General features: G+C 60.2%; 53 protein-coding genes (2 of these 53 only partly in view). 21 read left to right on the top strand and 32 right to left on the bottom strand.

The genetic code is table 11. The features are described 5' to 3' along the window. The 5 genes from AC1Z24_RS01330 to AC1Z24_RS01310 form a co-directional block, all read left to right on the top strand. Window positions 1–275, top strand: partial view of a thiol:disulfide interchange protein DsbA/DsbL gene (locus AC1Z24_RS01330; RefSeq protein ID WP_483744277.1) — the 3' portion only. It extends 367 nt beyond the left edge of the window; only the last 275 of its 642 coding nucleotides appear in the window; the start codon falls outside the window, past its left edge; the stop codon is at window positions 273–275. 6 nt (window positions 276–281) lie between these two features. After that, window positions 282–1,157: an endonuclease/exonuclease/phosphatase family protein gene (locus AC1Z24_RS01325; RefSeq protein ID WP_259101493.1), complete on the top strand. Its 876-nt coding sequence runs from the start codon at window positions 282–284 to the stop codon at window positions 1,155–1,157. Then, window positions 1,154–3,262 carry a GGDEF domain-containing protein gene (locus AC1Z24_RS01320; RefSeq protein ID WP_483744276.1) on the top strand — a complete coding sequence of 703 codons (2,109 nt, stop codon included), beginning with the start codon at window positions 1,154–1,156 and terminating at the stop codon, window positions 3,260–3,262. The genes AC1Z24_RS01325 and AC1Z24_RS01320 overlap by 4 nt, the downstream gene beginning before the upstream one ends. A gap of 93 nt (window positions 3,263–3,355) precedes the next feature. After that, entirely contained in the window at window positions 3,356–4,135 is a 780-nt protein-coding gene (locus AC1Z24_RS01315; protein ID WP_483744275.1) for an N-acetylmuramoyl-L-alanine amidase, read from the top strand. Between the two features lie 97 nt (window positions 4,136–4,232). Beyond that, window positions 4,233–5,852 carry an EAL domain-containing protein gene (locus tag AC1Z24_RS01310; protein WP_483744274.1) on the top strand — a complete coding sequence of 540 codons (1,620 nt, stop codon included), beginning with the start codon at window positions 4,233–4,235 and terminating at the stop codon, window positions 5,850–5,852. A 108-nt stretch (window positions 5,853–5,960) separates the two neighbouring features. On the opposite strand, the gene AC1Z24_RS01305 is transcribed toward AC1Z24_RS01310, so the two are convergent. Next, entirely contained in the window at window positions 5,961–7,748 is a 1,788-nt protein-coding gene (locus tag AC1Z24_RS01305; RefSeq protein ID WP_483744273.1) for a KinB sensor domain-containing domain, read from the bottom strand. Between the two features lie 7 nt (window positions 7,749–7,755). Further along, the gene (gene algB / locus AC1Z24_RS01300) at window positions 7,756–9,102 is read right to left on the bottom strand and encodes a sigma-54-dependent response regulator transcription factor AlgB (RefSeq protein WP_483744272.1); all 1,347 of its coding nucleotides are present in this window, start codon (window positions 9,100–9,102) and stop codon (window positions 7,756–7,758) included. A gap of 245 nt (window positions 9,103–9,347) precedes the next feature. On the opposite strand from algB, the gene AC1Z24_RS01295 reads away from it, so the two are divergent. From AC1Z24_RS01295 to AC1Z24_RS01270, 6 genes are all read left to right on the top strand, one after another. Next, window positions 9,348–10,196: a BON domain-containing protein gene (locus AC1Z24_RS01295; RefSeq protein ID WP_483744271.1), complete on the top strand. Its 849-nt coding sequence runs from the start codon at window positions 9,348–9,350 to the stop codon at window positions 10,194–10,196. 220 nt (window positions 10,197–10,416) lie between these two features. Further along, the gene (locus AC1Z24_RS01290) at window positions 10,417–10,710 is read left to right on the top strand and encodes a hypothetical protein (protein WP_483744270.1); all 294 of its coding nucleotides are present in this window, start codon (window positions 10,417–10,419) and stop codon (window positions 10,708–10,710) included. Between the two features lie 48 nt (window positions 10,711–10,758). Then, window positions 10,759–10,923 carry a DUF1328 domain-containing protein gene (locus AC1Z24_RS01285; RefSeq protein WP_025257796.1) on the top strand — a complete coding sequence of 55 codons (165 nt, stop codon included), beginning with the start codon at window positions 10,759–10,761 and terminating at the stop codon, window positions 10,921–10,923. A gap of 2 nt (window positions 10,924–10,925) precedes the next feature. Beyond that, the gene (locus AC1Z24_RS01280; protein WP_483744269.1) at window positions 10,926–11,393 is read left to right on the top strand and encodes an inhibitor of vertebrate lysozyme family protein; all 468 of its coding nucleotides are present in this window, start codon (window positions 10,926–10,928) and stop codon (window positions 11,391–11,393) included. 668 nt (window positions 11,394–12,061) lie between these two features. Beyond that, window positions 12,062–13,393, top strand: a complete 1,332-nt coding sequence (gltP, locus tag AC1Z24_RS01275) for a glutamate/aspartate:proton symporter GltP (RefSeq protein WP_483744268.1) — start codon at window positions 12,062–12,064, stop codon at window positions 13,391–13,393. A 245-nt stretch (window positions 13,394–13,638) separates the two neighbouring features. Continuing rightward, window positions 13,639–14,877 carry a nucleoside recognition domain-containing protein gene (locus AC1Z24_RS01270; RefSeq protein ID WP_483744267.1) on the top strand — a complete coding sequence of 413 codons (1,239 nt, stop codon included), beginning with the start codon at window positions 13,639–13,641 and terminating at the stop codon, window positions 14,875–14,877. Between the two features lie 125 nt (window positions 14,878–15,002). Here the strand turns inward: AC1Z24_RS01270 and AC1Z24_RS01265 are convergent, their stop codons facing one another. The 15 genes from AC1Z24_RS01265 to exbB all read right to left on the bottom strand — a co-directional run bounded on the left by AC1Z24_RS01265 (window position 15,003) and on the right by exbB (window position 32,477). Beyond that, window positions 15,003–15,638: an ABC-type transport auxiliary lipoprotein family protein gene (locus tag AC1Z24_RS01265; protein WP_483744266.1), complete on the bottom strand. Its 636-nt coding sequence runs from the start codon at window positions 15,636–15,638 to the stop codon at window positions 15,003–15,005. After that, window positions 15,635–16,573, bottom strand: coding sequence for an MlaD family protein (locus tag AC1Z24_RS01260; RefSeq protein ID WP_483746499.1), 939 nt, complete (start codon window positions 16,571–16,573; stop codon window positions 15,635–15,637). The genes AC1Z24_RS01265 and AC1Z24_RS01260 overlap by 4 nt, the downstream gene beginning before the upstream one ends. A 2-nt stretch (window positions 16,574–16,575) precedes the next feature. Beyond that, the gene (locus AC1Z24_RS01255) at window positions 16,576–17,379 is read right to left on the bottom strand and encodes an ABC transporter ATP-binding protein (protein WP_483744265.1); all 804 of its coding nucleotides are present in this window, start codon (window positions 17,377–17,379) and stop codon (window positions 16,576–16,578) included. Beyond that, the gene (locus AC1Z24_RS01250) at window positions 17,376–18,563 is read right to left on the bottom strand and encodes an ABC transporter permease (RefSeq protein WP_483744264.1); all 1,188 of its coding nucleotides are present in this window, start codon (window positions 18,561–18,563) and stop codon (window positions 17,376–17,378) included. Before AC1Z24_RS01250 ends, AC1Z24_RS01255 begins: the two co-directional genes overlap by 4 nt. A gap of 7 nt (window positions 18,564–18,570) precedes the next feature. After that, window positions 18,571–19,680 (bottom strand): DUF5924 family protein, encoded by a 1,110-nt coding sequence (locus tag AC1Z24_RS01245; RefSeq protein WP_483744263.1) that lies wholly within the window; start codon window positions 19,678–19,680, stop codon window positions 18,571–18,573. A 51-nt stretch (window positions 19,681–19,731) separates the two neighbouring features. Then, entirely contained in the window at window positions 19,732–21,108 is a 1,377-nt protein-coding gene (locus tag AC1Z24_RS01240; RefSeq protein WP_483744262.1) for a M16 family metallopeptidase, read from the bottom strand. 190 nt (window positions 21,109–21,298) lie between these two features. Further along, window positions 21,299–22,951 carry a Na/Pi cotransporter family protein gene (locus tag AC1Z24_RS01235; RefSeq protein WP_483744261.1) on the bottom strand — a complete coding sequence of 551 codons (1,653 nt, stop codon included), beginning with the start codon at window positions 22,949–22,951 and terminating at the stop codon, window positions 21,299–21,301. Between the two features lie 304 nt (window positions 22,952–23,255). Beyond that, window positions 23,256–24,023: a TerC family protein gene (locus tag AC1Z24_RS01230; protein WP_483744260.1), complete on the bottom strand. Its 768-nt coding sequence runs from the start codon at window positions 24,021–24,023 to the stop codon at window positions 23,256–23,258. Between the two features lie 64 nt (window positions 24,024–24,087). After that, window positions 24,088–25,395: a CitMHS family transporter gene (locus AC1Z24_RS01225; protein ID WP_483744259.1), complete on the bottom strand. Its 1,308-nt coding sequence runs from the start codon at window positions 25,393–25,395 to the stop codon at window positions 24,088–24,090. Between the two features lie 297 nt (window positions 25,396–25,692). Further along, window positions 25,693–27,090 (bottom strand): aminoacyl-tRNA deacylase and HDOD domain-containing protein, encoded by a 1,398-nt coding sequence (locus tag AC1Z24_RS01220; protein WP_483744258.1) that lies wholly within the window; start codon window positions 27,088–27,090, stop codon window positions 25,693–25,695. Window positions 27,091–27,176: 86 nt separating this feature from the next. Beyond that, window positions 27,177–29,252 (bottom strand): ATP-dependent DNA helicase RecG, encoded by a 2,076-nt coding sequence (recG, locus tag AC1Z24_RS01215; protein WP_483744257.1) that lies wholly within the window; start codon window positions 29,250–29,252, stop codon window positions 27,177–27,179. After that, the gene (locus AC1Z24_RS01210) at window positions 29,249–30,181 is read right to left on the bottom strand and encodes a hydrogen peroxide-inducible genes activator (protein WP_483744256.1); all 933 of its coding nucleotides are present in this window, start codon (window positions 30,179–30,181) and stop codon (window positions 29,249–29,251) included. The genes recG and AC1Z24_RS01210 overlap by 4 nt, the downstream gene beginning before the upstream one ends. 143 nt (window positions 30,182–30,324) lie before the next feature. Next, entirely contained in the window at window positions 30,325–31,068 is a 744-nt protein-coding gene (locus tag AC1Z24_RS01205; protein WP_483744255.1) for an energy transducer TonB, read from the bottom strand. Continuing rightward, window positions 31,065–31,490: a TonB system transport protein ExbD gene (gene exbD / locus AC1Z24_RS01200; protein ID WP_259101449.1), complete on the bottom strand. Its 426-nt coding sequence runs from the start codon at window positions 31,488–31,490 to the stop codon at window positions 31,065–31,067. The genes AC1Z24_RS01205 and exbD overlap by 4 nt, the downstream gene beginning before the upstream one ends. A gap of 3 nt (window positions 31,491–31,493) precedes the next feature. Beyond that, complete coding sequence (gene exbB / locus AC1Z24_RS01195) at window positions 31,494–32,477, bottom strand: tonB-system energizer ExbB (RefSeq protein ID WP_483744254.1); 984 nt, start codon at window positions 32,475–32,477, stop codon at window positions 31,494–31,496. A 210-nt stretch (window positions 32,478–32,687) separates the two neighbouring features. On the opposite strand from exbB, the gene AC1Z24_RS01190 reads away from it, so the two are divergent. Continuing rightward, window positions 32,688–33,539, top strand: coding sequence for an NAD-dependent epimerase/dehydratase family protein (locus AC1Z24_RS01190; protein WP_483744253.1), 852 nt, complete (start codon window positions 32,688–32,690; stop codon window positions 33,537–33,539). A 128-nt stretch (window positions 33,540–33,667) separates the two neighbouring features. Here the strand turns inward: AC1Z24_RS01190 and AC1Z24_RS01185 are convergent, their stop codons facing one another. The 6 genes from AC1Z24_RS01185 to AC1Z24_RS01160 form a co-directional block, all read right to left on the bottom strand. After that, entirely contained in the window at window positions 33,668–34,402 is a 735-nt protein-coding gene (locus AC1Z24_RS01185; protein ID WP_483744252.1) for a hypothetical protein, read from the bottom strand. A 56-nt stretch (window positions 34,403–34,458) separates the two neighbouring features. Continuing rightward, a complete protein-coding gene (locus AC1Z24_RS01180; RefSeq protein WP_259101443.1) occupies window positions 34,459–34,839 on the bottom strand; it encodes a RidA family protein in 381 nt (126 codons plus the stop codon). Window positions 34,840–34,863: 24 nt separating this feature from the next. Beyond that, the gene (gene spoT / locus AC1Z24_RS01175) at window positions 34,864–36,969 is read right to left on the bottom strand and encodes a bifunctional GTP diphosphokinase/guanosine-3',5'-bis pyrophosphate 3'-pyrophosphohydrolase (protein ID WP_259101441.1); all 2,106 of its coding nucleotides are present in this window, start codon (window positions 36,967–36,969) and stop codon (window positions 34,864–34,866) included. A 60-nt stretch (window positions 36,970–37,029) separates the two neighbouring features. Continuing rightward, a complete protein-coding gene (rpoZ, locus tag AC1Z24_RS01170) occupies window positions 37,030–37,293 on the bottom strand; it encodes a DNA-directed RNA polymerase subunit omega (protein WP_259101440.1) in 264 nt (87 codons plus the stop codon). A gap of 132 nt (window positions 37,294–37,425) precedes the next feature. Beyond that, window positions 37,426–38,046 (bottom strand): guanylate kinase, encoded by a 621-nt coding sequence (gene gmk / locus AC1Z24_RS01165; protein ID WP_259101439.1) that lies wholly within the window; start codon window positions 38,044–38,046, stop codon window positions 37,426–37,428. 12 nt (window positions 38,047–38,058) lie between these two features. After that, on the bottom strand, window positions 38,059–38,922 hold the full coding sequence (locus tag AC1Z24_RS01160) for a YicC/YloC family endoribonuclease (RefSeq protein WP_483744251.1): 864 nt from the start codon (window positions 38,920–38,922) through the stop codon (window positions 38,059–38,061). 372 nt (window positions 38,923–39,294) lie between these two features. Here AC1Z24_RS01160 and rph point away from each other — a divergent pair, with 372 nt between their 5' ends. Both rph and AC1Z24_RS01150 read left to right on the top strand, forming a co-directional pair. Further along, window positions 39,295–40,017 (top strand): ribonuclease PH, encoded by a 723-nt coding sequence (gene rph, locus AC1Z24_RS01155; protein WP_413298012.1) that lies wholly within the window; start codon window positions 39,295–39,297, stop codon window positions 40,015–40,017. Between the two features lie 26 nt (window positions 40,018–40,043). Then, window positions 40,044–40,412, top strand: a complete 369-nt coding sequence (locus AC1Z24_RS01150) for a DUF4870 domain-containing protein (protein ID WP_483744250.1) — start codon at window positions 40,044–40,046, stop codon at window positions 40,410–40,412. Window positions 40,413–40,537: 125 nt separating this feature from the next. On the opposite strand, the gene AC1Z24_RS01145 is transcribed toward AC1Z24_RS01150, so the two are convergent. Continuing rightward, window positions 40,538–41,317: an exodeoxyribonuclease III gene (locus AC1Z24_RS01145; protein WP_259101429.1), complete on the bottom strand. Its 780-nt coding sequence runs from the start codon at window positions 41,315–41,317 to the stop codon at window positions 40,538–40,540. An 82-nt stretch (window positions 41,318–41,399) separates the two neighbouring features. On the opposite strand from AC1Z24_RS01145, the gene pyrE reads away from it, so the two are divergent. After that, entirely contained in the window at window positions 41,400–42,041 is a 642-nt protein-coding gene (pyrE, locus tag AC1Z24_RS01140) for an orotate phosphoribosyltransferase (RefSeq protein WP_483744249.1), read from the top strand. 23 nt (window positions 42,042–42,064) lie between these two features. Further along, window positions 42,065–42,670 (top strand): DUF4124 domain-containing protein, encoded by a 606-nt coding sequence (locus tag AC1Z24_RS01135; protein ID WP_483744248.1) that lies wholly within the window; start codon window positions 42,065–42,067, stop codon window positions 42,668–42,670. 126 nt (window positions 42,671–42,796) lie between these two features. Here the strand turns inward: AC1Z24_RS01135 and argB are convergent, their stop codons facing one another. The 4 genes from argB to coaBC form a co-directional block, all read right to left on the bottom strand. Further along, window positions 42,797–43,702, bottom strand: a complete 906-nt coding sequence (gene argB, locus AC1Z24_RS01130; RefSeq protein WP_259101421.1) for an acetylglutamate kinase — start codon at window positions 43,700–43,702, stop codon at window positions 42,797–42,799. Window positions 43,703–43,731: 29 nt separating this feature from the next. Continuing rightward, window positions 43,732–46,314, bottom strand: a complete 2,583-nt coding sequence (locus AC1Z24_RS01125) for a phosphomannomutase/phosphoglucomutase (protein ID WP_483744247.1) — start codon at window positions 46,312–46,314, stop codon at window positions 43,732–43,734. Window positions 46,315–46,401: 87 nt separating this feature from the next. Next, entirely contained in the window at window positions 46,402–46,857 is a 456-nt protein-coding gene (gene dut, locus AC1Z24_RS01120) for a dUTP diphosphatase (protein ID WP_483744246.1), read from the bottom strand. 6 nt (window positions 46,858–46,863) lie between these two features. Then, entirely contained in the window at window positions 46,864–48,072 is a 1,209-nt protein-coding gene (coaBC, locus tag AC1Z24_RS01115) for a bifunctional phosphopantothenoylcysteine decarboxylase/phosphopantothenate--cysteine ligase CoaBC (RefSeq protein ID WP_483744245.1), read from the bottom strand. Between the two features lie 135 nt (window positions 48,073–48,207). On the opposite strand from coaBC, the gene radC reads away from it, so the two are divergent. Beyond that, window positions 48,208–48,882 carry a RadC family protein gene (gene radC, locus AC1Z24_RS01110; RefSeq protein ID WP_483744244.1) on the top strand — a complete coding sequence of 225 codons (675 nt, stop codon included), beginning with the start codon at window positions 48,208–48,210 and terminating at the stop codon, window positions 48,880–48,882. Between the two features lie 152 nt (window positions 48,883–49,034). Here radC and AC1Z24_RS01105 read toward each other — a convergent pair whose 3' ends face one another. Beyond that, window positions 49,035–50,612, bottom strand: a complete 1,578-nt coding sequence (locus AC1Z24_RS01105) for an ABC transporter substrate-binding protein (RefSeq protein ID WP_483744243.1) — start codon at window positions 50,610–50,612, stop codon at window positions 49,035–49,037. Window positions 50,613–50,975: 363 nt separating this feature from the next. Here AC1Z24_RS01105 and rpmB point away from each other — a divergent pair, with 363 nt between their 5' ends. Beyond that, the gene (gene rpmB / locus AC1Z24_RS01100) at window positions 50,976–51,209 is read left to right on the top strand and encodes a 50S ribosomal protein L28 (RefSeq protein ID WP_007920377.1); all 234 of its coding nucleotides are present in this window, start codon (window positions 50,976–50,978) and stop codon (window positions 51,207–51,209) included. 11 nt (window positions 51,210–51,220) lie between these two features. Beyond that, window positions 51,221–51,376, top strand: coding sequence for a 50S ribosomal protein L33 (gene rpmG / locus AC1Z24_RS01095; RefSeq protein ID WP_062379766.1), 156 nt, complete (start codon window positions 51,221–51,223; stop codon window positions 51,374–51,376). A 76-nt stretch (window positions 51,377–51,452) separates the two neighbouring features. On the opposite strand, the gene AC1Z24_RS01090 is transcribed toward rpmG, so the two are convergent. Beyond that, entirely contained in the window at window positions 51,453–51,818 is a 366-nt protein-coding gene (locus AC1Z24_RS01090) for a cupin domain-containing protein (protein WP_483744242.1), read from the bottom strand. 219 nt (window positions 51,819–52,037) lie between these two features. On the opposite strand from AC1Z24_RS01090, the gene AC1Z24_RS01085 reads away from it, so the two are divergent. Together AC1Z24_RS01085 and AC1Z24_RS01080 are read left to right on the top strand one after the other, a co-directional pair. Next, window positions 52,038–53,531 (top strand): aldehyde dehydrogenase, encoded by a 1,494-nt coding sequence (locus tag AC1Z24_RS01085; RefSeq protein WP_483744241.1) that lies wholly within the window; start codon window positions 52,038–52,040, stop codon window positions 53,529–53,531. Between the two features lie 21 nt (window positions 53,532–53,552). Then, window positions 53,553–54,701, top strand: coding sequence for an MFS transporter (locus tag AC1Z24_RS01080; protein WP_483744240.1), 1,149 nt, complete (start codon window positions 53,553–53,555; stop codon window positions 54,699–54,701). Window positions 54,702–54,809: 108 nt separating this feature from the next. Here the strand turns inward: AC1Z24_RS01080 and AC1Z24_RS01075 are convergent, their stop codons facing one another. Then, a complete protein-coding gene (locus AC1Z24_RS01075; protein ID WP_483744239.1) occupies window positions 54,810–56,384 on the bottom strand; it encodes a phospholipase D family protein in 1,575 nt (524 codons plus the stop codon). Window positions 56,385–56,471: 87 nt separating this feature from the next. After that, window positions 56,472–56,486, bottom strand: partial view of an aminotransferase-like domain-containing protein gene (locus AC1Z24_RS01070; protein ID WP_483744238.1) — the 3' portion only. 1,407 nt of this gene lie beyond the right edge of the window; only the last 15 of its 1,422 coding nucleotides appear in the window; its start codon lies beyond the right edge, outside the window; the stop codon is at window positions 56,472–56,474.

Here is a 56,486-nt window from a genome sequence, read left to right as displayed (position 1 = left end):
AGCGCCTGACCGATCCAAACGACATGGCTGAATTCGTGGCCACCCAAGGCGTCGACAAAGCCAAGTTCCTCGAAACCTTCAACTCGTTCGCCGTCAAAGGCAAGATCGCGCAGTACAAGGAATTGGCCAAGAAGTACGAGATTACTGGCGTACCCACCATGATCGTCAATGGCAAGTATCGCTTCGACATCGCCTCTGCCGGCGGCCCGGAAGCGACCTTGAAACTGGCTGACGACCTTATCGCCAAAGAGCGCGCGGCGGGCGTGAAGCAGTAAGCGGCCATGCGTCGCTGGCGTAGTGAGCGTGTCGTTGGCCGACCTGATCCCAAGGTCAACGAACACCACCTGCAGGCAAGCGCACTCCCGGCTGACGGTCGGCTGCGCTTGCTCAGCTTTAATATTCAGGTGGGCATCAGCACCGAGCGCTACCAACATTACCTGACCCGCAGCTGGCAGCACCTGCTGCCGCACACAGGGCGCGCCAACAACCTGCAGAAGATCGGCAACCTGCTCAATGATTTTGATCTGGTCGCCCTGCAGGAAGTCGATGGCGGCAGCATGCGCTCTGGCTACGTCAATCAGGTCGAGCATCTGGCTCACCTCGGCGCATTCCCTTACTGGTATCAACAGCTAAACCGAAATCTCGGGCGTTTTGCCCAGCACAGCAACGGCGTGCTCAGCCGCCTGTGCCCGACCGCCCTTGAAGACCATCCGCTGCCCGGCCCAGCTGGCCGCGGTGCCATTCTTGTGCGTTTTGGTGAAGGTGCGGACGCGCTGGTCGTGGTGATGATGCACCTTGCTCTGGGGGCACGTACCCGAACCATGCAACTTGCGTATATTCGCGACATGATCAGCGATTATAAGCACCAGGTTCTCATGGGCGACATGAACACCCACGCCGTTGATCTGCTGGAACACTCGCCATTGCGCGATCTGGGGCTGCTTGCTCCGCAAGTCGAAGCGACTTTTCCCAGTTGGCGGCCGCAACGCTGCCTTGACCATATTTTGCTCAGCCCTACACTGACCCTCGAACGGGTTGCAGTGCTGGCCCAACCCATATCCGATCACCTGCCCGTAGCCGTGGAGATCCGCCTCCCCGATTCGCTGCGCAAGGACTCGCTGCCTGTGCCAGGTAACCCTGCCGGACCCCTTGCATGAGCGAAGAAGCAGAGCGCTGGAAAGAAAAATACCTCAAGGGCATCGAACAACAGGACAAGCTCGAACGGCGCTGGAATGCCCGCCTCGACCTGTTGCGTCGCGGCCTGGTGCGCAGCAGCCTGGCGGCGGAAGGCACCGACAAGGCGGTCGACCTGTGCATGAAAGAAATGCGCGAGATCGTGCGCAAGGACGATATGGACGCAGGCCTTGCCGGTCTCATTCCGCGACTGGAAAAGGCCGTACTCGACTCCGAGCAACGCCGCGAAGTGCGCGTGGGGCAAATCAGCAGCGCTCTGGCCGCACTGGTCACGCAACTGCAAACCCTGCCGCTGCCACGGGATGTCAGCAAACCACTTAAGCGCTTCGCCAAGGATCTTGAAGAGCGCGCCAGCCAGGCCCGGGAACTGCCGCTGCTGCTCAGCGAACTGAGCGGCCTGCAGGGCCGGGCGCTGACGTTTCTGGAAAAAGACGAAACCGAACGCCCCGGCCTGCTACAACGCCTGTTTGGCAGTAAGGAAGCCGGTCACGACGAGACGCAGGGAGCGCCCGCACCCGCCCCCGCCGCAGCAATCGCCAGCGCACCTCAGGCTACGCAGCATAGCGGTGATGACGACGAGGATGATGACGTAGCAACTGTGGCGCCCATCCCCGCAGCGCCAGCAGCAGTGGCAAAACCCGCAGCACCTGTCGCGGCTACTGCCGTTACAGAGGCTGCTCCTGCCGCAGCGGTGATGGCTGCACAGGCTGCAGCCCCGACTCCGCAACCGATAGCCGCAGTCGAGCCTGTACCGGTCAAGGCTCAGGACGAACTCGTAGCCGCCCCCGAGCCCGCGACACCGGGCACACCTGTCGCGGCTCCACTCGCCACTCAACACGAAACTCAAGCGGTCGCCCCTGTCGTCGATCCGGCGCTGGAGTTCCTGCTGGCCCCTACCCCGGCCGTGGAATTCGACTATCGGCCCGAGACAGCAGCCGAGGACGAGAGCGAAGAAAGCGGCGAAGCAGGCGAAGAGACCGAAGGCGAAGGTGAATTCGCCCTGCCGTCCTCCCCCGAGCCCAGCTACAGCTCGGTCGCCGCCCATATCGAAGAAACCCTGTTGGGCCTGCTCAACGACCTGGTTCTGCCCGAACACCATCGCCCCCAGGCCGAAGCGATGCGTCTGCGCCTGGAACATGGGCTTAACTGGTACGAATTGCTGCCGATCCTCGACGATCTTGCAGTCTTGATGCTGGCAATCACCGACGGTGGTCAGCACGAATTTGAAATTTATCTGCAACAGCTCAACGAGCGCCTGGAGTCATTTCAGAGCAACCTGCAAGCAGCCAGCGAAGACCACGCCGACCACCACGCGACTTCACGTCAGTACGACAGCCAGTTGCGCGAACAGGTGGGTGGCTTGCAGACCAGCGTTCAGGGCGCGGCAGACTTGCCGACTCTCAAGCACATCCTGGAAAGCCGCCTGGAAACCCTGATCGGCACCATGGACCACCACCAGCAGCAACGCGATGCCCGCGAGCAGGAAGTGGCGGCCAAGCTGCAAGGGTTGTCTGCACGGGTGGCGACCATGGAACAGGAAGCCCTGGGTTTCCGCAGCCACCTGGAAGAACAGCGGCAAAAAGCCCTGATCGACCCGCTGACCAACCTGCCCAACCGCGCGGCCTGGGGCGAACGTCTGGAGCAGGAAACCGACCGCTGGCAGAAGAACAAAAGCAGCCTGCTGATGTGCATCTTCGATCTGGACCATTTCAAGCGCATCAACGATGGCTACGGCCATCTGGCTGGCGACAAGGTCCTGAAGATCATCGCCAGCCAACTCAAACAACGCCTGCGCTCGGAGGATTTCATCGCACGCTTCGGCGGCGAAGAATTCGTCATGCTGCTGCCCAACACCACGGTCGGCACCGGCCTTGTCCACCTGGAAAAGCTGCGCGCGGCCGTGGAAGCCTGCCCGTTCCACTTCAAGAGCGAGCCGGTGACCATTACTGTCTCGATCGGCGTAACCGCGCTGCGTCAGGGCGAGCGCACCGATGTGGCGCTCAAGCGCGCGGATCAGGCCTTGTACCGCGCCAAGGAAAGCGGCCGCAATCGCGTCGAGCAGGGTTAATAGCCTGACACACTGCCGCTACAGTCAATATGCAACCTTGGCACAGCATTACGTTATGCTATTGCATTTCCTGCCAGCCAGGCCCGGTGCGTCATGAAACTGCTGCTTTCTCTGTTGTTTTTCGTTTTGCTGACCTCCTGTGTCACCGCCAACCGGTATGACACCAGTCACCTGACGCCCACCAATCATGACAACCGCGTGCAATACGTCATCGTCCACTACACCTCCGCCTCGCTGGAACGCTCCCTTGAGTTACTGACTCGCGGCGAGGTCAGCAGCCATTACCTGATCGGCGATTCTCCGGCGACTATCTACAAGCTGGTCGATGAAAACGACCGCGCCTGGCACGCCGGGGAAAGCGAGTGGGAAGGCCGCACCTGGCTCAATTCCAGCTCCATCGGCATCGAGATCGTCAACCCTGGCTACACTGACTCGCCGACCGGGCGCGTCTGGTACCCGTACAATGAAGATCAGGTACAGGCACTGATTGTGCTGCTAAAAGATGTGATCGCACGCAATCATATCGATCCACGTCATGTCCTGGGCCATAGCGACATCGCGCCTTTACGCAAGCTCGATCCTGGTCCGATGTTCCCGTGGAAACGCCTGGCTCAGGAAGGCATCGGCATCTGGCCCAATGAAGCCGAGGTCGCTCGACGCCAAGCCATGATGATTGAAGAAATCCCCAGCCCGGCCTGGTTCCAGCAGCAACTGGCGCGTCTTGGCTATGCAACCCCGCAAACCGGCGAGTGGGACGTGGCCAGCCGCCATGTACTGGCCGCCTTCCAGATGCATTACCGTCCCGAGCGCTTTGATGGCGAGGCCGACGTGCAAAGCGCAGCGATTCTGCAGGTCCTCAATAAAAGCGAGTAACGGCGGGTAGTTATCTTTATCAGTGCCGTTCGCCGCATAAGCGTGCTTTTTTTCTGACGCTTGCTATACCTGATGGGTATCTACCGAGATCCCCGCAATGTTCAATGCTGCAAGCCTGCGAATCCTGCTCTGCCGCCCTTTGCCGCTGGCCCTCTCCGCAGCACTGCTCAGTGCCGTGCTGCTGTTGTGCGGCAGTGCCGGGCTGGCGGTGCATCAGGCCAGGCAGAACGAGAGCGAGCAGATGAATGCCCAGGGCTCGCGCTTCCTGATCCGTCTTGAGCAGTTGTTCGCTCAATTGCGTGCAGGGCTCGACCAACTGGAGGCGCAACCCTTGCGCCAATGCACACCGCAACTGGTCGAGCGCCTGCGCCAGGTAATTTCCAGTTATCGATTTATCTACGAAGCAGCGTACGTGGGCGACGGTCAGGTTTGTTCCAGTTGGTCGCGACCCAGCATGCTGGCGCCGCCAAGGGCGCCGGACATTCGCGGGCCTGCTTATGATTACTGGCTCAACACGTCAGCCCAGCCGGATGACAATCTCGCCGCCCTGGTGTTGGGTCGCGGGGACTTCCGGGTCTCTACGTCCCGCGGCCACCTGACCGATGTCGTCGACCTGCCCGCGCAAGCCAGTCTGTTGGTGGTGCTCAATAACGGCCTGAAGGCCATACCGGCACTTGGAGCGGATCAGCCTTGGCCGCCGACCCCGGATTGGTCCAACACCAGCTCCCAGACCCTGATCAGTACCGGCACGCAGCTGATTTACCGCATGCCGACGCAAAGCCCCGAATATCAACTGGTGGTCATCGCCCCGCGCAGCAGCCTGCAGCAAAACATCACTGCCGCCTGGTGGCTGCTGGTGCCGGTCAGCCTGCTGATAGCATTATGCATCGGCGCATTGGTGCTACAACTGGCCCGGCAGCGCCGCTCCCTCGGCGGCGAGCTGCATGGCGCTGTGCGCCGTGGCGAACTGCAGGTGTTATATCAGCCGATATTCGACCTCGACAGCCGCCTGTGCGTCGGCGCTGAAGCATTGGTGCGCTGGCGGCGCCCGGACGGCACCCTGACCAGCCCCGATCTGTTCATCCCGCTGGCGGAAAACACCGGACAGATTCGCCAGATCACCGACTTCGTCCTGCAACAGACCCTGGAACAACTGGGGCCATTGCTACGGGCCAATCCACGGCTGTATATCTCGGTCAATCTGGCGGCCTGCGACGTCATGGCCCCACGCATCGGCCGGGTCACGGCGCGCCTGCTGGCCCTGCATAAAGTTGCGCCGCAGCAGATCGCCTTTGAAGTGACCGAACGCGGATTGATCGATGTGGTAGTGGCGCGCAACCACCTGCAAACCCTGCGTGATCGCGGCCACCAAGTGCTGATCGACGATTTTGGCACCGGTTATTGCAGCCTGGCCTATCTCCAGACCCTGCCGGTGGATTGTCTGAAAATCGACAAGGCATTCATCGACGCCCTGGGCCACGACGCGGCCAGCAGCGGGGTCGCCCCTCACATCATCCGCATGGCCCACGCCCTGCAACTGCGTGTGATCGCCGAGGGCATAGAGTTTGAGGCGCAAGCAACCCTACTAAGGAGCGAAGGCGTGCTCTACGGCCAGGGCTGGCTGTTCGCCCGACCGCTGAGTGCAGGTCAATTCAGGGAATTGGTGACAGGCGGACGGCGCAGACAGAAGGGACGGCGCACGGATGATGTGGCGTGATATCTGAGAATGCAGGAGTTCTGCAGGAGCTGCCGAAGGCTGCGAAAGCGCTATATCAGACAAAGCCGTTCGCAGCCTTCGGCATCTCCTACAAAGGTTACAACCCAATCAAACCGGCAACGCCATATAGAACTGCGTCCCTTGCCCCGGCCGTGAATAAACACCCATGCGCCCGCCATGCAACTGGACAATCTCCTTGCACAGCGCCAACCCAAGACCCGCGCCGCCTTTCTTGCGGCCGACCTGAACGAACGGCTCGAAGATCCGACCCTGCTGCCCGTAGGCAATACCCTCACCGTTATCTTCGACACCGATGATCAGCCGCTCGGCGTGCCGCCGGGCCTGCAGACGGATCAGGCCGTTGTCGGGCGTGTGGCGCAGGGCGTTGTCGAGCAGGTTTTCCAACACCCGATCCAGCTGCGCGCGGTCGGCATGCAGATGCGGCAGGGTGCCCTGCATCTCCACCATCAGCACTATTCCGCGCTCCTGGGCCTGGACTTCATAGCGGTCACGCGTGTGCTCAAGCAGTTCGTCGACGGCGACCGCACCAAGGCTGAGTTTTTGCAGGCCATTCTGATAGCGAGAGAAGTTCAGCAGGTCGTTGATCAACTGCATCAGGCGCTGCATTTCTTCGTTGACCGTGGTCAACAGGTCGGTTTCCCGGGATTCGGCAGGGAAATGCAGACGCTCCTGCAACAGTCCGAAAGCCATGTGCATGCCGGTCACCGGGGTACGCAACTCATGGGAAGCGCGCAGGACAAACTCACTGCGCACCCGCTCGAAGGCACGCTGCTCGGTGACATCGTGCAGAACCATCACCGCACCGAGAATATGCCCCTTGGTGTGGCTGACCGGAGTCAGACTGTAGGTCAGCAGGCGTATCTCACCATCCACTTCGACGCTCAAGTCTTCGGGCGCTTGATCCGGCGTACCACCGCGCAGGGTCAAGTACAGCTGCTCGTCCATTTCCGGACGCTCCAGCGCCTCACCAAGCCCCTGCCCGAGCCGCCCCTCGTCCCAACCCAGTTGCCGTTGAGCCACAGGATTAAGGTGCTCCAGGCGCCCTTGGCGATCGATGATCAGAAGACCGTCGTCGATACTGTCGAGCACTGCCTGCAAGCGTTGCTGACCGGCCAGCAGCTCGTCGACGTTGGTCGCCTGATGCTGGCGCAAGGCTTCGGCCATGATGCCAAAACGGCGGGTCAACTGGTTCATCTCTGCCGCCGACGAAATCGGTAGTGTCACTTCGAAATTACCCTGGCCGATATTGTCCGCAGCCTTGGCCAGCGCCTCGATGGGCGCGCCGAAGCGTCGGGCGATGCCGTGAGCCGTGATGAAACCGATGCCCAATACTGCGATACCAACCAACCCCAGCAGCCCCGCAATCCACAGCGCGCGCTGGCGCGAATCACTCTCGGCCTCGCTGATGCTGTCCAGAGCGAGCTTGTGCGAAGCCAGCAGTGAAGTGCGCAAGGCATTGAAACTGGAGCTCAGCGCCGAGTTGTCGCGCAGGCTGCGCGAGCCGCCATCAGACTGCTCGTAGGTGTCGATAAAGCTCTTGTAAGCCTGGGAAACGTCGCCGAAACCGGTGCGAAGATGGTTCTCGCGCTCGTACTCAGTCGCGCCGCTTAACAACTCGCTGAATTGCGCCTGCGTGCTCTTCAGGGCAGCACTATCCGGCCTGCCCTTGAGCATGATCACCAGTTGATCACCCAGGTTTTGCCGCAGTTTGAGCCCCATGTCGAGGGTTTCAAAACTGTGCTGAATCAATGCTTCCTGGGTCTTGGCCATTTGCACGACACTGACCAACCCAAGCAGCAACCCCAGCAAAGCGACGGTAATTAGCGCCGAAATACTCAGAAATAGTCGGGTTCGCAACTTCATCGCCAGTTTCATGGGCGGGTCACAGGTTGTACTGCTTGCGTTTGCGGTACAGCGTGGAGGCATCAATGCCCAGGGTCTTGGCTGCCTGATCCAGAGTGTCGCTGGTGGCAAGCACGGCGCCGATATGGGCCTTTTCCAACTCATCAAGACTTAATGCGGCGCCGACACGCGGGGCGTTGTTGGTCGGCTGCTCACCCATCCCAAGATGGCTGACTTCCACACGCTCCTGCCCGCAGATGATGCTGGCGCGCTCGATCACGTTGCGCAGCTCACGGATATTGCCGGGCCAGCGATAGTTGAGCAGCGCTGCCTGGGCCTCTTCACTGAAACCGCGGGCCGGTCGCACGTAATCCTTGACGAAACGGGCGAGAAAACGATCGGCCAGAGTCAGGATGTCTTCGCTGCGCTCGCGCAATGGCGGCAGGTTTAGGGTGATGACGTTCAGGCGATACAGCAGGTCTTCGCGGAAACGACCGCTGCGTACCATGTCCTCCAGATTGAGGTTGGTGGCTGCCAGGATCCTCACGTCAGCGCGGCGGGTGACCGGATCGCCCACGCGCTCGTATTCCTTGTCCTGAATGAAACGCAGCAACTTGGGTTGCAACGTCAGCGGAAAATCGCCGATCTCGTCAAGAAATAACGTACCGCCATCTGCCTGATTGACCCGGCCGAGCGTGCTCTCGCTGGCGCCGGTGAAGGCGCCGCGACTATGACCGAACAGTTCGCTTTCCATCAGTTCGGCGGTCAGCGACGGGCAGTTGATCGTTACGCAGGACTTCTTGGCGCGCTTGCTCCAGCCGTGAATGGCCCGGGCCAGCTCGCCCTTGCCGGTACCGGACTCGCCGAGAATAAGGATGTTGGCATCGGTATTGGCCACCTGACGCGCGGTTTCCAGTACAGCCATCATCGACGGGCTATGGGAGTCCAGACCGTCCTTGGGCTTGCGCACTTCGCCTTCCAAGGCTTCCAGGCGCGCCGACAGTTGTCGTACTTCGAGCTGTTTGGCCGTGGCCAGACGCAATTGATCCGGGCTGCAGGGCTTGACCAGATAATCGGCAGCGCCGGCCTGAATAGCGTCCACCGCCGTATCCACTGCCGAGTGCGCGGTCACTATGACTACCCGCATCCATGGCGCCTGAATGCGCATTTGTGCCAGTACCTCAAGGCCGTTGTCTTCGCCAAGACGCAGGTCCAGGAAGCACAGGTCGAACACTTGGCGCTGCAATAGCGACTCGGCCTGGGCCGCGCTATTGGCGGTTGCGACGGTGTAGCCCTCGTCTTCAAGGCAATAGCGGAACGTTCGAAGGATCGCGGATTCGTCATCCACAAGCAGAATACGGCCCTGAATGTCAGTGGCTTCTTCCATTTTTCCTACGCTCCTAAGTAAATGATCTTCGTTAGTCAGGGAATAATCGTGCAAGTTGCATGGCGAATTCTGATTGATTATGCGGGCTGCATGGTATCTATCTGCCAAGATTTAATTTAACCGACTGAATTTAAAAGGTATTTATCCGACTATCAGGGCTGGCACATGGCTTGCGAGGTTCATAGGCTTGTCTAAACACATGACAAACCTGAAAACCCACGCATCGCCATCAATGGAGACGTGCCATGCCCCCGCTGAAAAAGCTCGCCCTGGCCACCGCCACCACCCTCGCCCTGGGCCTTGCCCCGTTCATGGCCAGCGCCGCACAAAGCGATCTGCCCACTCAATTGGCCGAAGCCCGTCAAGAAGGTTCAATCTGGACGGCCTTCGCCCTCAACCGACACCTGAGCCCATTCAAGATCGACGTGCATGTCGAACAGGGCACGGCGTTGCTCAAGGGTAAAGTAGAGAATCAGGTCGACCGGGAACTGGCCGAACGCATTGCCATGGATACCCAAGGCATTCAAAAGGTCGATAACCAGCTGGAAATCGACGCCAACGTCGCCGCCGAGCCGGGCACCAAAGCCAATATGGCCCAGCGCTTTGAGGATGCGACCCTCACCGCCACGGTGAAATCCAAACTGCTATGGAACAGCGTGACTGAAGCGCTGAATATCGACGTCGATAGCGAGGCCGGCGTGGTCACCCTCAAGGGCCGCGCGACCAGCCCCGAAGGCAAGGATTTGGCCGGCAGCCTGGCGAGCAATACCGATGGCGTGACCAGCGTGAACAACCTGATCAGCATCAGCGCCGCCGACTCCATCGCCTCGCGCACAGAACCCCAGGCCAGCAATCCCGCCGAGCAGCTGAGCGATGCATGGATCACCAGCAAGGTGAAATCCAGCCTGATTTATAGCCGCAATCTGGACGGTTTGAATATCAAGGTCGAGACCAAGGACGGTCTGGTCACCCTCAACGGGGTGGTCGCCAATTTCGCCGAAAAGGAACTGGCAGTGGAAATTACCCGCAACATCCGTGGGGTCAAAGGCGTGAATGCAGATGCGCTCAAGGTGATGGCACGCAGTACGGGCTGACCCGAGTTCCTGCGAGTGATCATGCAAAACGCACGACGCTAAATGTTTAATCGTGCAGGATGCTCGCAGGAAGATTCCCACATCAATTGCAATTTATTGATTTTATTGAGTTTTTTATTTAAAAAAAGCTGGCATGCAGGCTGCAATATCTCCTTCAAGCAAGGCCGGGACGTATCGGCCACGACAAGATTGAATGCCACCCAGGTGGAAGGAGCTTCGGATGAACAGCCTGCACTTTGCCAAATCAAAGGTTTCCCCAGCGCACATTCAGCAAGGCCTGTTTTTGAGCTTGGCGTTGTTGGTGACCTTGATCGTGGTTCAGCAGTTCGTTCATTGGACCTCCGTCGATCAAAACCCTGCGGTCAACCGCATTTCCATGATTCATCACACCCCTTTCACCGCAGCGACCGCGCCTGTTACCAAGGAAGCGGCACTGAGCTTCACGTCTGTAGAAAACCAGGCGGCTGCCAAAGAAGTGGGTGAAATGCCGCAACGTCAAAGCTGGATCTTCTGATCCCTCTGTTGCTTACCTGATTTAAAACGCAAAGAAAGGAGATTCACCATGTTGAGTTGGGCTATCACGTTTCTGATCATCGCCATTGTCGCTGCCGTACTGGGCTTCGGTGGTATCGCAGGTACTGCAACCGGTATCGCGAAGATCCTGTTCATCGTGTTCCTGGTGATGTTCGTAGTGTCGTTCTTCTTCGGTCGTCGCGGTCGAGGCTGAACATGCTGACTCGTTGGCAGTCACTGGTCGCCGCCCTGCTAATGGGCGGCAGCGCCAGCATCCTGGCAGGCAATGACGGGCAATTTCGGGTTAACGAGTTACTGCACGCTGGCCCCGAATACCGTGAAACGTGGACGGGCCTGGTCAAACGCGAGGAACGTTTACCCGATTGGGTGATCAATCTCTCCGGCGCCAGTACCGAGCAAATGTCTGCAGTGACCGAAAAAGGTAAGAAATACCTGGTCGGGCCACTGTGCGAAACAGCAGATAGCTGCCGAAACAAACGCCTGATCGTGGCGTTCACTTTTAACAAAAAGGACGCCTATGCGATGTTGGTGGAGGTGCCTGCTGGCTTGCCGGCGGACAAATCACCGACGCGCCATGACACCGTCCGCTATCTGGGCAAACCCGATGAGGGCATGCAGGCTCTGTTGCAAGAAGAGCTGCGCAAAGACCCGAACTGGTACTGAATCACGACGAGAGCACGACACTGTGCTCTCCGAACGCTGCGCCACCCGAGGACGGTGCGCGCATGACCAAGGGGCCGGGATGCGCTGATGAGGTTGATCGGCGTGACCTAGGGGCACAGGGAGTGCCTCCGATGAGGGCCGGGTCAGGTGAGGCGACAGGACCGGTTTCAACAGGAAGGACGTCAGCGACCTCCTCCCTGCCAAGCCGGTCCTGCTCGACCTATAAATTGTCAATCCCTTGAGCCGACCTGAAATAAATCAGCCACTTATCGAGAATTTTCGTCCTCGCGCCTTGCCGCTGATGTGACGTTCTTTATTTGAAACACATCTCTTGTTGCCCTCCCTTGCCGCGCTACAGGCGACGTTTTAGCAAGCCTGAAGCCCGATAGCGGCATTTCGTCACGCCCTCCTTCCAGTCGCCTGCGGCTTTATCCGCCCCCAAGCGTTATGCCGATTCGGCATGGGGTAGTCATTTACGGCATTAGACGCACCCCTCCTGCATCGGAATAGTTGCGCCTTTTTTCGCCTGCTACAGAGCTGGGACGCTCGTTTGCAGTGATCTTCAGGGTATTTCTGGATCCATTTCGGCGTTAAAAGCCAATGCCTGAAAACGGCACGGTAAATGTCGGTTTCAGAAGCCCTGGCCACTTGAAAACAAGGGTAACGATATGAAGAAGGCAAAACTGAGCCTCGCCTGGCAAATCGTCATTGGCCTGGTACTGGGCGTCGCGCTGGGGGCGCTGCTCAACCACTTCAGCGCCGAGAAGGCCTGGTGGATCAGCAACATTCTGCAACCGGCAGGCGATATCTTCATTCGCCTGATCAAGATGATCGTCATCCCGATTGTCGTCTCGTCGCTGATCGTGGGGATCGCCGGAGTTGGCGATGCCAAGAAGCTTGGGCGCATCGGCCTTAAAACCATTATCTATTTCGAAATCGTCACCACCGTCGCCATCATCGTCGGCTTGGTGCTGGCCAATCTGTTCCACCCGGGTAGCGGCATCGACATGAGCACCCTGGGTACTGTGGATATCTCCCAGTACCAGAAGACCACTGCCGAAGTTCAGCATGATCACGCCTTTATCGCGACCATTCTCAACCTGATCCCGTCGAATATCTTCGCAGCGGTTGCCCGTGGCGACATGCTGCCGATCATTTTCTTCTCGGTGCTGTTCGGCATGGGCCTGTCGGCTCTGCAAAACGACGTGCGCGAGCCTCTGGTCAAGGTGTTCCAGGGCGTTTCGGAAACCATGTTCAAGGTCACTCACATGATCATGAACTACGCCCCGATCGGCGTATTCGCCCTGATCGCCGTGACCGTCGCCAACTTCGGTTTTGCCTCGCTGCTGCCGCTGGCCAAGCTGGTGATCCTGGTTTACGTCGCGATTGCCTTCTTCGCCTTCGTGGTCCTGGGCCTGATTGCTCGCCTGTTCGGCTTCTCAGTGATCAAGCTGATGCGCATCTTCAAGGATGAGCTGGTACTGGCCTACTCCACCGCCAGCTCCGAAACCGTGCTGCCACGGGTCATCGAGAAGATGGAAGCCTACGGCGCGCCGAAAGCCATCTGCAGCTTCGTGGTGCCGACCGGCTACTCGTTCAACCTCGACGGCTCGACTCTGTATCAGAGCATCGCCGCCATCTTTATCGCTCAGCTGTATGGCATTGACCTGTCGGTCGGCGCTCAGATCATGCTGGTGCTGACCCTGATGGTCACCTCCAAGGGTATTGCCGGTGTGCCGGGCGTGTCCTTCGTGGTCCTGCTCGCGACCTTGGGCAGCGCTGGCATCCCGCTGGAAGGCCTGGCCTTTATTGCTGGCGTCGACCGCATCATGGACATGGCCCGCACCGCGCTGAACGTAATCGGCAACGCCTTGGCCGTATTGGTTATCGCGCGCTGGGAAGGCATGTACGACGATGCCAAGGGCCAGCGCTATTGGAACTCCCTGCCGCACTGGCGTAGCAAGGAAGCTGTTCCGGCAGGCCGCCCCGCCGCCGAATAACCCCGGCGACGCAGCACACACAAACCCCGACATCTTCGGGGTTTGTTGTTTGCGGGGTGCCACCGCTATCATCGCCGCGTCACATAAAAATCCCACTCGGTGTGGGGGTTGTTGTGGGACCGGCTTTAGCCGGGAAGAAGGGTTACCAGACGATGGAAGAGTATCGGCTGGACCGACGCTTTCCCGGCTAAAGCCGGTCCCACAACGTGTTTTTATCAGTAGTTTTCAGTTGAAGGATCCGCCTGATGCTCAATGGCCTATGGCTCAGCTTTTTTCTCGTGGCAGCGGTGTCGGCACTGGCGCAATGGCTGGTGGGCGGCAACGCCGGGATCTTTGCCGCGATGGTGGAAAGTATCTTTGCCATGGCCAAGCTGTCGGTCGAGGTCATGGTGGTGCTGTTCGGCACTCTCACTCTTTGGCTGGGCTTCCTGCGTATCGCCGAGCGGGCCGGGATTGTCGACTGGCTGGCCAAGGTTCTCGGGCCGCTGTTCTTGCGCCTGATGCCGGGCGTGCCGGCCGGGCACCCCGCCCTGGGCCTGATCACCCTGAACTTCGCCGCCAACGCCCTGGGCCTGGACAACGCCGCCACGCCGATCGGCCTGAAGGCCATGCGTTCGCTGCAGGAGCTTAACCCCAGCGAAACCACGGCCAGTAACGCGCAGATCCTGTTCCTGGTACTCAATGCGTCGTCCCTGACCCTGCTGCCGGTGACGATCTTTATCTATCGCGCCCAGCAAGGTGCCGTGGACCCTACCCTGGTGTTTCTGCCGATCCTGCTGGCGACCAGCGCCTCGACCCTGGTGGGCCTGCTGTCGGTGGCCTTCATGCAGCGCCTGCGGCTGTGGGACCCGGTGGTGCTCGCGTACCTGGTGCCTGGCGCGCTGATCCTGGGTGGCTTCATGGCCCTGCTGGCGACCCTGTCAGCCACGGCCCTGGCGAGTCTGTCGTCGATCCTCGGCAACCTGATGATGTTCGGCCTGATCCTGCTATTCCTGATCGTCGGCGCGCTGCGTAAGGTCAAGGTCTACGAGATGTTCGTCGAAGGTGCCAAGGAAGGCTTCGACGTGGCCAAGAGCCTGCTGCCCTATCTGGTGGCGATGCTCTGCGCGGTGGGCGTGTTGCGCGCATCCGGGGCGTTGGACTTCGGTCTGGAAGGCATTCGCCATGTGGTGCAGTGGCTGGGCCTGGATACCCGTTTCGTCGATGCCTTGCCCACGGCGTTGGTCAAACCGTTCTCCGGCAGCGCGGCCAGGGCCATGCTGATCGAGACCATGAAGACCCAGGGCGTGGACAGTTTCCCGGCGCTGGTGGCGGCGACGATTCAGGGCAGCACCGAAACCACCTTCTATGTGTTGGCGGTGTATTTCGGCGCCGTCGGCATCCAGCGCGCCCGGCATGCAGTGGGCTGCGCGTTGCTGGCGGAGTTGGCAGGGGTGATTGCGGCGATTTTTGTCTGCTATTGGTTCTTTGGGGCTACTGCCTAGGGTGAGTGATAAAAGACGCCTGCGTTGGAGCGAGGCTTGCCCGCGAAAGCGATTTATCTTTCACAACAAATGTTTTGAATGTACCGGCCTCTTCGCAGGCAAGCCTCGCTCCCACGGATCTGCGCTTATCTTGAGGAGGGGTGATTCTTGCTCCCTTCCTGCAACGTCCACTCCAATACCTGCCACGCCAGCTCGTTGCTCGCAGTGTCAAAAGCCGCAACTACCGCCGGTACTTCCTTGCCCTTGGCTGGCTGACGCACTTCGAAGCGGTGGCTGGCGATGATGCGCTGGCGGTCGTCGACCAATCGCGCGTCGTAGCGAATCACCACTTCAATCGCCGCCCCCCGGTATTCGCTCTGAAAGGCCAGCAGGTCGCCATTTAGCTCGAAGTCGGCCTGCAGATTAGTGTCATCGGTGCTGACGGCCTGCACCCGATGGTCGGTGACGAACAGGTCGCGAATCTGGTTACGCAGCATCAGCGGCCCGGCGTCGCTCCAGCGCGCGCCTTTGTAGCTGCTGATCAGGTTGTCCTGAGGCACCACGGCAATGCGCGGGCTGTCCAGAGCCTCGCTGGCCTTGGGCCGATCGATGCGCAGGGACCAGCGCACCAGCTCATTCGTGCCGGTCAGGCGCGAGTAAGGCCCGCCGTGCAACTGATAGACATCCATCGGTTCGGCAGGCGGCAGGATCGAGCAGGCGCTGGATAGCGCCATCGCACTCACGATCAAGCAGCGGCCTACCACTGATTTCAGGCCTGTCATGGTTCAAACTCCTTGTTCTTGTCACGCCCGAGCAAATAGCCGCTGGGGTTGGCTTCCAGACGCTTGGACACCGCCCGCAGCGAGGCCAGAGTCTCGCGCAATTCGTTGATTGCCGGGCCGAGGTCATTGAGGCCCTGCATGCCGCTATCCAGAGACTGGCGATTGTCCTTGAGCAGGCCATTGATGGTCGCAGTGCTCTGGGCCAGGGACTTCATCGCCTGCTCGGCACTGGTGAATGCCTGCTTGCCCTCATTGTTAAGCAGGCCGCCAGCGCTGCGCATCAGCCCGGCGGTCTGCTCCAGAGTGGCGCTGGCCTGCTTGCTGAGCAGGCCCATCTGCTTGAGGGTCTGGCGGATGTCATCGCGCTGATCGGCCACGGCGCCGGTCGCCTGCTCCAGATGGGCGAGGGTGGCGGAAAGGTTCTGCACGTTCTCGGCGGAGAACATCTGGTTGGCGTTATGCAGCAGCTGGTTGATGCTGCTCATCAGGTCATTGCTGTCGTTGAGCAGCCTCGAGATGGGCGAGGGCGAGGCGATGATCACTGGCAGGCGACCGTCGAGGCCGATCAGCTCCGGGCTCTGCGGCGTGCCGCCACTGAGCTGAATGATCGAGGTGCCGGTGATGCCCGTCAGCGCCAGCTTGGCCTGAGTGTCCTGCTTGATCGGGGTTTCGCCGACCAGGCGGATCTGCGCCAGCACCCGGCGCGGGTCCTTGGGGTCCAGCCGCAGCTGCATGACGCTGCCCACAGTAATGCCGCTGTACTGCACGGCGCTGCCCTTTGTCAGGCCGGTCACCGCCTCGTTGAACACCACTTCGTAATCCTTGAAGGCGCTGTCGACACTGGACTTGGCCAGCCACAGGCCGAACAGCAGCGCCGCCGCCACCACGATCACAGTGAACAGGCCGATCAAGACATGATGGGCACGGGTTTCCATCATCAAACCTCTTTGGGCAGGGACATGGCGGAGTAGGCAGCGCGTCCGCGCGGCCCGTGGAAATACTCGTGAATCCACGCATCCTGGGTCGCCGCAACCTTGTCGATGGGCGCGGCCACCAGCACGCGTTTCTGCGACAGCACCGCGACCCGGTCGGTGATGGTATAGAGCGTGTCCAGGTCATGGGTCACCAGAAACACGCTCAGGCCCAGGGCATCGCGCAAGGTCAGGATCAACTGGTCGAAGGCCGCGGCGCCGATGGGATCGAGCCCCGCTGTGGGTTCGTCGAGAAACAGGATGTCCGGGTCCAGAGCCAACGCGCGGGCCAGAGCGGCACGCTTGATCATGCCGCCCGACAGTGAGGCCGGGTACTTGTGCGCCGCCGACAACGGCAACCCGGCCAGAGCCAGCTTGACCCCGGCCAGGTGCTCGGCCTCGTCGCGACTGAGCCGGGCGTGCTCAATCAAGGGCAGGGCGACGTTTTCCGTGAGGGTCAGGGAGGAAAACAGCGCGCCCTTCTGAAACAACACGCCAAAGCGCCGCTCGACCTGGGAGCGAGCGTTCTCCGACAGCTGCTGCAAATCGTCGCCAAAGACCCGAATGCTCCCGGCGCTGGGTCGCTGCAGGCCGACGATGCTGCGCAGCAGCACCGACTTGCCGGTCCCCGAGCCACCGACCACGCCGAGGATTTCGCCGCGATACAGGTCCAGATCGAGGTCTTCGTGCACGCTCTGGCTGCCAAAACGATTGCACAGGCCACGCACTTCGATCACCGCTTCACTGCGCAGGTGCGGACTCTTGATCACCAACCCATCTCCATGAAAAACAGTGCGGCCATGGCGTCGAGGACGATGACCACGAAAATCGACTGCACCACGCTGGAGGTGGTATGGGCGCCCACGGACTCGGCGCTGCCGCTGACCTTGAAGCCTTCCAGGCAACCAATGGCAGCAATCAAAAAGGCAAAGATCGGCGCTTTGACGATCCCCACCAGAAAGTGCTGCACGCCGATATCGGCCTGCAACAAAGAGAGGAACATGGCTGGGGAAATATCCAGGGACAAGGCGCAGACCACACCGCCGCCGATAATGCCGCAGATCATCGCCAGAAAGGTCAGCAGCGGCAGGGAAATCAACAAGGCCAATACCCGTGGCGCGACCAGCAATTCCACAGGGCTCAGGCCGAGGGTGCGGATGGCATCGATTTCTTCGTTGGCCTTCATGGAGCCGATCTGCGCGGTAAAGGCACTGGCGGTACGGCCGGCCATCAGAATCGCGGTCAGCAGCACGCCAAACTCGCGTAGGAACGAGAACGCTACCAGGTCGACGGTGAAGATACTCGCGCCGAAGGTTTTCAGCACCGTAGCGCCCAGGAACGCCACTACTGCGCCGACCAGAAAGGTCAGCAGCGCAACGATGGGTGCGGCATCGAGGCCGGTCTGTTCGATATGGGTGATCACCGACGTCATGCGCCAGCGCTTGGGGCGGGGCAGATTGAACACTACGGTTTGCAGGATCAGGCCGATAAAGCCCAGCAGTTGCAGGGTGTCGGTCCAGACCTTGTCCACTGCGCAACCGATACGCGCCAACAACTGCATGCCGACGGCAATTTCCGGCTCCTTGGCCGGGGCGCAGTAGTCACATAAAGCAGTCTGGATGGTTTGCAGCAGCGCGCGGCTGGACAGGGGCAGCTCCGGAGCATTCACTGCCAGTCTGGCCAGGCGCTCGGTGCCGAGCAGCTCGACCAGCAGCGAGGCGCCGGCCGTGTCCAGCGCGCGCAGGCGACTCATGTCCACCGGCACACTGGCGTCATAGTTGCTGCCAAGTGCGTCGGTCTGCTGCTTCAGCACGCGGTAATGGGGCAGCGTCCAGTCACCGTCGATGCGCAGTTGCGCAGGCGTAGTCGAAGTATCCAGCACAGCGCTGCCGGCCCGCCCGGGGGCAGTGGCTGCCGGAGATTGGTCATGTGCGGTCAGCGTCTGCGTGGTCATGCTGCCTCTATTTCGCTGGAGCGTCTGCCTTGTCGGGGGCCGAGTCGTCGCGCGGCTTCAGGCCCATGGGTTTGACCACAGGGCTGGTCACCGCAGGCTGATCACCGTCGACCACGTCAAAGCGCAGCACGCCGATCATTTGCCCGTCCTCGGTCAGCACCCGTACCTGCCAATGGCCGACGATATCAGCCGGAAAATTCTGTTTGTGTGTCCACGCACGATAGCCTTCTTTGCGCCCGCCATGAATGTTCATGGCAATGCGGTCCATTTCCACGCCATCACGCGACCAGACGTGGAAAATCTGCTCGTCCAGGCCGCGCGGTGCGTTGATCGAGGTATAGGCGTAAAGACCGCCACTGCGCATCTGGTTAGCGCTGATCTGCTCGATATTGTCGCCGGGGGTGCGGTTCTTTTCATCGAAGCTGGTGCTGACGGCGAACTCGGTCATCCACAGTGTCGCTGGGGGCACCCAGGAACGCAGGGCCCAGCCCGCAGCGCCGATAGACAGGGTCATCAGCACCAACACGATACCCCGACGCCAGGTGCTGACGGGGAAGCTCGACGCCAGGCTGGGAAACGAAAGCAGCATGGCGATACCCAAGGCCAGCTTGTAACTCTCGGCGGTGGTCAGGTGCAGGATGATCGGCAGCGCCGTCAGCAGTGCGGCGAACAGGGTAAGCGTGTGCAGGGCCATGAACAGCCAGCGCCGCGGCGCCAGCCAGTGGTAGTACAGCGGGTCGGTGATGGAGATCAGCCCGGCGATGCCCAGTACCGTGGTGAACACCGACTGGCCGCTGTTCCAGGTGGTGGTGATAAAGAAGAACGGCAGGACGAAAAACAGGCTTTCCTGATGGATCATCTGGGTGCCGTAGCGCAGCAGCCCCTGAGGAATCTCGCGCTTGAACAGTCGGGCGAACAGGGCAGTGGCGCTGTTTTCGACCATCAGCCACAGCCAGCTGATCAGCATCACCGTCGCAATCCAGGTGGCCAGGCCCTGTTGCCGGTCGACCAGAATGAAGCTGCAAATCCCCGAAATGAAACCGCCCGCCGCAATCACCCCCGGATAGCGCTTCATCAGGCCAAGCACGCGGGATATGTGGGCGTTCCAATCGAGCATTGAGGCGTTCGCTTTGTCGTTACAAAAAAAGGGGCCGCAGGATAACAGCGTCTACCTGCGCTTGCGCCAAATCAGCAGCATGCACAGCAATAGCAGCAGGCCCGCGATGGCCGCAACCAGCCAATATAAGCCGTCGTAGCTCAATAGTGGCTTTTCAATGCGCATGTAGGGTGTCTGCGCCAGCAAGCGATGCAGGGCCTGATTGGCGGTATCGACGCTGACGGCCTTGATCCGCTTCGCCGGGTCATCGAAATGGCCGTCGTCATACTCGTTCAGCGAGCCCCAATAGTAATCGGCCAGAGCGCTGTTGCCCTGCACGGCCCAAGCCTGTTTGGCGATCAGGGTCTGTCGCAGGCGGGCAAAAGTGGCGGGATCCAGGCCGTCCTTGTTCAGGCGCTGCAGCAGGTTGTGAATATCGTCTTCGGCCTCATCGACATCGCGTCGGTCCAGATCGGCATTCAGGCTGAGGAAACCGCTGTCGCCAAACACCTCGCGCTCGGCCCATGGCCCGTAGGACAAGCCGTTCTTCAGGCGCAGATCGCTATACAACGCCCAGTCGAGGTAGGCCTTGAGCAGTTCCAGGGTTTCGTCATGCTGCTCGCCCAGTTCGGGCTCCGGGTAGATCAGGTGCATGCGCGCGCCATCACCAAGCATGCCGCGCATCAGGGTGCGACGGGTTTCGGCGTGACCATCGACGGCAGGCAAGGGCGGATGATCGGTGGGCTCCACAGCGCTCATCTGGCCGAAGGTGCGCTCCAGGTAGCTCGGCAGCAGGCGGTCGAGGTCGCCGACCCCGATCAGGGTCATGTTGTTGGGCGCGTACCAGCCTTTATAGACGTCCTCGACCTGCTTCAGGCTCAGGTCGTCAGCTTGCGGACGCTCGGCGCATTTGAGCCCCAGTTCAACGGCCAACTGGCCGCTGGCGCTATGGCCGAGGTCGCGGCGGTCAAGCCAGCGTTGCAGGTGCGAATAATGGCCGCCGTCTTCACGCTCGACGATACGCCGGGCCGTGTCGAGGTCACCCTGATCGAAGCGCGTACGGGTGAGGATTGCCAGCAGCAAGTCCAGCACCTTGCGCTGATTCTGCGCCGGGGCTTCGATGACGAAGGTGGTATCGGCGTTGCTGGTGAAGGCGTTCCAGTCGCCACCCAGGGCCTGCATGCGCTCTTCCAGGGCTCCTTCGCCGCCGTCATCGATACCGCTGAACAGCAGGTGTTCGAGCAGATGCGGCAGTTCCTTGTCGGCACAGGGGAAGTCATCGAAGCCAACGCCCACTACCAGGCGAATCGCCACATGGCCTTTTTCATAGCCCGGCTTGAGCAGCACTTGCAGGCCGTTGGGCAGGATATAGCCCTCCACCTGAAAGCGGTCGAGGGCGATCGAAGGCAGGGAAATCAGCAGCAGACAAGCGAACAGCAGGCAACGCATAAAGCAGGCTTCCTTGCGGGCCGGTACGTGTAACAGACTTCAGTAGATTGTTTACGTTCACATGTCAGGGCTGTCGCATGACAAACCGTGGGACCGGCTTTAGCCGGGAAAGGGCCGATACATGCACTGCATTTGCATGATCATCACGACGCCTTCCCGGTTAAAGCCGGTCCCACTGGAATTCACTGGCCTACAAAGCCGGATCCGCTTCAACTTCACTGGACAGGGCGCCGGTCTCTGCCGTCTCAAGGACCGCGTAGGCGCTGCTGCAGAACAGCGAATTGAGGCGCTTCATATCAGCGATCAGCTCCAGGTGCAAGGAGCTGGTCTCCAGGCTCTGCACCACTTTGCGCTGCAAACGGCTGACGTGGGCGTGGGCCAGACGCCGCTCCTGAGCGCGGAAGCGGCGTTTCTCGCGCAGCAACTGGCGAGCGCTTTCCGGGTCGCCACTGAGGAACACTGACAGGCCCAGGCGCAGATTGGACTGCAACTGGCTCTGCAGGTCGCTGAGCTCTTCCAGCCCGACTTCCGAGAAAGAACGGCGCTGGGCGGTCTTCTGCTGCTGGATCTTGCGCAGCATGCGCTCGATCAGACCGCTGGCCAGTTCCAGGTTGATGGTCAGCTCGATGATTTCGGCCCAACGGCGGTTGTCCTGCTCGCTGAGGTCGTCCCGAGGCATCTGCGCCAGATACAGCTTGATCGCGCTGTAGAGCGCCTCGACGTCATCATTGAGACGGCGCATTTCCTGGGTCACAGCGGTTTGCGTACCACGCAGCACTTCCAGCATAGAGGCGAGCATGGCTTCGATCAGATCACCCATGCGCAGGGTTTCGCGCACGGCATTGGCCAAGGCCAGGCTGGGTGTCGCCAGCGCCGTGAGATCCAGATGACGCGGCTTGGCCAGGCCGTTGACCTCGACGCGCATCGGCATGATGTGCTCGCACAGCCGCGCCATGGGGCCGACCGTGGGCAGCATGAGCAGGCAGCGCAGGGTGTTGTAGCTCAGGTGAAAGCCGATGACCATGTCCGATGAGCTGAAGCCCAGGCCGTCCATCCATACCACCAGCGGATTGAGCACCGGGGTGATCAGCAGCAGGCCCAGCAGCTTGTACAGCAGGCTGCCCAAGGCGACCTGACGCCCGGCGACGTTCTGCATGCTGGTGGTGAGAAAGGCCAGCAGGCCGCTGCCGATATTCGCACCAATCACCAGGCCGATGGCGACGTGCAGGCTGATGATGTCGGACCCGGCCAGAGTCGCCGTGAGCAGTACTGCCGCCAGGCTGGAATAGGAGATCAGGGCAAATAACGCACCGATCAGGGCATCAAGCAGTAGATCGCCGGTCAGTGAGGCGAACAGCACCTTGACCCCGGCCGCATGGGTGATGGGCGCGGCGGCGGTGACGATCAGTTGCAGCGCCAGCACGATCAGGCCCAGACCGATGGCAACCCGACCCAACTGGCCGATGCGGGTCTGCTTGCGCGACAGGAAGAAAATCACCCCGAGGAAAATCAGCAGCGGCGACAGCCATGACAGGTCGAAGGTCAGCACTCGCGACATCAGCGCCGTACCGACGTCGGCACCGAGCATGATCGCCAGGGCCGGGGTCAGCGCCATCAGCCCCTGGCCGACGAAGGACGTTGCCAGCATGGCGGTGGCGTTGCTGCTCTGCACCAGAGCGGTGACGAGGATACCGGCGATAAACGCCAACGGCCGTTTCGACATGTTCTGGCTGAGCACGCGCCGCAACTGCGTGCCATAAACGCGCAGGATGCCGGTACGAACGATGTGCGTGCCCCAGATCAACAGGGAAACCGCCGACAATAAATCGAGCAGGGTCAGCATAAGGAAAGCCCCCTGAAATGTGCCATTGGAAGGCAAGAAGATGAAGATATGGCGATGTAGCGAGCGAAACGGGTGATTTGTTGCGCCCAACTAAGCTTTAGTTGGCCTTTGGCCAGAGCGCCAGCATGGCATAGGGAAACTTGCATTTGAAATAAATCTGTCACAAAACAAGGTTTTGTTCAGATTTTGAACAGCTAATCCAACCTGTGGGAGCGTGGCTTGCCCGCGAAGAACGCTGACGCGATACATCTGCAATACCGCGTCGCTTGCTTCGCGGGCAAGCCCTGCTCCAACGTTCGGCTTTTTATTGCCCCGGCACATCCTTACGCAGTTTCACCGGCTCGCTCTGGGCTTTCTTCTTCGCCTTCGCGGTACGCATCTTGATGTTGATGGCTTCCACCGCCAGGGAGAACGCCATGGCGAAGTAGACATAGCCCTTAGGCACATGGACATCGAAGGCTTCAGCAATCAGCACGGTGCCGACCACAATCAGGAACGACAGGGCCAGCATCTTCAGCGACGGGTGCTTGTCGATGAAATCACTGATGGCGCCGGCGCAGAGCATCATCACCAGTACGGCAACGATGATCGCCGCGATCATGACCGGCACATTGGAGACCATGCCTACTGCGGTGATGACCGAGTCCAGGGAGAACACGATGTCGATGATCGCAATCTGAATGATGGTGTAGAGGAACAGACCGCCCTTGCCCTTGGGCTCGTCCAGGGTTTCCTCTTCGCCTTCCAGACCGTGGTAGATCTCCTGTGAGCTTTTCCACAGCAGGAACAGACCACCGAAGAACAGGATCAGGTCGCGCCCGGATATGCCCTGGCCCAGGACCACGAACAGGTCATCCGTCAGGCGCATGACCCAAGTGATCGACAGCAACAACATGATCCGCGTGATCATCGCCAGCGCCAGGCCGAAGAGCCGGGTGCGCGGTTGCATGGCCTTGGGCATGCGGCTGACCAGGATCGAAATCATGATGATGTTATCGATGCCCAGAACGATTTCCAAGGCGGTCAGAGTCAAGAAAGCAACCCAGATTTCCGGGTTGAGCAGCCATTCCATAGGTATTCCTTTGCACGATAAAGCCTCGCTGCCGAGGGAGCGGCAGCGAGGCGGGTGTTTTGTATTAGAGAGTGCTGAACAGCGGGAAAATCCCCATCAGCAAGGCGGCGAGCAGGATGCACAGGCACACCAGCACAGCCCATTTCAAGGTGAAACGCTGGTGGTCACCGAACTCGATACCGGCCAGTGCGACCAGCAGATAAGTCGATGGGACCAACGGGCTGAGCAAGTGTACTGGCTGACCAACGATAGAGGCGCGGGCCATTTCGACCGGGCTGATGCCGTAATGCGCGGCAGCCTCAGCGAGCACCGGCAGCACGCCATAGTAGAACGCATCGTTGGACATGAAAAAGGTGAACGGCATGCTGGCCAGGGCCGTGATGACCGCAAGGTACGGACCCAGAGCGTCCGGGATCACCGCCAGCAGGCTCTTGGACATGGCGTCGACCATGCCAGTGCCCGACAGAATGCCGGTGAAGATACCCGCCGCGAAAATCAGCCCGACCACCGCCAGCACGCTACCGGCGTGGGCCGCAACACGGTCCTTCTGCGCCTGCAGGCAGGGATAGTTGACGATCATGGCGATACTGAAAGCGATCATGAACAGAACCGGCAGCGGCAACAGGCCCATGATCAGCGCGACCATCAAGGCCAGAGTCAGGGCGCCGTTGAACCAGATCAGTTTAGGACGACGGGCGTCCGGGAACTGCGAGACGCTGATTTCACTGTGATCGACTTCATCGCCAACCACATGCAGCTCACCAAGGCGAGCGCGCTCACGCTTGCCGTAGAAGTAGGCAATGACCAGGATCGCCACGACACCGGCCAGCATCGCCGGGATCATCGGTACGAAGATCGCCGAAGGGTCGACATGCAGGGCACTGGCCGCACGAGCGGTCGGGCCACCCCATGGGGTCATGTTCATCACGCCACCGGCCAGAATGATCAAACCGGCCATGATCCGCGGGCTCATGCCGATGCGGCTGTACAGCGGCAGCATGGCGGCCACGCAGATCATGTAGGTAGTAGCGCCGTCGCCGTCCAGGGAAACCACCAGCGCCAGCACGGCAGTACCTACCGAGACCTTGACCGGGTCACCCTTGACCAGCTTGAGGATCTTGCGCACGGCCGGGTCGAAAAGGCCGGAGTCGATCATCAGGGCAAAATAGAGAATGGCGAACATCAGCATGACGCCGGTTGGCGCCAGCTTGGTGATGCCGGTGAGCATCATCGGGCCGATCTCGGCACCAAAGCCGCCGAACAGGGCAAAAATGATCGGCACCAGGATCAGGGCAATCAGCGCGGACATGCGCTTGCTCATGATCAGGTACATGAAAGCCACAACCATGGCGAAGCCGAGGAAGGTCAGCATAGGAATACTCCAGGCGTTACGCGATTTAAGAAAAGCGATTGAGCGAATCAGCTCAGAACGAGCGGCGCGTGGAGTCGGAATAGGGGACAAGCAAATAGAGAGGGAGTAGCGGACATCAGCATCACCATTATTTTTGTGGAGCGTCGGTCTGATGCCGACGATGGTGTGATGCTAAAGGGAGAAGCTTTCAGCCAGCTTTCGCTTCGGAAATTTCTTACAACATATAGAGACCGTAGGACTGGCTTTAGCCGGGAGGGCGCTCTCCCGGCTAAAGCCAGTCCTACAGGGCGGATCGAATCAATGCCCGAACTGCGAAGCCAGTTCGCGCAGCAACACTTCGGCTTCCAGCACTTTGGCTACGGCTTCTTCAGCCTTTTCGCGGGTCAGGTGCAGGCGCTCGAACAACTCGTCTGGAATGTCCTGCTTGGGCCCCGTGCCGATATTGTGGTTACGCAGCATGCGCACCGACAGGAATACCAGATTGGCATACTTGTGATGATCGCCAGCGTAGTACGGGTCGTGCTGGAAGCGCAGGGCGGTGGACAGTTCTTCCGGCATGTCCCAGTAGCGCATCAGCCAGGCGCCGATCTGCTCGCGGCTGATACCCAGCAAATGCTGCTCGACATAGCTGTGATGCAGATGCGGGTTGACCTCCAGTTGACGGCAGATCAACGAGAAATGCGGCGGAAAGACGTGGGCCAGCAACAGGTAACCGAAGTTATGCAGCAGGCCGGCCAGGTAGGTCAAGCCGCCTTCCGGACGCTCAGGGCGCGGAATGGCGCGGGTCAGGCCTTCGATGACCGCAGCGGTGTAGATCGACTGCTGCCAGTACGGCGTGGTCTGTTGCGGATGATCCTTGGGCAGGCTCAGGGTTTTGCCCAACGCCAGGCCAAGGGCCAGGTTGATCACCAGGTCGAAGCCCAGCACGCGCACGATGGCGTCTTCTACCGAGCGGATCTTGCCGGTGGAGGCGTAGTAAGGCGATGCCGCCCAACTGACCACTTGTGCAGCCAGGGCCGGATCGGTTTCCACCACACCGGTGATATCGTCGATGGTTGCGTCGGGATCGACCCGCAGCTTGATGATCTTCTGCGCGGTACCGGCCAGTGGCGGGATTTCCAGAGTCGACTCCAGGCGCTGCTGAATACGCCGGGCGGTAAAGGCGTTTACCGCCGAGTGAATCTCCTGGCCATCATCGTGAGGACGGTCAAGGTTCGGCGAAATCTTGTCCAGTGGCTCGCCGAAATTGGCGGCACTGGCTTTGCTGAGCATGCTCTTGAAGTCTTCGCTGGTGATTTCCAGCAGCAGGCCGGGTTCACCCGAATCAATCAGCAGGCTCGGCTCTTGAAGCATTTGCTCGTCATAGAGGCAAGGCGAGCTGGTCAGGGCAGGAATGCCGGGCAAAATCCGCAGGCTGTGCTTGTTGAGCATGCTCAACAGACGAGCGTGAGGCACAGCCTTGAGGTCACGGCCGGTCAGCTCGGTCACCCGCTTGAGATCCAGCAGCTGGTTTTGCCCGAACAGGATCAGCAGAGCACCGACCGCATCTTCAACCAGCACCGCCTGAACCTTGCGCGCCGCAGGAAGGCTGGCATCGTTCACGACTTCGTTGTAGCTGATGCCCAGCTTGCCTAGCAAAGTCCGGATAACGGACGGGGCATGGTGGTCGTCTGCAACGTGAGCAACTTCTGTCATGATCTTTGTCCAATTTCCTACAATTGCCGAAGTATACCCGGCTTGGTTATTGTGGGCCTCACTCCTTGCTCAGGCATAGACGTGCGTCACACCTGGCCGTACTGCTGTCCATGCCGCAACCAGCGAGCCAAAAGTGGGCTGACATGGTGCGGCCAGTGTTCGAGCAAGACTTGAGCGGCATCGCGAACGGCAGGAAGCAAATCCGCGTCACGCATCAAATCGGCAACTTTGAATTGCAGCAAGCCCGTCTGTCGGGTACCGAGCATCTCGCCGGGTCCGCGTAGCTCCAGGTCCTTCTCGGCAATGACAAAACCGTCGTTGGTTTCGCGCATGATGCCCAGGCGCTGGCGGCCGATCTGCGACAGCGGCGGATGATAGAGCAGCACGCAATGGCTGGCGGCGCTGCCCCGACCGACCCGGCCGCGTAACTGGTGCAATTGAGCCAGACCCAGGCGTTCGGGGTTTTCGATGATCATCAGGCTGGCGTTGGGTACGTCCACCCCCACCTCAATAACAGTGGTCGCCACCAACAACTGCAGGTGCCCCTGCTTGAACTCGGCCATGACCGCAGCTTTTTCCACAGGCTTCATGCGCCCGTGGATCAGGCCCACGCGCAACTCGCCCAAGGCGCAGCTCAACTCCTCGAAGGTGGTTTCTGCGGCCTTGCAGGTGAGCTCTTCAGACTCTTCAATCAGCGTGCAGACCCAATAGGCCTGGCGCCCCTGCGCACAGGCCGCACGCACGCGCTCGACCACTTCCACCCGGCGGCTGTCGGCGACCAGTACGGTATTGACCGGCGTACGTCCCGGCGGCAGTTCGTCGAGGATCGAGGTGTCGAGGTCGGCGTAGGCGCTCATGGCCAGGGTCCGAGGAATCGGTGTAGCGGTCATGATCAACTGATGCGGGCACATCCGCCCGCCAACACCTTTATTACGCAGAGCCAGACGCTGCTGTACGCCGAAACGATGCTGCTCGTCGATGATCACCAGGGCCAGGTTCTTGAACTGCACTTCATCCTGAAACAGCGCGTGGGTGCCGACCACCATGGGTGTACCACCGGCAATCTGCTCCAGCGAGGCGGCGCGGGCCTTGCCCTTGAGCTTACCCGCCAGCCAGGCCGTCTCGATGCCCAGCGGTTCGAGCCAGCGCTTGAAGTTGATGTAGTGCTGCTCGGCAAGGATCTCGGTCGGCGCCATCAGCGCTACCTGATAACCGGCTTCCAGAGCCTGCAGGGCGGCGAGGGCGGCGACCACGGTCTTGCCCGCGCCGACGTCGCCCTGGATCAGACGCAGCATGGGCTCGGATTGACTCAGGTCGTAGGCGACTTCGTTACCGACCCGCTGCTGCGCGCCCGTAGGTGGGAAACCGAGGTTGGCGAGGAATTTTTTCGGCAGTTTCTTTGCGATGGGCAAGGCTGGCGCGCGCAGGGAACGCAGGCTTTCGCGCAGACGTTGCTGGGACAACTGGTGAGTCAGCAGCTCTTCAAAAGCCAGGCGATGCTGCGCCCAATGGTGACCGAGGGCCAGCTCTTCGACATCGGCATCGGCGGGTGGGTGGTGCAGGTAGCGAATGGCATCAGCCAGGGGCGCCAGTTGGTAGTCCCGGGCCAGAGCCTCTGGCAGCCAGTCCGGCAGACTCTGCGGCCCTAGCATTTCGAGGCTTTGCTGGCATAACTGACGCAGGCGTTGCTGGGTCAGGCCTTCGGTGAGCGGATAGATAGGCGTCAGGGTCTGCGCAACGGGCGCGGGTTCGTCGCCGGTCAGGGCACGGTACTCGGGATGATAGATTTCCAGCCCCGAGGCACCGGGGCGGGCCTCGCCAAAACAGCGCAGGTGGGTGCCGCGCTTGAGGCCTTCCTTCTGGGCATTGCTGAAGTGATAGAAGCGCAGGCTCAGCACACCGGTGCCATCGCCCATGCGCACCAACAGGCTGCGGCGTTTGCCCATCATCACATCGGCGCCGCTGACCACGCCTTCGACCACCGCATCCTGCCCCGGCCGCAACTGGCCGATGGGGACGACACGGGTGCGATCCTGATAACGCAGGGGCAGGTGGAACAACACATCCTGCAGATTTTCCAGACCCACTCTGGCCAGTTTCTCGGCCATGGCCTCCCCGACACCCTTGAGCGCCGTGACCGAGACCTCGGACAACTCAGTCATGTCGCGGCAGTGCTCACTTCTTTGGGCTTCGCTACCGAGCACAGGCGTACCGAGTCCGCGAGGATTTCGATGGCCTTGGGCCGTGGGAAGCTGGCGCGCCAGGCGATAGCGACGGTACGGAAGGGTACCGGCGGCGTCAGGGGACGAACTTCGATCACGCCGGACGCATAGTGGTGACTGTCGACCGCCGACAACGGCAGGATCGAAATTCCCAGACCGGAAGCGACCATGTGGCGAATGGTTTCCAGCGAGCTGGATTCGACCGTGGTGTGCTTGGCGCCTTCGCTGCCCTTGGTCAGGGTCGGACAGGCTTCCAGCACCTGATCGCGGAAGCAGTGGCCTTCGCCCAACAGCAGCAGGCTCTTGTCGTTGAGCGCTGCGGCATCGATGGTTTCCTTCTGCGTCCACGGATGATCCGCAGGCATCAGGACATAGAACGGCTCGTCGTACAGCGGCAGGGTCAACACATCGGCTTCATTGAACGGCAGTGCAATGATGATCGCGTCCAACTCGCCATTGCGCAGCTTGTCGCGCAGCACATGGGTGAAGTTTTCTTCGATATACAACGGCATCTGCGGAGCAACCCGATGCAGTTGCGGGATCAGGTGCGGGAACAGGTAAGGGCCGACGGTATAGATGGCGCCGACCTTAAGCGGTGCGGTCAACTGGTTCTTGCCGGCCTGGGCCAGTTCACGAATGCCCTGGGCCTGCTCGAGGACTTTCTGCGCCTGGGCAACGATGCCTTCGCCAACTGGAGTCAGGCGCACGGCACTCTTGCTGCGCTCGAAAATCAGCACACCGAGTTCATCTTCCAGCTTTTTCACGCCCACCGAGAGGGTCGGCTGGCTGACGTGGCAGCGTTCGGCGGCATGGCCGAAGTGCTGTTCCTGAGCGAGGGTAACGATATAGCGCAATTCTGTGAGAGTCATAGCGTGCGTCCATGAAGTTGCGGCCCCAGCATAGCGGCTGCAATCGATAGACGCACGTTATCAACGGCACTGTTTTACATCAAAAGGACATTTGAGAGCAGTTGTTGCCGTTTCAATGCAGCCCACTGAAACGGCAACAGCCCCTAACGGTGATCCAGGGAGTAAACGAACGGTGCCAGAATCTCGATAGTGCCGTTGTTCAGATCTTCCTTCGGCGGTTTGGGCACCGGCTGGGCGCGACGGATCATCTCCAGCGTGGCTCGATCCAGGACCGGGCTGCCGGAGCTGCCAGCGATCGAGTAAGACACCACGTTGCCTTCGGCATCAACGACGAAGCGCAACCGGGCAATCCCTTGCGTACCACGCCGACGAGCATCTTCCGGATACTTCTTGAACTTGCTCAGATGGCGCAGCAAGTCACCCTGCCAGCTTGGCAAGGCGCTGCTCGGCGGCGCCGGTGGCGCAGCCTGGGGCGCAACCGGTTTGGTCGGCGTTGGCGGCGCAGGAGGCGTATCCACAGGCGTTTCTTCAGCCGGCTTTTCCTGAGGCGGCTCAGGCTTCTTCTGCGGCTTGGGTGGCTGCGGTTTCGGCTTGGGCTTTGGCACCGGCTTGGGAATGGCGATTTCCGGCTTCGGCGCCTCGACCAGCTTGGGCATGGGCGGTTCTTCCACCGGCGTCGGCGGCGTTGGCGGTTGAACGACCTTGGGCGGTGGTGGCGGCGCAGGCTCCGGTATCGGGGCCAACTCGACCATCATGGGCGCCGGAGGAAGTTCTACGGCCTGGGTAGTCGGCCAGCGAAGCGCCAGGAGAATCGCAACGGCGTGAATCAACAGCACCACAATCAGGCTGCCGGTATAGCGCGTCATTTGTTGGCGCAACGTGATCATTTCTTGCCAGCCGTCTCGAGGCCCACCAGACCGACTTTCAGATAGCCCGCAGTGCGCAGGGTATTCATCACGTCCATCAGGTCGCCGTAGTCGACACCCTTGTCAGCCTGGAAAAAGATCGTGGTGTCCTTCTTGCCATGGGTCTTGGCATCCAGCACGGCGCCGAGTTGCTCACGGGTGACCTTGTCGTCGCCCAGATACAGGTTCTGGTCCGCCTTGACGCTGAGGAACACCGGTTTCTCGGGCCTGGGTTGCGGCTTGGCGGTGGAAGCGGGCAGGTCGACCTTTATATCGACCGTGGCCAAGGGCGCCGCCACCATGAAGATGATCAGCAACACCAACATCACGTCGATAAACGGCGTTACGTTGATTTCGTGGTTTTCGGCGAGATCATCGCCACCTTCGTTTAAATGCAGGCCCACGGCTCAGCCCACCTTGACCATGTGCGGTTGTTCTTTGCGCTCTGGTGGCAGGTGATCCAGGTCGCGGCTGACCAGCAGCAGAACCTGTGCCGATGCATCGGAAACCTGAGCCTTGTAGCCAGCAATGGAGCGCGCGAAAACGTTGTAGATGACGACCGCAGGAATGGCCGCAACCAGACCCAGGGCAGTTGCCAGCAGGGCTTCGGCGATGCCCGGCGCAACGACGGCCAGGTTGGTGGTCTGGGTCTTGGCGATACCGATGAAGCTGTTCATGATGCCCCAGACCGTACCGAACAGCCCCACGAATGGTGCGGTGGAACCGATGGTGGCGAGAACGCCAGTACCGATGCTCATGTTGCGGCCACAGGCAGCGACCAGACGCTCCAGACGGAAGCTGACACGCTCCTTGATACCTTCACGCTCACGGCTGTTGACCGACAGGCGCATTTCTTCCATGGCATCCTGCACCAGCAGGTGCGCCAGGGTGCCTTCGCGGCTGGCATGTTCACTGGCCTCATTAAGAGTGCGGGAGCGTTTGAGCAGGGCGATGTCCTTGCGCAGACGACGCTTGGCGCCGATCAGCTCGAAGCCCTTGGCGATCCAGATGGTCCAGGTCAGGATCGAGGCAATGGCCAGACCGATCATGACCGCTTTCACAACGAGGGCGGCGTTCTGGTACATGCCCCATGGCGACAGGTCATGGGCCATGCCGAGGCTGTTGGCGCCTTCTTCCGGCAAGGCTTGCAGGGTTTCGACAGGTGCAGCAGCCGTTGCGCCAGGTGCAGCGGTCGGCGCAGCAACTGGAGCACCCCCAGTAGCCACTGGTGCTGCTTCGCTATGGACAGCAGGTGGTGTAGTGGTGGTCGTCTCATCGGCCAGGGCAACAGGTGCGAGCATCATGCTCAGCACAAGAGCTGCGATACCACCCCAGGCGCGACGAGCGCTGGGTAGCTTGGTTGGCGAAGCGAAGGATTGAATACGTGTCATGCTGGCCTGACCTGAGGAGATGAAAGAGGGCTTCGTTCCGTCCATCACGCACTGCCTGGACGCACTGAGAGAGAACAAATGGTGCGGCATTATTGCAAGTAATTCTTGTTAACAAAAGCATTACGCCTTTTTTTTAGCGTTTTCCTACGTTGATCGGAAGACTTTCTCTTCGCTCCGATCGCAAAAATCGACCTTTACCGGAGAATCGAAATGTCTGCCCCTTCCGTGCTGATCGCTGGCTGCGGCGATATAGGAAGCCGTCTGGCCCGGCAGTTACAACCCCACGACTGGCTCGCTTACGGCCTGCGTCGCAACATCGCGCAGCTGCCCGAAGGGGTTCGCGGCGTCGCTGGCAACCTGTTCGATACACAAATCCCCGCCGACTGGCCGACCGGCAGCATCGATTACCTGGTGTATTGCGCCACCCCGACCGAGCGCGACGAGGCGGGCTACCGGGCCGCCTATGTCGACGGCCTGCGACATGCGCTGGATTGGTTGCAACACAATGGGCAAAAACCACGAAGGGTCATTTTCGTCAGCAGCAGCAGCGTGTACGGGCAACAACATGGCGAGTGGACCGATGAAACCTCGGTGACCACGCCCGGCGGCTTTTCCGGCCAGATCATGCTTGAGGCCGAACAGACCGCGCTGAACAGCGGCTTGCCTGCCAGCATCGTGCGCCTTACCGGAATCTATGGGCCTGGGCGCAGCGATCTATCCAATCGGGTGCGCCAGGGCTACAGCGTCGCCAGCGAGCCGCCACTCTACGCCAACCGCATCCACGCCGATGACGCAGCCGGGCTGCTGGCGTGGCTGTTATTGGCCGATGCCAAGGGAGAAGTGCTGGAAGACATCTATATAGGTGTCGACGACGAGCCTGCGCCGCTGGCCGAAGTCGTGGACTGGATGCGTAAGCGGTTGAATGTCACGCAATGGGCCGAAAACAGCACCCTGCGCCGCACGGGCAGCAAACGTTGCAGCAACGCCAGGGCCAGAGCGACAGGCTGGGTGCCGCAGTATCCGAGTTATCGCGAGGGGTATGCGGCTTTGCTCAAGGACTGACCCGGTGGGACCGGCTTTAGCCGGGAAGAGGCAGGCATGATCGATACCTATCTATCGCCTGCAATGTAGTCTTCCCGGCTAAAGCCGGTCCCACCCCCCCATTCCAGGTCGAAGATTGGAGCGGTCGGTCAGTTGCGCTCAAGCAACCAGCGACGATTGCCCGGATGCAGTTCGGGCATGTCGTTCTCCGCGGCCTTGTTCAGCGCCTGGAAAATCTCCAGTTGCTTGCCCTTGCGCACGAAGATCCATGGATTGCCTTGCTCGTTCTTTTCCAGCCACATGCTGTCGTATTCGCCGCTCATGGACGCACAGTCGCCAGCCAGACACAGCGCATAGCGATCATTTTCCGGCAGGCCCTGCACGCTGCCGTCAGGCATGAACTGCACGGTGCTGCCCTGGCCGTCGCCACTGACGATGGTCCATTTGCCGCCCAGGTAGGCACCATACAAGGCCCGTTCGAAACTGGCGCCAACCGGCGCACCGGCAGGGGCTGGGTCCTTGGGTGGCTGAAAATGCTGTTCGGGACCAGACTCACTGGCGGCCTGGATCAGTTCGTCACCCTTGATACTCAACTCATCGGAGTAGTTGTAGTAGTCGACGTGCACCTTGCCGTTGGCAACGCTGGTGATCTTGCCTTCAACCAACTCGAAACCATTGGTGTAAGTCACCTGGCTCGCCTTGGTATTGATATGCCATTCCAGATTAGGCCCATTGGCTAGCAGCGCCTGACGCAGATTGTCGCCCTTGGCGGCAGCATCGATCGCAGCCTGGTTGATCCAGGTGCCATCGGGGGAACGATTGCTGTGGCTGGCGCAGCCGCTCAGGACAGCGGCCAGCAGTGAGAGGGCGAGCGCAAAGCGCATAACAGAGTCCTTCCTAAGCGGGAGGGCGCAACGACGCAAGCGTTGCGCCTGGGGATTTATTCGAGAACCAGAATCGCGTCCATCTCGACTTGAGCGCCACGCGGCAACGCAGCAACGCCGATAGCGGCGCGGGCCGGGTACGGCTGTTCGAAGTATTTGCCCATGACTTCGTTGACCTTGGCGAAATGGCTCAGGTCAGTCAGGAAGATGTTCAGCTTGACGATGTCCTTGAACGAACCGCCTGCCGCCTCAGCCACAGCCTTGAGGTTTTCGAAGACCTGAACGGTCTGGGCTTCGAAGCCTTCGACCAGCTCCATGGTTTTCGGGTCCAGCGGAATCTGCCCGGACATGTACACGGTATTGCCAGCCTTGATCGCCTGGGAATAAGTGCCGATGGCCGCCGGGGCGTTGTCGCTGCTGATAACGGTCTTGGACATGAAAAACTCCTGTTGGGCTTTGGGCTACGCGCGCATGCGGGTGATGCGGATGACGCCGGTCAGGGCGCGCAGTTTCTTGATCACGCGGGCCAGGTGCACGCGGTCGTGCACGCTGACCACCAACTGGACCACGCTGATACGACCATCGCGCTCGTCCATGCTGATTTTTTCGATGTTGCCGTCGGCGGCGTTGACGCTGCTGGCCAGCAGGGCGATCAGGCCACGCTGGTGCTCAAGCTCGACGCGCAGTTCGACATTGAACTCGCCCGTGACGTCCTTGGCCCACGACAACTGAATGCACTTTTCCGGGTTGTGACGGATTTCGCTGATGTTGCGGCAGTTGTCCAGGTGCACGACCATGCCCTTGCCCGCCGACAGGTGGCCAACAATCGGGTCGCCCGGGATCGGAGTGCAACATTTGGCATAGCTGAGCACCAACCCCTCGGTACCGCGAATCGCCAGGGGACCTTCGGTACTCGGCAGCTGATCGCCTTCGCCAAGCAGGCGACGGGCCACCACGTAGGCCATGCGATTGCCCAGGCCGATGTCTTCGAGCAAATCTTCAATAACCTCGACCCGGTACTCGGCCAGGACTTGCTGGACTCGCTCGCCCGGAATTTTTTCCAGGCTGCTGTCGAAACCGTTCAGGACCTTGTTCAGCAGACGCTCGCCCAGGCTGATGGATTCCGAACGGCGCTGCAGCTTGAGGGCATGGCGAATATGGGTGCGTGCCTTGCCGGTCACGACGAAATTGAGCCAGGCCGGATTCGGCCTCGCCCCCGGCGCACTGACGATTTCGACGGTCGAGCCGCTTTGCAGCGGTTCAGACAACGGCGCCAGACGACGGTTGATGCGGCAGGCGATGCAGCTGTTGCCAACGTCGGTATGCACCGCGTAAGCGAAGTCCACCGCCGTGGAGCCTTTGGGCAGCTCCATGATCCGGCCTTTTGGTGTGAAGACGTAAACCTCGTCCGGGAACAGGTCGATCTTTACGCTCTCGATGAATTCCAGAGAGTTGCCGGCTCGCTGCTGCATTTCCAGCACGCCCTTGACCCACTGACGGGCACGGGCATGAGTGCCTTTGGGCTGCTCATCGTCACTGGACTTGTACAGCCAGTGTGCGGCGATGCCGTTGTTGGCCATCTCTTCCATTTCCTTGGTGCGGATCTGGATCTCGATGGGCACGCCGTGCATGCCGAACAGCGTGGTATGCAGCGACTGGTAGCCGTTTGCCTTGGGAATCGCGATGTAATCCTTGAAGCGTCCCGGCAGCGGCTTGTACAAATTATGTACAGCACCGAGCACGCGATAGCAGGTATCGACCTTGTCGACGACGATCCGGAACGCATAGACGTCCATGATCTCGTTGAAGGCCCGGCGCTTGCCGCGCATCTTCTTGTAGATGCCGTACAGATGCTTTTGCCGCCCGCTGACTTCGCCCTGGATTTCGTCTACCGCCAGGCAGTGGCTCAGGGACTCTTCGATCTTGTTGACCAGTTCCTTGCGGTTACCGCGGGCGCGCTTGACCGCCTGATAGATGCGCGAGGAGCGCATCGGATACATGGCCTTGAAACCCAGGTCCTCGAACTCGATACGAATGGCATGCATACCCAGCCGGTTGGCGATGGGCGCATAGATTTCCAGGGTTTCCTTGGCGATGCGTCGGCGTTTTTCGCCGGACAGCACTTCAAGGGTGCGCATGTTGTGCAGGCGGTCGGCCAGCTTAACCAGAATCACGCGAATGTCCCGCGCCATGGCCATGGCCATTTTCTGGAAGTTTTCGGCCTGGGCCTCGGCCTTGGTCTCGAAGTTCATCTGGGTCAGTTTGCTGACCCCATCGACCAGTTCGGCCACAGTTTCGCCGAACTGCGCACAAAGCGCTTCCTTGGCGATACCGGTGTCTTCGATCACGTCGTGCAGCATGGCGGCCATCAGGCTCTGATGGTCCATGTGCATGTCGGCAAGAATATTCGCGACCGCGAGCGGATGCGTGACGTAGGCCTCACCGCTGCGGCGGCGCTGACCATCGTGGGCTTGCTCGGCGTAGAAATACGCTCGGCGGACCAGATTGACTTGGTCGTGGCCGAGGTAGGCCGACAGGCGATCGGCGAGAGCGTCTATGCTCGGCAAGATAAGACTCCTTGCCGATGGCTTGTGCTCTGCGCCGTACTACGTCGACACGGCATAGGCTTAGAGAGCCTCGTTGGACTCGTCCTCGAACGCCGCGAACAATGGTTCATCTTCAACGATTTCAGCTTCTGCGATTACAGCGTAATCCATCAGGCCAGCAGCGATTTCGCGCAGCGCCATAACGGTAGGCTTGTCATTTTCCCACGCCAGCTTTGGTTCTTTGCCGCCGGTTGCCAGTTGACGAGCACGCTTGGTAGAGAGCATGACCAGCTCAAAGCGGTTATCGACGTGTTCCAGGCAGTCTTCAACGGTTACGCGGGCCATGGGTATTCCTCGTAGCAAATGCGGATGCGCGATGCCCGGATGGGCGAGCGGACTCGATAGTTTACAAGCGGACAGGTGCAAGCTTCAAGCGGCAAGCCACAAGCGGTCGGGTTTTCGCAACCTTCAGCAGGTTCAGGCGAGCAATTCGCTGAGCAGATTGCTGAATTGTTGCTGCTGATGCGGCTGGGTCAGACGGTTGGCGCGGAAAATCGCCTTGAGGTCTTCCAGGGCACTGGCGAAATCGTCGTTGATCACCACGTAGTCATACTCGACGTAGTGGCTCATCTCGCTGACCGCCTCACGCATGCGCCCCTCGATGATGTCATCGCTGTCCTGGCCACGGTTGGTCAAGCGCTGGCGCAGGGCCTGCTGGGTCGGCGGCAGGATGAAAATCGAACGGGCATCCGGCATGACCTTGCGAACCTGTTGCGCACCCTGCCAGTCGATTTCCAGAATCAGGTCGTGACCTTCATCCAGAGTCTGCTGCAGACGGCTTTGCGAGGTGCCGTAGAGATTGCCGAAGACTTCGGCCTGCTCAAGGAAGTCACCATGCTCGATCATCCAAACGAACTGGGTGCGATCGACGAAGTGATAGTTCACCCCATCGGCTTCGCCCGGGCGCATGGCGCGAGTGGTGTGGGAAACCGAAACGCGGATCTGCGGCTGCGCGTCGACCAGAGCCTTGACCAGGCTGGTCTTGCCTGCGCCCGAAGGTGCGGAAACGATGTACAGGGTGCCGGTGCTGTGGGTCATGTAGGGGTAGCCTTACTCAATGTTCTGCACTTGTTCACGCATCTGCTCGATCAACACCTTGAGGTTGACCGCAGCCTGGGTGCTGCGCGGGTCGAAGGCTTTGGAGCCTAGTGTATTGGCTTCGCGGTTGAGCTCTTGCATCAGGAAATCCAGGCGACGCCCGGCCTGCCCGCCAGCCTTGAGCACCCGGCGCACCTCGGTGACATGGGTGCTCAGGCGATCAAGCTCTTCGGCGACATCGCTTTTCTGCGCCAGCAGGACCATTTCCTGCTCAAGACGCAGCGGATCGAGCTCGGCCTTCATGTCGGCAAAGCGATCCAGCACTTTCTGCCGCTGAGCCGCCAGCATCTGCGGCACGAGGGTACGCAAGGTAGCGACCTCTGCCGAGATCGAAACCAACCGTTCGTCGAGAAGTTTAGCCAGATCGGCGCCTTCACGACCACGACCGAGCTTGAGTTCGGTCAGCGCATCGTTGAACAGCTCCATCGCCTCGACATTCAGGGCCTGGGGATCGCTGGCATCAGCTACCAGAACGCCTGGCCAGGCCAGCACTTCCAGCGGGTTGAGCGCGGCTGGCTGCTTGATCAGGCTGGCGACGATTTCCGCCGCCGCCACCAGTTGCGTGGCGCGCTCGCGATCGACCTGCAACGGCTTGCCTGCGGTTTCTTCAGTAAAGCGCAGGGTGCATTCGACCTTGCCCCGGGACAACCCCTGGCGCAGCGCCTCGCGCACGGCACCTTCGAGATCGCGAAACGATTCCGGCAGCCGCAGGTGCGGTTCGAGGTAGCGATGATTGACCGAGCGTAGCTCCCAGCTCAGTGTGCCTTGAACGCCTGCCCGTTCTACTCGGGCAAAAGCCGTCATGCTGTGCACCATGGGAAGTCCCTCTTGAATGCGTTTAAGAGCGCTGCCGCAGGCGATGCCTTGCCGATTGAACGTCATGAATAGCTGACAGGCTGCGAAGGCGCAGGATTGTAGCGCAGAGCGGCACAGGCTCCCAATCCGACAGTGCGACAGATAAGTCATGGTCGCGTCTGCCAGCTCGAAAACACACCGCAAAGCCCCGTTATTGAGCTTCGGCAACAAAATGAAACCAAGTCGCCGACTTTTAGACATGCCCTATAAAGGTTGTGACCCTGGGGCTTGATGCCGGTTCAGACATACCGCCGCACAGCCCGCGGCTCGCGCTGTAACAGCATCCGCCCTTATAATGGTCGGCAGTTTTCCGTCCCAGTACAGGTATCCCAGATGAAACGTCCAAGTGGTCGCGCCGCCGATCAGCTCCGCTCGATCCGCATCACCCGCAACTACACCAAACACGCCGAGGGTTCCGTACTGGTCGAGTTCGGTGACACCAAAGTCATCTGCACGGTCAGCGTCGAAAACGGCGTTCCGCGTTTCCTCAAGGGCCAGGGCCAGGGCTGGCTGACTGCGGAATACGGCATGCTGCCCCGCGCTACCGGCGAGCGTAACCAGCGCGAAGCCAGCCGTGGCAAGCAAGGCGGGCGTACGCTGGAAATCCAGCGCCTGATCGGCCGCTCCCTGCGCGCAGCACTGGACATGTCCAAGCTGGGCGATATCACTCTGTACATCGATTGCGATGTGATCCAGGCCGATGGCGGCACCCGAACCGCCTCCATCACTGGCGCCATGGTGGCCTTGGTCGACGCGCTGAAAGTGATCAAGAAACGTGGCGGCCTAAAAGGCGGCGACCCGCTCAAGCAAATGATCGCCGCCGTTTCGGTGGGCATGTATCAGGGTGAGCCGGTCTTGGACCTGGACTACCTGGAAGACTCGGCTGCCGAGACCGACCTCAACGTCGTGATGACCAGCACTGGCGGCTTCATTGAAGTCCAGGGCACCGCTGAAGGCGCGCCGTTCCAGCCTGCGGACCTGAACGCGATGCTGGCTCTGGCACAAAAAGGCATGACCGAGATTTTCGAGCTGCAACAAGCCGCACTGGCCGACTGAATCAATGCACACAGGGAGTTGCAGTAATGAGTGACAGCCAAACGCCGATACCCACTCCCAGCGCGGAAATCCGTCAATGGGCGATGTTCTGTCACCTGGCTGCCTTCCTGGGCCTGGTCCTGCCGTTCGGCAACCTGATCGGGCCACTGATTCTGTGGCAGATGAAAAAGGAGACCGATCCTTTTATTGATGCCCAGGGCAAGGAAGCCCTGAATTTCCAGATCACTGCATCCCTGGCTATCGCCGCCAGCATCCTGCTGATCGTGGTGATCATCGGTGTCCCGCTGTTGTTGCTGATCGGCATCGGCGCGACCGTGCTGACCATCATCGCCGCGATCAAGGCCAATGACGGTTTGTCGTATCGCTATCCGTTTTGCTGGCGGCCGGTGAAGTAACCATGTGCTTACCGTAGGAGCGGCTTCAGCCGCGAGCACGTTGCTCGCAGCTAAAGCCGCTCCTACGGATTCCAGACATAAAAAAGCCGACTCAACGTCGGCTTTTTTGTGGGCGGTGTCTGTAATCAGATGGTCAACGTCCAGTCATAATCCACAATCAGCGGCGCATGCTGCGAAAAACGCGGCTGACGCGGCAGACGCGCGCTGCGTACGAAGCGACGCAGGCCAGGGGTCAACAACTGATAGTCGAAGCGCCAACCCAGATTGAGCATTTCAGCCTGTTCGTTATCCGGCCACCAGCTGTACTGATCGCCTTCACGACTGACTTCGCGCAAGGCATCGACATAACCCATATTGCCGACAATCTCGTCCATCCAGGCACGTTCCGGCGCCAGGAAGCCCGGAGACTGCTGGCTGTCACGCCAGTTCTTGATGTCGAGCTTCTGCTGCGCAACATACAGCGAGCCACAATAAATGTACTCGCGACGTTTACGCCGTTGCTTGTCCAGATACTTGCCGAAGTCGTCCATCAACTTGAATTTCTGATTCAAGTCTTCGTCACCGTTCATACCCGACGGCAACAACAACGTTGCAATACTGAGCTTGTCAAAATCTGCTTGCAGGTAACGCCCGTAACGGTCGGCTGTTTCAAAGCCCAGGCCGCTGATAACCGCCTTTGGCTGCAACCGAGAGTAAAGCGCCACGCCACCTTGTGCGGGAACTTCAGCCTCGCAGGCATAAAGGAAGTAGCCGTCCAGTTGGAAGGCTGGGTCGTCCAGTTCAAAGGCGGAGGCGCGGGTGTCCTGAAGACAGATGACGTCGGCATTCTGAGCTTGCAGCCAACTGAGCAAACCACGCTCGACTGCGGCTTGAATGCCATTTACGTTCACACTGATGATCCGCATAAATGGCCCCAAAAATCACGTGCGTGTATGATACCCGAGCTCTACCTAATTAGCTAAATCCGTGCTATCCGGGACTTTTTTCATGCAAGCGTATCAGCGCGATTTCATCCGTTTTGCCATCGATCGCGGCGTTTTGCGCTTCGGTGAGTTCACTCTCAAGTCCGGGCGCACCAGCCCTTACTTCTTCAATGCCGGCTTGTTCAACAGTGGTTCTGCACTGGCACAACTGGGTCGTTTTTATGCGGCGGCCGTGGTTGAAAGCGGTATTTCCTTCGATGTCCTGTTCGGCCCGGCCTACAAGGGCATTCCCCTGGCAGCCGCGACGGCCGTGGCTTTGGCGGAACAGCATCAGGTCGATACACCCTGGTGTTTCAACCGCAAGGAAGCCAAGGCCCACGGCGAAGGCGGCAGCCTGGTCGGCGCACCACTGAGCGGCAATGTGCTGATCATCGATGACGTGATTACCGCCGGTACTGCGATTCGTGAAGTCATGCAGATCATCAATGACCAGGGCGCCACCGCCGCTGGCGTGCTGATCGCGCTCAATCGCCAGGAACGCGGCAACGGCGAGCTGTCAGCCATCCAGGAAGTCGAACGTGATTTCGGCATCCCGGTCATCAGCATCGTGTCGCTGACTCAAGTCCTGCAATTCCTGACCGATGATCCACAATTGAAGCAACACCTTCCTGCCGTTGAGGCCTATCGGGCGCAATACGGGATCTAAGTCTGTAAAGCCCTGGGGTTCTTATGCGTAGATTGAGCGTCATCGGCCTGTCTCTTTCCTTGGGCCTGTGCTCGTCACTGGGGGCCTGGGCGGAAGAAAAGGCACCGGAAGTCCTGTTGTATCGATATATCGATGACAAGGGCGTCACCGTGCTGGACCGCCAGGGCGTGCCGCCTGAGTATTCGGGCAAGGGCTACGAAGTGCTCAATCAACGAGGTCGCGTGGTACAGGTCGTGCCACCGGCGCCGACACCCGAAGAGATCCGCGCAGCCGAGGCAGCCAAGATACAGGCCAGTGCCGACGCGCAATTGCTGCATCTGTACAGCAACGTTGATGATGTTGATCGTGCCAAGGCGCGCAAGCTGGCCGAGCTGGATGGGCTGGTCAACATGACCCAGGGCAACCTCAAGGGCGTCACCAACCAGCAGAGCAGCCTGCAAAGCCAGGCAGCTGATCAAGAACGCGCCGGGCGCCCGGTGCAACAGCAGTTGCTCGATCAACTCAATGATCTGCGCGAACGTCAGCAAGCCCTGCAAGCCGATATCGCCCGCTATCAGGCAGCTCGCAGGCAGGCCGAGGCCAGCTTTGCGGTGGATCGAGGCCGAGTGCAGAAACTCACGCAACAGTAGCTGATAAAACGTGCCTTACGTTGGAACGGATTTTTGTAGGCCTGTTTTTTGATTGGGCGATGGCGTGGAGTAAAAAAAGACCTCACCGGCAAAACCGGTGAGGTCTTTTTCATTCAGCCAACCGAATCAGTGACGTTTGCGATTGCTGATCAGGGTACCCACACCGGTATCGGTGAAGATTTCCAGCAGCACCGCGTTCGGTACCCGGCCATCGATGATGTGCGAGGTGGTCACGCCACCCTGGACCGCTTCCAGCGCACAACGGATCTTCGGCAGCATGCCGCCGTAGATGGTGCCGTCGGCGATCAGGCTGTTGACCTGTTCAGTGGTCAGGCCGGTCAATACGTTGCCTTCCTTGTCCATCAGGCCGGCGATATTGGTCAGCAGCATCAGTTTCTCGGCCTTCAGGGCCTCGGCAACCTTGCCCGCCACCAGATCGGCGTTGATGTTGTAGGACTCGCCATTCGGGCCGACACCAATTGGCGCAATGACCGGAATGAAGTCGCCCTTGACCAGCATGTTCAGCAGATCGGTGTTGATGCCGACCACTTCGCCGACCTGCCCGATATCAATGATTTCAGGCTTGGTCATTTCCGGTGTCTGGCGCGAAACGGTGAGTTTCTTCGCCCGGATCAGCTGTGCATCCTTGCCGGTCAGGCCGATGGCGCTGCCGCCATGACGGTTGATCAGGTTGACGATGTCTTTGTTGACCTGCCCGCCCAGGACCATTTCCACGACGTCCATGGTCTGGGCATCGGTCACGCGCATGCCGTCGATGAAGTGACTCTCGATGGACAGACGCTTGAGCAGGTCACCGATTTGTGGGCCCCCGCCGTGAACCACCACCGGATTGATGCCTACCGCCTTCATCAGCACGATGTCGCGCGCGAAGCCGGTTTTCAGCTCCTCGCTCTCCATGGCGTTGCCGCCGTACTTGATGACCAGCGTCTTGCCGACAAAACGGCGGATATAAGGCAACGCTTCGGACAATACCTTGGCGGCGTTGGTAGCGGCATCACGTTCGAGGGTCATTCAGGGCTCCAGTCAAAAAAACAAATCAATCAGAAAGGTATTTCAAGATCCGGTGCAACGAGCTTCAGTTGGGTGCGGAATACGTCCTTGATCCGTTCCAGTTCATCCTCGGTCTCGGCTTCGAAGCGTAATACCAGTACCGGCGTGGTATTGGAAGCACGAACCAGACCCCAGCCTTTCGGGTAGTCGACGCGAACACCATCGATACTGGTCAGGTTGGCATTACCCCACTGCGCATCGCGCTCCAGAGCCTCGATGATGGTGAACTTGGTGACATCGGTGACCTTGATGTTGATCTCAGGCGTGGAAACGTCGTTCGGGAAAGTCTCGAACAGCTCTTCGGCGCTGAGGGTTTCCTGGCTAAGGATTTCCAGCAGGCGCGCGGCGCTGTAGATACCGTCGTCGAAACCGAACCAGCGCTCTTTGAAGAAAATGTGGCCGCTCATTTCCCCGGCCAGCAGCGCACCGCTTTGTTTCATCTTCTTCTTGATCAGCGAATGACCGGTCTTCCACATCACCGGACGGCCACCGTATTCCTGGATCAGCGGGATCAGGCGACGAGTGCATTTCACGTCGAAGATGATATCCGCACCCGGATTACGTTTTACGACATCACGGGCAAACAGCATCAACAGGCGGTCGGGGTATACGACGCTGCCGGCGTTGGTCACGACACCTACGCGGTCGCCGTCGCCGTCGAAGGCCAGGCCCAGGTCGGCGCCGCTTTCCTTGACCTTGGCGATCAGGTCCTCGAGGTTTTCCAGCTTGCCCGGATCCGGGTGATGGTTCGGAAAGTTGCCGTCGACGTCACAGAACAGCGGGATCACCTCGCAGTTCAGCGCCTCGATCAGTTGCGGCGCGATGACACCGGCCGCGCCGTTGCCGCAGTCCACCACCACTTTCAGGCGACGGGCCAGGGCGATGTCCTTGGTAATTTCCTCGAAATACGGCTTGAGGATATCGACCTTGGTCACACTGCCCTTGGCGGTCGGCAGGTTGTTCTGTTTGATGCGGTCGTGCAGGGCCTGGATCTGCTCATTGGCCAGGGTGTCGCCCGCAATGACGATCTTGAAGCCGTTGTAGTCTTTCGGGTTGTGGCTGCCGGTCAGCATGACACCGGTCTTGCCCGCCAGCACATTGGCGGCGTAGTACAGCGCAGGTGTCGGCACCAGACCGACGTCGCTGACAGCGCAGCCGCTGTCATGCAGGCCCTGGATCAATTTGCTGACCAGCTCCGGGCCGGACAGGCGACCGTCGCGACCGACGCAAACGTTCGGCTCGCCCTGCGCCAGGCTTTGGGCACCAATGGCGCGGCCGATCCAGTAAGCGGTTTCAGCGCTCAACGTATCGCCGACAACGCCGCGAATGTCGTAGGCACGGAAGATCGTCTCGGGAAATTCGGGGGCAATGGATACTGTGCTGTTCATGGCGTGGGAGTGCTCCGAGCTCAGGATGTCCTGATGTTCATCGAGAAAGTCGATATCGAAAATATCGGTATTTTGAAACAGCGGATCGGTCCACCCGGCGCTCTCGGCGGCGGGCTCGACCGGTGCTGAAATAACGTTTGCCGTAAAGCCGGATACAGGCTCGGACTCCTCGACTGGCGCTGCGCTCGTGGTCGGCACCACGGGCTTGCTGGCAGGCGAAAAACGGGCGAGTACCTGAGCCAGGCCATTAAGGGCCGCAAGGCTCAAACCGAAGGGTTTGACGGCATTTCCGGTAGAGAGTTCGGCAACCATCTGCTCCAGTTGTCGGGCGTCGTCGCAAACGCGCCGATGCAGCGCCCGTTCATTGAAGCGCAGGCCCAGGACAACGCCGCCCAGCGCAACCAGCGCCGCCAGCAGCAGAAACAGCCAGGACGGCTCGGTTTGCAGCACCGGACCGGGGGTAAATTCCAGCCGCCAGTTGGCGTAAGCCGTTTCGAAACGCAACGGGCGACTGCCATTCGCCTGGCCGCGCTGTGCCAGCACCTGGGCCGGGCCATCGCCAAACTGCTGGATCAGTTGCACGAAACCGGTACTTGCCGGGATCTCAGGCAAGGCGTTGAGCAGACGCTGCTGATCGTATGCCAGCAGCAGCGTGCCGCTGACGGGCGAGCCTGGAGCAGTGCGCAGCGGCGCAGCGCTGTAGATCATCCAGCGCTCGCCCACTTTGCGCGCTTCCGGTGCGACAGTCTGGCCCTGAGCCGCCTTGCCGAGCATATCGAGGGTGGCGAAGCTGATCGGCAAGGCCGCCTGGTTATCGACCTCACTCATGCCCGGCGGATTGATTCGCGCAGCTATAACACCGCCCGAAAATTTCAACGACGCCAATGCCGCCGCGGACGTATTGGCATCCTGCAGCAGGGCAGGGTTGGCAGCGGCCGCAAGGGTGTCAGCACCGATCTGCTTGAGCGCAAGGCTCACGGCACTGGCCTGGCTATTGCCCCAGCCTTGCTCCAATTCGCGCTGATGCAGCGGATCGACAAACGCGAGCCAGACCAGTATGCCCGCCGCAGCCAGGCCGAGCGCAGCGGGGATCAGTCCGCGTACAAGGCCGGACAGGCTCGCCGCTGGTAGCTGATGGTGATCAGGTTTCGCTGCTGCCTTGGTCTTGCGCTGATTACCCTTCACCAACTCACTCTCCGGTTACTCATCCTGAATCTGGCTCTGGTCCTTTACGGAATGGCGCAGAAAATTGGCGTGTCGACGTAGCAAGGATCAGTGGCTGCCGGAATGGCCAAAGCCGCCTGCACCACGCTGGCTTTCGTCGAATGTTTCCACCAGCTCGAAGTGCGCCTGCACCACCGGCACCAGCACCAACTGGGCAATGCGCTCGCCGACAGCAATGTTGAAAGCGGTCTGCCCGCGGTTCCAGCAGGAAACCATCAGCTCGCCCTGATAATCGGAGTCGATCAGACCGACCAGGTTGCCCAGCACGATGCCGTGCTTATGCCCCAGGCCCGAGCGCGGCAGGATCATTGCCGCCAGGCCAGGGTCGCCGATATAGATCGACAGCCCGGTGGGGATCAGCAGGGTCTGGCCCGGCTCCAGTACGGTGTCTTCCTTGAGCATTGCGCGCAGGTCGAGACCGGCGGAACCAGGAGTAGCGTAGCTGGGAAGCGGGAAGTCGGTGCCAATGCGAGGGTCGAGGATTTTGGCTTGTAGAGCATGCATTCGTGATTAAACCTGGTTCATACGGTCGGCGATAAAAGTGATCAGCTGGCGGGCAATCTTGGCCTTGCTGGTCTGGGCAAAGAGCGTTGCATGCAAGGCTCGGTCGATCACGCTGCAAGCGTTTTCCTCGCTGTTGAAGCCGATGCTGGGGTTGGCCACATCATTGGCGACGATCAGGTCGAGGTTCTTGTCCTTGAGCTTGCGTGCAGCATAGTCAAGCAGATGTTCGGTCTCGGCGGCGAAACCGACGCTGAAAGGGCGGTCAGGGCGAGTAGCGATGGTGGCAAGAATGTCCGGGTTACGGACCATTTGCAGCAACAGGCCGTCACCGTTTGTAGGGTCTTTCTTTAATTTGTGCGGGGCGATGACTTCCGGGCGGTAGTCCGCTACCGCAGCCGAGGCGATAAAAAGATCGCACGGAATCGCCGCCTCACAGGCCGCCAGCATGTCGCGAGCGCTGACCACATCGACCCGCGTTACCCGATCGGGGGTTGCTAGGTTGACCGGGCCGGTGATCAGGGTCACCCGCGCGCCAGCCTCAACCGCCGCTTCGGCCAAGGCAAAGCCCATTTTCCCGGAGCTGTGGTTGGTGATGTAACGCACCGGATCGATGTTTTCCTGAGTCGGCCCGGCGGTGATCAGCACATGCTTGCCGGTCAGGATCAGGCGCTGGAAGCAGTCGGAGGCCAGTTGCGCCAGATCGTTGGCTTCGAGCATGCGCCCAAGCCCCACGTCGCCGCAGGCCTGACTGCCGCTGGCCGGGCCAAACACGCGGAAGTCGCGCTCTTCCAGCAGGCGGGTGTTGGCCTGCACGGAGGGATCGCGCCACATGGCCTGGTTCATCGCCGGAGCAATGGCGACCGTGGCATCGGTAGCCAGCACGATGGTCGTCAACAAGTCGTTGGCGATGCCTTGGGCCAGGCGTGCGATCAGGTCGGCGGTGGCCGGAGCGATCAGGATCAGATCGGCCCATTTGGCCAGTTCGATATGGCCCATCGCAGCTTCGGCGGCGGGATCGAGCAAATCCATGTGTACGGGGTGCCCGGAAAGGGCCTGCATGGTCAGAGGAGTGATGAACTCGGCGCCGCCGCGGGTCATGACCACCCGCACTTCCGCACCCTGGTCGCGCAAACGGCGAACCAGCTCAGCGCCTTTGTAGGCTGCGATGCCGCCGCCGACGCCGAGAACAATGCGTTTCCGATACAGCCGCTGCATAGGCCTGCCTTTTGGGTCAAGTGAACACGCGACGCCCATGACGCCTCCCCAGGCCCGGTCGTCGCGTAAAAAAGTTGGGCTACGATATCACAGCGTCCGCAGCGGAGCAGCGGCGCGCCCACACATGGAGGTGTTATGAGTATTCGCAACTGGCCCGCGGCGGAACGGCCCCGGGAACGATTATTGGAACTGGGGGCGGGAAGCCTCTCTGACGCAGAACTGCTGGCGATCTTCCTGCGCACCGGCGTGGCCGGAAAAAGCGCGGTAGACCTGGCGCGTCATCTCTTGAATGAATTCGGCAGCCTGCGAGTGTTACTGGATGCGGACCTGCAAGCTTTCAGCAGCCACCTGGGCCTGGGGCCGGCCAAGTTCGCGCAGTTACAGGCGGTGATGGAAATGTCCCGACGTCATATGGCCGAAAACCTGCGCCGGGATTCCGCCCTGGAAAGCCCGGACCAGGTCCGACATTACCTCAAGGCCCAATTGCGTGACGAGCCTCATGAAGTGTTCGCCTGCCTGTTCCTTGACAACAAACATCGAGCAGTGAACTTCGAAGTCCTGTTTCAGGGCTCGATCAATCAGGCTTATGTGCATCCCCGGCAGGTGGTCAAACGCGCCATCGCCAACAACGCCGCCAGCCTGATCCTTTGCCACAACCATCCTTCCGGCGTCAGCGAACCGAGTCAGGCCGACATCGAACTGACCCGACGGCTTAAAGACGCCTTATGGCTGGTTGATGTGAAAGTGCTGGATCACCTGATCATCGGCGATGGAGAGCCGCTGTCGATGGCGGAGCGTGGGTTGATCTGAATCTGTGGAACCGACTGCCTGTGGCATTGACTCTCTGTGGGACCGGCTTCAGCCGGGAAGGCGTCGGCAGGATCGATACATTTCTATCGTCGGTACTGCCGCCTTCCCGGCTAGAGCCGGTCCCACAATTACGCCAGAATCCCGCAGCGCTGTTATTTAACGGTCACCTTGGAAAAATCCTGCCGACCAAACGGGCTGACTTCATAGCCGCTGACATTCTTGCGCGTCAGGGTCGCCGCCGTCGGGTGCGCCAGTGGCAGCCACAGGGCCTGTTGCTGGATTTGCGCCTGGGCCTGGTGGTACAGCTTGCTGCGCTGCGCCTGATCGGCGGTGGCTTTGCCCGCGCTGATCAGCTTGTCCAGGCCTTCGTCGCAATAGCGGGCAAAGTTAGTCCCGGATTTGACTGCAGCGCAGGAAAACTGCGGCGTCAGGAAGTTGTCCGGGTCGCCGTTGTCGCCCGCCCAGCCCATGAACAGCAGATCATGCTCGCCCGCCTTGGCGCGACGAATCAGCTCGCCCCACTCGATCACTTTGATTTCCGCCGTGATGCCGACGGCTTTCAGGTCAGCCTGCAACAGCTGTGCGCCCAGATTTGGATTAGGGTTGAGCAGGCTGCCCGACGGGCGGGTCCAGATAGTGGTCTTGAAGCCATCCGGGAGCCCGGCCTTGGCCAGCAGCGCCTTGGCTTTGGCGACATCATGCGGATAGCCCGGCAGGTCCTTGGCGTAGCTCCAGGTATTGGGCGGATAAGGACCGTTGGCGGCGGTGGCCGTACCCTCGAAGACCGCCTTCAGGTAGTTGCTCTTGTCGAAGGCAAGGTTGATGGCCTGCCGTACCTCAGGCTTGTCCAATGGCGGGTGCTGGCTGTTGATCGCGACAAATGCAGTCATGAACGCCTCGTTCTTCTCGACCTTCAGCGCCGCATCCTTGCTTGCAGCCTCGACGTCCAGCGGCTTGGGCGACAGGGCAATCTGGCACTCGTTCTGGCGAATCCGCTGCAGCCGCACGTTGGCGTCAGGGGTAATGGCATACACCAGCGCATCGACGCCCGGCTTGCCGCCGAAGTATTCCGGGTTGGCCTCGTAGCGCACCACAGCGTCTTTCTGGAAGCGCTTGAACACGAACGGCCCGGTGCCGATCGGCTGACTGTTGAGCTTCTCCGGCGTGCCGGCCTTGAGCAACTGGGCAGTGTATTCAGCCGAATAAATAGAAGCGAAGCCCATGCTCAGAGTGGCGAGGAAGGTCGAATCCGGGTGATCGAGGACAAAGCGCACAGAATGAGCATCGGGCGCTTCGATATTCTTGATAAGTGCAGGCAGCTGCATCGACTGGGCATGGGGGAAGCCGCTCTGGGCGACTTTGTGCCACGGATTGGCCGGATCGAGCATGCGCTGGAAGCTGAAGACCACGTCGTCAGCAGTCAGCCCGCGGCTCGGCGTGAAGTAATCGGTATGATGAAACTTCACATCCGGGCGCAACTTGAAGTCGTAAGTGAGACCATCCGCCGATACCGTCCAGCTTTGGGCCAGGCTCGGCACCAGTTTGCCGCTCTTGGCATCGAACTCCACCAGACGGTTCATCAGCACATCCGCCGAGGCGTTGGTGGTGGTAAGAGAGTTATACTGCACCACATCGAAACCTTCGGGGCTGGCTTCGGTGCAGACGCTCAAGGTGGTGGCTGCCTGGGCCAGCAGCGGGGCGAATAAAAACGGTAATACGGCGAGACGCATGGCGATATTCCTGTTCAGAAAGGGCCCCATCTGCTCGCGCAGTCTGGTGAGGAGCTAACCCTAGACCATGCGTCGACCCATAACAATCGTTACCGTGCGACGAATGGTCAGTTAGCCATTATCCCCTGCGGGCCTGTCTATCCCGGCTCATCGGGGCCTCGACAGAAAACTAATCGGGGATGATTGTTGTAGGTCAAAAGCCTTTCTGGTATAAAGCAGCGCTCTTTTCTAGGGGCCCGGTTCCTTCACTGTAGGTGTAGCCGGTAAGACCCTTAAAGAAACGCGGCGCCTGGCGCCAAATGACTGAGAGATTAAGCGGCCAACCCATGCCGGGTTGGGCATGTGGTTTTAGAGGGCTGAGGCATGTCGAGAGTATGTCAAGTTACCGGTAAGGGTCCGGTAACCGGGAATAACATTTCCCACGCAAACAACAAAACCCGTCGTCGTTTCCTGCCAAACCTGCAGCATCACCGCTTCTGGGTTGAAGAAGAGAAACGTTTTGTTCGTCTGCGCGTATCTGCTAAAGGCATGCGTATCATCGACAAGCGTGGCATCACTGTAGTGCTCGCTGAACTCCGTCGCGACGGCAAAATCTAAGGGAGAATGTCATGCGTGAATTGATCCGTTTGGTGTCGACCGCTAACACCGGTCACTTCTACACCACCGACAAGAACAAACGTACTACTCCGGACAAAATCGAAATCAAAAAATTCGATCCGGTAGCACGTAAGCACGTGATCTACAAAGAAGCCAAAATCAAGTAATTGATTTTTCTTCTATAAAAGAGGCCCGCTTCGAAAGATTCGGGCCTTTTTTATTGGCTTTGAAACACTGCTACTGCTACTGCGACTTCGCCTCGAACACCACGTAGATCTTGCGGCACGCTTCAAGCACTTCCCAGGTGCCCTTGAACCCTGCAGGGATCACGAAACGGTCCCCCGCGCGCAAGGTCTTGGCGCCGCCGACTTCATCCCTGAGGACCGACACGCCCTGTACGATCTCGCAATATTCATGCTCGGTGTAATTGACCCGCCACTGCCCGACCTCACCCTCCCAGACGCCTGCATTGAATTGGCCGCAGGGGCTGTTGTAGTGGTTGTAGAGGGTCTGCTGGGGGTCACCCTTGAAGATTTTTTCAGGCGAGGGCCGGGAATGCTCGGGGGCGATACCCGGCTTGCTGAAGTCGACAATCGCTTCGATATCCATCGTTTGATTCCTCTGCCGTAAGCACATGGACCTTTGACGAGGCCACCGGGCATTAGTGCCTCGGCGAGCCGGAAAAGACCGTTGAATAAATCGAACATCACAGCCTGATCCAGGCGACATGTGTCAAATATATTGGAATTTGCCCAACCCCTGGTTTAGGGTGGTGAGTACGCTTGCACCGCTGGATGCATATCTAAACACCAACAGGAGGACGTTCGGATGACCACTTTGACTCAGGCTGACTGGGAAAAACGCGCCCGGGAATTGCAGATCGAAGGCCGCGCCTTCATCCATGGCGAGTACACCGCCGCCGCTGACAACGCCACGTTCGACTGCATCAGCCCGGTCGATGGCCGTCTGCTGGCCAAAGTGGTCAGCTGTGATGCCGCCGACGCGCAGCGCGCCGTCGAAAGCGCCCGCCGCACCTTCGACTCCGGCGTCTGGTCGCGCCTGGCTCCGGCCAAACGCAAGGCGACCATGATCCGCTTTGCAGGCCTGCTCAAACAGAATCTCGAAGAGCTGGCCCTGCTCGAAACCCTCGACATGGGCAAGCCCATCAGCGACTCCCTGGGTATCGATATCCCCGGCGCCGCCAATGCCCTGGCCTGGAGCGGTGAGGCCATCGACAAACTGTATGACGAAGTCGCCGCCACACCCCACGACCAACTGGGCCTGGTGACCCGCGAGCCTATCGGCGTCGTCGCCGCCATCGTGCCATGGAACTTCCCGCTGCTAATGGCCAGCTGGAAACTGGGCCCGGCCCTGTCCAGCGGTAACTCGGTGGTGCTCAAACCGTCGGAAAAATCGCCACTGACGGCCATCCGCATCGCGCAACTGGCCATTGAAGCCGGAATCCCTGCTGGCGTGCTCAACGTGCTGCCGGGCTACGGTCATACAGTCGGCAAGGCCCTGGCCCTGCATATGGATGTCGACACCGTGGTCTTCACCGGCTCGACCAAAATCGCCAAGCAACTGCTGGTGTACGCCGGTGAGTCGAACATGAAGCGCGTCTGGCTCGAAGCCGGTGGCAAGAGCCCGAATATCGTGTTTGCCGATGCCCCGGATCTGCAGGCCGCCGCCGAATCGGCCGCCAGTGCCATCGCCTTCAACCAGGGCGAAGTCTGCACCGCCGGTTCGCGCCTGCTGGTCGAGCGCTCGATCAAGGATAAATTCCTGCCCATGGTGATCGAGGCACTGAAAGCCTGGAAGCCGGGCAATCCTCTGGATCCGGCCACCAATGTCGGCGCATTGGTCGATACTCAGCAAATGAACACTGTGCTGGGCTATATCGAAGCTGGCCACGCCGACGGCGCCAAACTGGTCGCGGGCGGCAAGCGCATCCTGCAGGAAACCGGCGGCACCTATGTCGAGCCGACGATTTTCGACGGCGTCAGCAATGCCATGAAGATCGCCCAGGAAGAGATTTTTGGCCCGGTACTGTCGGTACTGACTTTCGACAGCGCCGAAGAAGCTATCAGCATCGCCAACGACACACCTTATGGCCTGGCTGCGGCAGTGTGGACTGCCGACCTGTCCAAGGCTCACCTGACCGCCAAGGCCCTGCGCGCCGGTAGCGTATGGGTTAACCAGTACGATGGCGGCGACATGACGGCACCCTTCGGCGGCTTCAAGCAGTCGGGCAACGGTCGCGACAAGTCCCTGCATGCCTTCGACAAATACACCGAACTGAAGGCAACCTGGATCAAGCTGTAACGGTCCGCTATGGAGTAAGGCATGCGTTGGGCAAGCTATTTTGCGGTGCTGGCCTCGGTATTGAGCGTGGGGCTGGCACTGGGCGTGAGCATGCCATTGGTGTCGTTGCGTCTTGAGGCCTGGGGTTATGGGCCTTTCGCCATTGGCGTAATGGCAGCGATGCCCGCCATCGGCGTCCTGCTCGGCGCGGGGCTGGCCAGCAAGCTGGCTGCGCGCTTTGGCACCGCCAACCTGATGCGTGCCTGTCTGTGGGCTGGCGGCCTGTCCGTCGGCCTGCTGGCGCTGTTGCCGTATTACCCGATTTGGTTGGGACTGCGCCTGATGCTGGGGGTGATTCTGACCATCGTGTTTATCCTCGGCGAAAGCTGGATCAACCAGTTAGTGGTCGAGCAATGGCGCGGGCGACTGGTGGCGCTGTATGGCAGCAGCTATGCCCTCAGCCAACTGGCCGGGCCCTTGCTCCTGAGCGTCATGGGCACCGACACGGACTATGGCTTCTGGATCGGTGTCGCCTTGCTGACTATTTCACCGCTGTTGCTGCTCGGTCGCAGCGGCGCTCCCGGCACGGAAAACACCCATGTCACCTTCGGCGATCTCTTCGGCTTCTGTAAGGGGCTGCCCGCGATTGCCTGGGCGGTGGCACTTTTCGCTGCTTTCGAGGCGATGATTCTGACGCTGCTGCCGGTCTATTGCATGCGTCAGGGTTTCACGGCGCAAGTGGCGCTGGCGATGGTCAGTACCGTGGTCGTGGGCGATGCGCTGCTGCAATTGCCCATTGGTGCACTGGCCGACCGCATTTCCCGGCGTACCTTGTTTTCCGGCTGCGCGCTGGCTCTGCTGCTGTCGAGCCTGATGATTCCGTTGTCAGTGCAGACGCCACTGATCTGGCCTCTTTGGGTGTTATTCGGTGCCAGCGCGGGCGGTTTGTTCACGTTGTCGCTGATTTTGATTGGCGAGCGTTATCGCGATGATGCCCTCGTGCGCGCCAATGCTCATATCGCCCAACTGTGGGGTATCGGCTGCCTGCTCGGACCGCTTGCCGCAGGCGCGGGCAGCCAGTGGATCAGCGGCCAGGCGCTACCGTTGCTGATGGCGGCGGGGGCATTGGGGTTGGTGATATTGGCAAGGCAGCGGCATGCGTTTGGAAATGTAGAACCGGTAACCGCCTGAGGTCGCAGGAGCGTGGGTTGCCCGCGAAAGCGCTATTCCAGACGCAACAGTTGTATTGGATGTACCGGCTTCTTCGCGGGCAAGCCACGCTCCCACGTTCCGGGCGCGCTACAACATCTTCTCCAGCCCTACCGCCCCACTGAGCCAGGCATTGAAGCGCCGCCACAGGCTGCCAGGTTCCTTGTGCAAGGTATGCAACTTGCCATTGTCCTCGGTTACCCAGACCACCTCGCCGCCCTCCAGCCGGGGCTGGTAGCTGAGCGCCGGGGCCATGCCCTGCAACGCCAGCTCACGTAGTTTCTCGGTTAATTCCGGGCTGTAGACCAGTACGCCGACTTCGGTATTCCACAGTACCGAGCGCGGGTCGAAGTTGAATGAGCCGACAAAGGCCTTTTCGCGATCAAAGATCATCGCCTTGCTGTGCAGGCTCGATTCGGAGCCACGGAACGAGCCCTTCTTGAACAGGTGCGGGCCGCTGCCGCCATGGGTATCGCCGGGCTGACGACGCAGTTCGAAGAGTTTCACCCCGTGGGCCAGCAGGGCCTTGCGATACGGCACATAGCCGCCGTGCACAGCGGGCACATCAGTGGCTTCCAGGGAATTGGTCAACAGGCTGACGGCAACACCGGCATCGGCGCGGCCGGTCAGGTACAACAACCCTTCCTGGCCGGGCACGAAGTAGGCGGAAATCAGCATCAATTCCTGATGAACGGCCTTGAGCTCAGGCGCCAGCTGGCTGGTCAGCAGCAACTGAGGATCGGGTTCGTCACGGGCCAGAACCTTGCTCGGCGCGTCCCACAACGCCTGGTTCCAGGCCCAGGTCAGCTCATTGAACCAGGTCCGCAGGTGCGGTTGCGCCTTGTAGGCCATCAGCCGTTCATACAAGGCCTTGTGCTGCACATGGGATTGTTCAAGCGAAATCTGCAGCTCCCGACGTCCCTCGGCCAGATCAGCCACCGTTGGCAGGAAGTAGATAAAATCGCCGATGGGCTTGCTCAGCGCACTGTTCCAGTACTGGTCGAAACTGTGCCCAAGCTGCTCGGCCACCGGCCCGACGCTGAGCAGATCGATATCGGTGAAGTTGAGATTCGGCTCGGCATCGAAATACTCGTCGCCCAGGTTACGCCCGCCGACAATCGCCACGCTGCTGTCGGCCAGCCATAGCTTGTTGTGCATGCGCCGATGCTGGCGCGACAGGTTGAGTAGACGTCCGACATTGCGCGTCACGCCGGTTTCGCGGCCCAACTCCTGAGGGTTGAACAGGCGGATCTGGATATTTGGATGGGCCGCCAAGGTAGCGATGACCGAATCCAGGCCGTCGCTGGTGGTGTCGTCGAGCAGGATACGCACCCGCACGCCACGGTCTGCGGCCTTGAGCAGTTCGTCAACCAGAGCCCGCGTACTCAAGCCGTCGTGGACGATGTAGTACTGCAGATCGAGGCTGCTCTTGGCGTTGCGGATCAGCTCGGCACGGGCGATGAAGGCTTCGGTGCTGTTGGACAGCAGGCGAAAGCCCGAGCGCCCGCCGTGGGGCGCCGCCATGGCCTGAATCGAGCGGCCAAAGGCCGAGTCCGCTGGCGGCAGCGCCTGGCTTGGCCGGTCCGGCGTCGGCAACTGGGCACAGCCACCCAGGCAAAGCACAAACGACAGGGGCAGCGCCCATTGGCTTCTCAAAGAAATCATCCGCAATACAGATCCTGGCGATATGACGCTGATATCAGGCAAAAGTTACGCCTTGTCGCTGCCTGAACATTCGCCAACGCCCGTCACTTAGTCAGTTTGTGC

This window comes from Pseudomonas sp. JL23, assembly GCF_056933585.1.
Note: the sequence above shows the minus strand (reverse complement) of the source record. Positions and strands in the feature narration are given on the sequence as shown.

Bases quoted from the DNA above. Each gene is read 5' to 3' on its own strand.
- AC1Z24_RS01325 (WP_259101493.1), top strand. From the start codon at position 282: ATGCGTCGCTGGCGTAGTGAGCGTGTCGTTGGCCGACCTGATCCCAAG.
- AC1Z24_RS01320 (WP_483744276.1), top strand. From the start codon at position 1,154: ATGAGCGAAGAAGCAGAGCGCTGGAAAGAAAAATACCTCAAGGGCATC.
- AC1Z24_RS01315 (WP_483744275.1), top strand. From the start codon at position 3,356: ATGAAACTGCTGCTTTCTCTGTTGTTTTTCGTTTTGCTGACCTCCTGT.
- AC1Z24_RS01310 (WP_483744274.1), top strand. From the start codon at position 4,233: ATGTTCAATGCTGCAAGCCTGCGAATCCTGCTCTGCCGCCCTTTGCCG.
- AC1Z24_RS01305 (WP_483744273.1), bottom strand. From the start codon at position 7,748: ATGAAACTGGCGATGAAGTTGCGAACCCGACTATTTCTGAGTATTTCG.
- algB (WP_483744272.1), bottom strand. From the start codon at position 9,102: ATGGAAGAAGCCACTGACATTCAGGGCCGTATTCTGCTTGTGGATGAC.
- AC1Z24_RS01295 (WP_483744271.1), top strand. From the start codon at position 9,348: ATGCCCCCGCTGAAAAAGCTCGCCCTGGCCACCGCCACCACCCTCGCC.
- AC1Z24_RS01290 (WP_483744270.1), top strand. From the start codon at position 10,417: ATGAACAGCCTGCACTTTGCCAAATCAAAGGTTTCCCCAGCGCACATT.
- AC1Z24_RS01285 (WP_025257796.1), top strand. From the start codon at position 10,759: ATGTTGAGTTGGGCTATCACGTTTCTGATCATCGCCATTGTCGCTGCC.
- AC1Z24_RS01280 (WP_483744269.1), top strand. From the start codon at position 10,926: ATGCTGACTCGTTGGCAGTCACTGGTCGCCGCCCTGCTAATGGGCGGC.
- gltP (WP_483744268.1), top strand. From the start codon at position 12,062: ATGAAGAAGGCAAAACTGAGCCTCGCCTGGCAAATCGTCATTGGCCTG.
- AC1Z24_RS01270 (WP_483744267.1), top strand. From the start codon at position 13,639: ATGCTCAATGGCCTATGGCTCAGCTTTTTTCTCGTGGCAGCGGTGTCG.
- AC1Z24_RS01265 (WP_483744266.1), bottom strand. From the start codon at position 15,638: ATGACAGGCCTGAAATCAGTGGTAGGCCGCTGCTTGATCGTGAGTGCG.
- AC1Z24_RS01260 (WP_483746499.1), bottom strand. From the start codon at position 16,573: ATGGAAACCCGTGCCCATCATGTCTTGATCGGCCTGTTCACTGTGATC.
- AC1Z24_RS01250 (WP_483744264.1), bottom strand. From the start codon at position 18,563: ATGACCACGCAGACGCTGACCGCACATGACCAATCTCCGGCAGCCACT.
- AC1Z24_RS01245 (WP_483744263.1), bottom strand. From the start codon at position 19,680: ATGCTCGATTGGAACGCCCACATATCCCGCGTGCTTGGCCTGATGAAG.
- AC1Z24_RS01240 (WP_483744262.1), bottom strand. From the start codon at position 21,108: ATGCGTTGCCTGCTGTTCGCTTGTCTGCTGCTGATTTCCCTGCCTTCG.
- AC1Z24_RS01235 (WP_483744261.1), bottom strand. From the start codon at position 22,951: ATGCTGACCCTGCTCGATTTATTGTCGGCGGTTTCCCTGTTGATCTGG.
- AC1Z24_RS01230 (WP_483744260.1), bottom strand. From the start codon at position 24,023: ATGGAATGGCTGCTCAACCCGGAAATCTGGGTTGCTTTCTTGACTCTG.
- AC1Z24_RS01225 (WP_483744259.1), bottom strand. From the start codon at position 25,395: ATGCTGACCTTCCTCGGCTTCGCCATGGTTGTGGCTTTCATGTACCTG.
- AC1Z24_RS01220 (WP_483744258.1), bottom strand. From the start codon at position 27,090: ATGACAGAAGTTGCTCACGTTGCAGACGACCACCATGCCCCGTCCGTT.
- recG (WP_483744257.1), bottom strand. From the start codon at position 29,252: ATGACTGAGTTGTCCGAGGTCTCGGTCACGGCGCTCAAGGGTGTCGGG.
- AC1Z24_RS01210 (WP_483744256.1), bottom strand. From the start codon at position 30,181: ATGACTCTCACAGAATTGCGCTATATCGTTACCCTCGCTCAGGAACAG.
- AC1Z24_RS01205 (WP_483744255.1), bottom strand. From the start codon at position 31,068: ATGATCACGTTGCGCCAACAAATGACGCGCTATACCGGCAGCCTGATT.
- exbB (WP_483744254.1), bottom strand. From the start codon at position 32,477: ATGACACGTATTCAATCCTTCGCTTCGCCAACCAAGCTACCCAGCGCT.
- AC1Z24_RS01190 (WP_483744253.1), top strand. From the start codon at position 32,688: ATGTCTGCCCCTTCCGTGCTGATCGCTGGCTGCGGCGATATAGGAAGC.
- AC1Z24_RS01185 (WP_483744252.1), bottom strand. From the start codon at position 34,402: ATGCGCTTTGCGCTCGCCCTCTCACTGCTGGCCGCTGTCCTGAGCGGC.
- AC1Z24_RS01180 (WP_259101443.1), bottom strand. From the start codon at position 34,839: ATGTCCAAGACCGTTATCAGCAGCGACAACGCCCCGGCGGCCATCGGC.
- rpoZ (WP_259101440.1), bottom strand. From the start codon at position 37,293: ATGGCCCGCGTAACCGTTGAAGACTGCCTGGAACACGTCGATAACCGC.
- gmk (WP_259101439.1), bottom strand. From the start codon at position 38,046: ATGACCCACAGCACCGGCACCCTGTACATCGTTTCCGCACCTTCGGGC.
- AC1Z24_RS01160 (WP_483744251.1), bottom strand. From the start codon at position 38,922: ATGGTGCACAGCATGACGGCTTTTGCCCGAGTAGAACGGGCAGGCGTT.
- rph (WP_413298012.1), top strand. From the start codon at position 39,295: ATGAAACGTCCAAGTGGTCGCGCCGCCGATCAGCTCCGCTCGATCCGC.
- AC1Z24_RS01150 (WP_483744250.1), top strand. From the start codon at position 40,044: ATGAGTGACAGCCAAACGCCGATACCCACTCCCAGCGCGGAAATCCGT.
- AC1Z24_RS01145 (WP_259101429.1), bottom strand. From the start codon at position 41,317: ATGCGGATCATCAGTGTGAACGTAAATGGCATTCAAGCCGCAGTCGAG.
- pyrE (WP_483744249.1), top strand. From the start codon at position 41,400: ATGCAAGCGTATCAGCGCGATTTCATCCGTTTTGCCATCGATCGCGGC.
- AC1Z24_RS01135 (WP_483744248.1), top strand. From the start codon at position 42,065: ATGCGTAGATTGAGCGTCATCGGCCTGTCTCTTTCCTTGGGCCTGTGC.
- argB (WP_259101421.1), bottom strand. From the start codon at position 43,702: ATGACCCTCGAACGTGATGCCGCTACCAACGCCGCCAAGGTATTGTCC.
- dut (WP_483744246.1), bottom strand. From the start codon at position 46,857: ATGCATGCTCTACAAGCCAAAATCCTCGACCCTCGCATTGGCACCGAC.
- coaBC (WP_483744245.1), bottom strand. From the start codon at position 48,072: ATGCAGCGGCTGTATCGGAAACGCATTGTTCTCGGCGTCGGCGGCGGC.
- radC (WP_483744244.1), top strand. From the start codon at position 48,208: ATGAGTATTCGCAACTGGCCCGCGGCGGAACGGCCCCGGGAACGATTA.
- AC1Z24_RS01105 (WP_483744243.1), bottom strand. From the start codon at position 50,612: ATGCGTCTCGCCGTATTACCGTTTTTATTCGCCCCGCTGCTGGCCCAG.
- rpmB (WP_007920377.1), top strand. From the start codon at position 50,976: ATGTCGAGAGTATGTCAAGTTACCGGTAAGGGTCCGGTAACCGGGAAT.
- rpmG (WP_062379766.1), top strand. From the start codon at position 51,221: ATGCGTGAATTGATCCGTTTGGTGTCGACCGCTAACACCGGTCACTTC.
- AC1Z24_RS01090 (WP_483744242.1), bottom strand. From the start codon at position 51,818: ATGGATATCGAAGCGATTGTCGACTTCAGCAAGCCGGGTATCGCCCCC.
- AC1Z24_RS01085 (WP_483744241.1), top strand. From the start codon at position 52,038: ATGACCACTTTGACTCAGGCTGACTGGGAAAAACGCGCCCGGGAATTG.
- AC1Z24_RS01080 (WP_483744240.1), top strand. From the start codon at position 53,553: ATGCGTTGGGCAAGCTATTTTGCGGTGCTGGCCTCGGTATTGAGCGTG.
- AC1Z24_RS01075 (WP_483744239.1), bottom strand. From the start codon at position 56,384: ATGATTTCTTTGAGAAGCCAATGGGCGCTGCCCCTGTCGTTTGTGCTT.